This is a genomic window from Lysinibacillus sp. OL1, from assembly GCF_004332175.1.
Lineage (GTDB): Bacteria > Bacillota > Bacilli > Bacillales_A > Planococcaceae > Lysinibacillus > Lysinibacillus capsici.
This window is the reverse complement of the sequence record NZ_SJDS01000005.1, coordinates 1-57,671: the sequence shown is the minus strand read 5'-3', so window position 1 is coordinate 57,671 and position 57,671 is coordinate 1. Positions and strand designations below refer to the sequence as shown.

55 protein-coding genes, 8 tRNA genes and 1 rRNA gene (1 of these 64 running past the window's edge) are annotated in these 57,671 nt (G+C 36.7%); 52 read left to right on the top strand and 12 right to left on the bottom strand.

Features of this window, described 5'->3' with window-relative positions; all coding sequences use genetic code 11:
• A protein-coding gene (gene thrC, locus EW028_RS10900) for a threonine synthase (RefSeq protein WP_131520872.1) crosses the window boundary here: on the bottom strand, nucleotides 1-474 show its start. The gene continues 579 nt to the left of window position 1, outside the view; the window shows 474 of its 1,053 coding nt (coding positions 1-474); it begins with the start codon at nucleotides 472-474; its stop codon lies beyond the left edge, outside the window.
• A 204-nt stretch (nucleotides 475-678) separates the two neighbouring features.
• On the opposite strand from thrC, the gene EW028_RS10895 reads away from it, so the two are divergent.
• Complete coding sequence (locus EW028_RS10895) at nucleotides 679-1,908, top strand: MFS transporter (protein WP_131520871.1); 1,230 nt, start codon at nucleotides 679-681, stop codon at nucleotides 1,906-1,908.
• A 317-nt stretch (nucleotides 1,909-2,225) separates the two neighbouring features.
• Nucleotides 2,226-3,092 (top strand): MurR/RpiR family transcriptional regulator, encoded by an 867-nt coding sequence (locus EW028_RS10890; protein WP_131520870.1) that lies wholly within the window; start codon nucleotides 2,226-2,228, stop codon nucleotides 3,090-3,092.
• A gap of 109 nt (nucleotides 3,093-3,201) precedes the next feature.
• Here the strand turns inward: EW028_RS10890 and EW028_RS10885 are convergent, their stop codons facing one another.
• Nucleotides 3,202-4,032 carry a GNAT family N-acetyltransferase gene (locus tag EW028_RS10885; protein WP_227744931.1) on the bottom strand — a complete coding sequence of 277 codons (831 nt, stop codon included), beginning with the start codon at nucleotides 4,030-4,032 and terminating at the stop codon, nucleotides 3,202-3,204.
• 426 nt (nucleotides 4,033-4,458) lie between these two features.
• Between EW028_RS10885 and EW028_RS10880 the strand changes: the two genes are divergently transcribed.
• The gene (locus EW028_RS10880) at nucleotides 4,459-5,385 is read left to right on the top strand and encodes a manganese-dependent inorganic pyrophosphatase (protein ID WP_131520869.1); all 927 of its coding nucleotides are present in this window, start codon (nucleotides 4,459-4,461) and stop codon (nucleotides 5,383-5,385) included.
• Between the two features lie 39 nt (nucleotides 5,386-5,424).
• On the opposite strand, the gene EW028_RS10875 is transcribed toward EW028_RS10880, so the two are convergent.
• Nucleotides 5,425-6,804 (bottom strand): FAD-dependent oxidoreductase, encoded by a 1,380-nt coding sequence (locus tag EW028_RS10875; RefSeq protein WP_066038018.1) that lies wholly within the window; start codon nucleotides 6,802-6,804, stop codon nucleotides 5,425-5,427.
• A gap of 125 nt (nucleotides 6,805-6,929) precedes the next feature.
• Here EW028_RS10875 and EW028_RS10870 point away from each other — a divergent pair, with 125 nt between their 5' ends.
• The 3 genes from EW028_RS10870 (at nucleotide 6,930) to EW028_RS10860 (ending at nucleotide 11,106) form a co-directional block, all read left to right on the top strand.
• Nucleotides 6,930-7,637: a DsbA family oxidoreductase gene (locus EW028_RS10870; RefSeq protein WP_131520868.1), complete on the top strand. Its 708-nt coding sequence runs from the start codon at nucleotides 6,930-6,932 to the stop codon at nucleotides 7,635-7,637.
• A gap of 178 nt (nucleotides 7,638-7,815) precedes the next feature.
• On the top strand, nucleotides 7,816-8,442 hold the full coding sequence (locus EW028_RS10865) for an FMN-dependent NADH-azoreductase (protein ID WP_048394231.1): 627 nt from the start codon (nucleotides 7,816-7,818) through the stop codon (nucleotides 8,440-8,442).
• 303 nt (nucleotides 8,443-8,745) lie between these two features.
• On the top strand, nucleotides 8,746-11,106 hold the full coding sequence (locus EW028_RS10860; RefSeq protein WP_131520867.1) for a bifunctional 2',3'-cyclic-nucleotide 2'-phosphodiesterase/3'-nucleotidase: 2,361 nt from the start codon (nucleotides 8,746-8,748) through the stop codon (nucleotides 11,104-11,106).
• 30 nt (nucleotides 11,107-11,136) lie between these two features.
• Here the strand turns inward: EW028_RS10860 and EW028_RS10855 are convergent, their stop codons facing one another.
• On the bottom strand, nucleotides 11,137-11,502 hold the full coding sequence (locus EW028_RS10855; RefSeq protein WP_131520866.1) for a DUF2500 domain-containing protein: 366 nt from the start codon (nucleotides 11,500-11,502) through the stop codon (nucleotides 11,137-11,139).
• A gap of 34 nt (nucleotides 11,503-11,536) precedes the next feature.
• Nucleotides 11,537-12,064 carry a YceI family protein gene (locus tag EW028_RS10850; RefSeq protein WP_131520865.1) on the bottom strand — a complete coding sequence of 176 codons (528 nt, stop codon included), beginning with the start codon at nucleotides 12,062-12,064 and terminating at the stop codon, nucleotides 11,537-11,539.
• 359 nt (nucleotides 12,065-12,423) lie between these two features.
• Here EW028_RS10850 and EW028_RS10845 point away from each other — a divergent pair, with 359 nt between their 5' ends.
• The 12 genes from EW028_RS10845 (at nucleotide 12,424) to EW028_RS10790 (ending at nucleotide 24,434) form a co-directional block, all read left to right on the top strand.
• Nucleotides 12,424-12,729, top strand: a complete 306-nt coding sequence (locus tag EW028_RS10845) for a winged helix-turn-helix transcriptional regulator (RefSeq protein ID WP_004231981.1) — start codon at nucleotides 12,424-12,426, stop codon at nucleotides 12,727-12,729.
• A 219-nt stretch (nucleotides 12,730-12,948) separates the two neighbouring features.
• Nucleotides 12,949-13,863 carry a UDP-N-acetylmuramate dehydrogenase gene (gene murB, locus EW028_RS10840; RefSeq protein ID WP_131520864.1) on the top strand — a complete coding sequence of 305 codons (915 nt, stop codon included), beginning with the start codon at nucleotides 12,949-12,951 and terminating at the stop codon, nucleotides 13,861-13,863.
• 51 nt (nucleotides 13,864-13,914) lie between these two features.
• Nucleotides 13,915-14,670, top strand: coding sequence for an exodeoxyribonuclease III (locus tag EW028_RS10835; protein ID WP_131520863.1), 756 nt, complete (start codon nucleotides 13,915-13,917; stop codon nucleotides 14,668-14,670).
• Nucleotides 14,671-15,165: 495 nt separating this feature from the next.
• On the top strand, nucleotides 15,166-17,535 hold the full coding sequence (locus EW028_RS10830; protein ID WP_131520862.1) for a penicillin acylase family protein: 2,370 nt from the start codon (nucleotides 15,166-15,168) through the stop codon (nucleotides 17,533-17,535).
• A gap of 141 nt (nucleotides 17,536-17,676) precedes the next feature.
• Nucleotides 17,677-18,048 (top strand): ArsR/SmtB family transcription factor, encoded by a 372-nt coding sequence (locus EW028_RS10825; protein WP_131520861.1) that lies wholly within the window; start codon nucleotides 17,677-17,679, stop codon nucleotides 18,046-18,048.
• Nucleotides 18,029-20,152 (top strand): heavy metal translocating P-type ATPase, encoded by a 2,124-nt coding sequence (locus EW028_RS10820; protein WP_131520860.1) that lies wholly within the window; start codon nucleotides 18,029-18,031, stop codon nucleotides 20,150-20,152. The genes EW028_RS10825 and EW028_RS10820 overlap by 20 nt, the downstream gene beginning before the upstream one ends.
• A gap of 170 nt (nucleotides 20,153-20,322) precedes the next feature.
• Complete coding sequence (locus EW028_RS10815) at nucleotides 20,323-20,619, top strand: late competence development ComFB family protein (RefSeq protein ID WP_373565031.1); 297 nt, start codon at nucleotides 20,323-20,325, stop codon at nucleotides 20,617-20,619.
• Nucleotides 20,620-20,741: 122 nt separating this feature from the next.
• Nucleotides 20,742-21,161: a transcriptional regulator MntR gene (gene mntR / locus EW028_RS10810; protein ID WP_004231993.1), complete on the top strand. Its 420-nt coding sequence runs from the start codon at nucleotides 20,742-20,744 to the stop codon at nucleotides 21,159-21,161.
• 29 nt (nucleotides 21,162-21,190) lie between these two features.
• On the top strand, nucleotides 21,191-22,048 hold the full coding sequence (locus EW028_RS10805) for a CvfB family protein (RefSeq protein ID WP_131520858.1): 858 nt from the start codon (nucleotides 21,191-21,193) through the stop codon (nucleotides 22,046-22,048).
• A 159-nt stretch (nucleotides 22,049-22,207) separates the two neighbouring features.
• A complete protein-coding gene (locus tag EW028_RS10800; RefSeq protein WP_004231995.1) occupies nucleotides 22,208-23,122 on the top strand; it encodes a DUF1002 domain-containing protein in 915 nt (304 codons plus the stop codon).
• Nucleotides 23,123-23,345: 223 nt separating this feature from the next.
• Complete coding sequence (locus EW028_RS10795; RefSeq protein ID WP_131520857.1) at nucleotides 23,346-23,627, top strand: GNAT family N-acetyltransferase; 282 nt, start codon at nucleotides 23,346-23,348, stop codon at nucleotides 23,625-23,627.
• A 498-nt stretch (nucleotides 23,628-24,125) separates the two neighbouring features.
• The gene (locus tag EW028_RS10790; RefSeq protein ID WP_004232000.1) at nucleotides 24,126-24,434 is read left to right on the top strand and encodes a hypothetical protein; all 309 of its coding nucleotides are present in this window, start codon (nucleotides 24,126-24,128) and stop codon (nucleotides 24,432-24,434) included.
• Between the two features lie 17 nt (nucleotides 24,435-24,451).
• Here the strand turns inward: EW028_RS10790 and EW028_RS10785 are convergent, their stop codons facing one another.
• From EW028_RS10785 to EW028_RS10775, 3 genes are all read right to left on the bottom strand, one after another.
• Complete coding sequence (locus tag EW028_RS10785; RefSeq protein WP_237898789.1) at nucleotides 24,452-25,594, bottom strand: MFS transporter; 1,143 nt, start codon at nucleotides 25,592-25,594, stop codon at nucleotides 24,452-24,454.
• Between the two features lie 157 nt (nucleotides 25,595-25,751).
• The gene (gene scpC, locus EW028_RS10780; protein WP_131520856.1) at nucleotides 25,752-27,272 is read right to left on the bottom strand and encodes a succinyl-CoA:acetate CoA-transferase ScpC; all 1,521 of its coding nucleotides are present in this window, start codon (nucleotides 27,270-27,272) and stop codon (nucleotides 25,752-25,754) included.
• Nucleotides 27,273-27,621: 349 nt separating this feature from the next.
• Nucleotides 27,622-28,272: a LytTR family DNA-binding domain-containing protein gene (locus tag EW028_RS10775; protein ID WP_004232004.1), complete on the bottom strand. Its 651-nt coding sequence runs from the start codon at nucleotides 28,270-28,272 to the stop codon at nucleotides 27,622-27,624.
• A gap of 506 nt (nucleotides 28,273-28,778) precedes the next feature.
• Here EW028_RS10775 and EW028_RS10770 point away from each other — a divergent pair.
• The 4 genes from EW028_RS10770 (at nucleotide 28,779) to EW028_RS10755 (ending at nucleotide 31,745) form a co-directional block, all read left to right on the top strand.
• Complete coding sequence (locus tag EW028_RS10770; RefSeq protein ID WP_048394255.1) at nucleotides 28,779-29,573, top strand: helix-turn-helix transcriptional regulator; 795 nt, start codon at nucleotides 28,779-28,781, stop codon at nucleotides 29,571-29,573.
• A gap of 176 nt (nucleotides 29,574-29,749) precedes the next feature.
• The gene (gene yidC / locus EW028_RS10765) at nucleotides 29,750-30,511 is read left to right on the top strand and encodes a membrane protein insertase YidC (protein WP_004232011.1); all 762 of its coding nucleotides are present in this window, start codon (nucleotides 29,750-29,752) and stop codon (nucleotides 30,509-30,511) included.
• 55 nt (nucleotides 30,512-30,566) lie between these two features.
• Nucleotides 30,567-30,815, top strand: coding sequence for a hypothetical protein (locus EW028_RS10760; protein WP_054549596.1), 249 nt, complete (start codon nucleotides 30,567-30,569; stop codon nucleotides 30,813-30,815).
• Nucleotides 30,816-30,965: 150 nt separating this feature from the next.
• Nucleotides 30,966-31,745, top strand: coding sequence for a M15 family metallopeptidase (locus tag EW028_RS10755; protein WP_131520855.1), 780 nt, complete (start codon nucleotides 30,966-30,968; stop codon nucleotides 31,743-31,745).
• Between the two features lie 49 nt (nucleotides 31,746-31,794).
• Here EW028_RS10755 and cls read toward each other — a convergent pair whose 3' ends face one another.
• Nucleotides 31,795-33,252, bottom strand: a complete 1,458-nt coding sequence (cls, locus tag EW028_RS10750) for a cardiolipin synthase (protein WP_048394260.1) — start codon at nucleotides 33,250-33,252, stop codon at nucleotides 31,795-31,797.
• Between the two features lie 217 nt (nucleotides 33,253-33,469).
• The gene (locus EW028_RS10745) at nucleotides 33,470-34,630 is read right to left on the bottom strand and encodes an MFS transporter (protein ID WP_227744929.1); all 1,161 of its coding nucleotides are present in this window, start codon (nucleotides 34,628-34,630) and stop codon (nucleotides 33,470-33,472) included.
• A gap of 369 nt (nucleotides 34,631-34,999) precedes the next feature.
• Between EW028_RS10745 and EW028_RS25300 the strand changes: the two genes are divergently transcribed.
• Nucleotides 35,000-35,137 carry an Lmo0850 family protein gene (locus EW028_RS25300; protein ID WP_004232019.1) on the top strand — a complete coding sequence of 46 codons (138 nt, stop codon included), beginning with the start codon at nucleotides 35,000-35,002 and terminating at the stop codon, nucleotides 35,135-35,137.
• A 57-nt stretch (nucleotides 35,138-35,194) separates the two neighbouring features.
• On the opposite strand, the gene EW028_RS10740 is transcribed toward EW028_RS25300, so the two are convergent.
• Nucleotides 35,195-36,382 (bottom strand): FtsW/RodA/SpoVE family cell cycle protein, encoded by a 1,188-nt coding sequence (locus EW028_RS10740; protein WP_036079404.1) that lies wholly within the window; start codon nucleotides 36,380-36,382, stop codon nucleotides 35,195-35,197.
• Nucleotides 36,383-36,735: 353 nt separating this feature from the next.
• Here EW028_RS10740 and EW028_RS10735 point away from each other — a divergent pair, with 353 nt between their 5' ends.
• The 8 genes from EW028_RS10735 (at nucleotide 36,736) to EW028_RS10700 (ending at nucleotide 45,576) form a co-directional block, all read left to right on the top strand.
• Nucleotides 36,736-37,488 (top strand): hypothetical protein, encoded by a 753-nt coding sequence (locus EW028_RS10735; protein WP_048394266.1) that lies wholly within the window; start codon nucleotides 36,736-36,738, stop codon nucleotides 37,486-37,488.
• Nucleotides 37,489-37,711: 223 nt separating this feature from the next.
• Complete coding sequence (locus EW028_RS10730; protein WP_131520853.1) at nucleotides 37,712-38,791, top strand: D-alanine--D-alanine ligase; 1,080 nt, start codon at nucleotides 37,712-37,714, stop codon at nucleotides 38,789-38,791.
• Between the two features lie 11 nt (nucleotides 38,792-38,802).
• Complete coding sequence (locus EW028_RS10725) at nucleotides 38,803-40,170, top strand: UDP-N-acetylmuramoyl-tripeptide--D-alanyl-D-alanine ligase (protein WP_131520852.1); 1,368 nt, start codon at nucleotides 38,803-38,805, stop codon at nucleotides 40,168-40,170.
• Nucleotides 40,171-40,245: 75 nt separating this feature from the next.
• Nucleotides 40,246-40,938 (top strand): alpha/beta hydrolase, encoded by a 693-nt coding sequence (locus EW028_RS10720; RefSeq protein ID WP_131520851.1) that lies wholly within the window; start codon nucleotides 40,246-40,248, stop codon nucleotides 40,936-40,938.
• Nucleotides 40,939-41,290: 352 nt separating this feature from the next.
• The gene (gene cshA / locus EW028_RS10715; protein ID WP_054549592.1) at nucleotides 41,291-42,814 is read left to right on the top strand and encodes a degradosome RNA helicase CshA; all 1,524 of its coding nucleotides are present in this window, start codon (nucleotides 41,291-41,293) and stop codon (nucleotides 42,812-42,814) included.
• Between the two features lie 136 nt (nucleotides 42,815-42,950).
• On the top strand, nucleotides 42,951-43,430 hold the full coding sequence (locus EW028_RS10710; protein ID WP_131520850.1) for a PH domain-containing protein: 480 nt from the start codon (nucleotides 42,951-42,953) through the stop codon (nucleotides 43,428-43,430).
• The gene (locus EW028_RS10705) at nucleotides 43,423-44,889 is read left to right on the top strand and encodes a PH domain-containing protein (protein WP_131520849.1); all 1,467 of its coding nucleotides are present in this window, start codon (nucleotides 43,423-43,425) and stop codon (nucleotides 44,887-44,889) included. The genes EW028_RS10710 and EW028_RS10705 overlap by 8 nt, the downstream gene beginning before the upstream one ends.
• Before the next feature lie 111 nt (nucleotides 44,890-45,000).
• Nucleotides 45,001-45,576: a GNAT family N-acetyltransferase gene (locus EW028_RS10700; protein WP_131520848.1), complete on the top strand. Its 576-nt coding sequence runs from the start codon at nucleotides 45,001-45,003 to the stop codon at nucleotides 45,574-45,576.
• Nucleotides 45,577-45,636: 60 nt separating this feature from the next.
• Here the strand turns inward: EW028_RS10700 and EW028_RS10695 are convergent, their stop codons facing one another.
• Nucleotides 45,637-46,260 carry a rhomboid family intramembrane serine protease gene (locus tag EW028_RS10695; RefSeq protein ID WP_048394279.1) on the bottom strand — a complete coding sequence of 208 codons (624 nt, stop codon included), beginning with the start codon at nucleotides 46,258-46,260 and terminating at the stop codon, nucleotides 45,637-45,639.
• Nucleotides 46,261-46,325: 65 nt separating this feature from the next.
• Between EW028_RS10695 and acpS the strand changes: the two genes are divergently transcribed.
• The 21 genes from acpS to EW028_RS10590 form a co-directional block, all read left to right on the top strand.
• A complete protein-coding gene (acpS, locus tag EW028_RS10690) occupies nucleotides 46,326-46,679 on the top strand; it encodes a holo-ACP synthase (RefSeq protein ID WP_004232050.1) in 354 nt (117 codons plus the stop codon).
• A gap of 124 nt (nucleotides 46,680-46,803) precedes the next feature.
• Nucleotides 46,804-47,862, top strand: a complete 1,059-nt coding sequence (locus EW028_RS10685) for a LolA family protein (protein WP_048394283.1) — start codon at nucleotides 46,804-46,806, stop codon at nucleotides 47,860-47,862.
• A gap of 178 nt (nucleotides 47,863-48,040) precedes the next feature.
• Nucleotides 48,041-49,162: an alanine racemase gene (gene alr, locus EW028_RS10680; protein ID WP_131520847.1), complete on the top strand. Its 1,122-nt coding sequence runs from the start codon at nucleotides 48,041-48,043 to the stop codon at nucleotides 49,160-49,162.
• Between the two features lie 301 nt (nucleotides 49,163-49,463).
• Nucleotides 49,464-49,727, top strand: coding sequence for a hypothetical protein (locus EW028_RS10675; RefSeq protein ID WP_004232053.1), 264 nt, complete (start codon nucleotides 49,464-49,466; stop codon nucleotides 49,725-49,727).
• A gap of 4 nt (nucleotides 49,728-49,731) precedes the next feature.
• Entirely contained in the window at nucleotides 49,732-50,082 is a 351-nt protein-coding gene (locus EW028_RS10670) for a type II toxin-antitoxin system PemK/MazF family toxin (RefSeq protein WP_004232054.1), read from the top strand.
• A 361-nt stretch (nucleotides 50,083-50,443) separates the two neighbouring features.
• Complete coding sequence (locus EW028_RS10665; protein WP_048394287.1) at nucleotides 50,444-50,845, top strand: anti-sigma regulatory factor; 402 nt, start codon at nucleotides 50,444-50,446, stop codon at nucleotides 50,843-50,845.
• Between the two features lie 58 nt (nucleotides 50,846-50,903).
• Nucleotides 50,904-51,854, top strand: coding sequence for a PP2C family protein-serine/threonine phosphatase (locus EW028_RS10660; protein ID WP_048394289.1), 951 nt, complete (start codon nucleotides 50,904-50,906; stop codon nucleotides 51,852-51,854).
• Between the two features lie 63 nt (nucleotides 51,855-51,917).
• Nucleotides 51,918-52,250: an STAS domain-containing protein gene (locus tag EW028_RS10655; RefSeq protein ID WP_016993414.1), complete on the top strand. Its 333-nt coding sequence runs from the start codon at nucleotides 51,918-51,920 to the stop codon at nucleotides 52,248-52,250.
• Nucleotides 52,250-52,720 (top strand): anti-sigma B factor RsbW, encoded by a 471-nt coding sequence (gene rsbW, locus EW028_RS10650; RefSeq protein WP_016993413.1) that lies wholly within the window; start codon nucleotides 52,250-52,252, stop codon nucleotides 52,718-52,720. Before EW028_RS10655 ends, rsbW begins: the two co-directional genes overlap by 1 nt.
• A complete protein-coding gene (gene sigB, locus EW028_RS10645; RefSeq protein WP_066038032.1) occupies nucleotides 52,698-53,483 on the top strand; it encodes an RNA polymerase sigma factor SigB in 786 nt (261 codons plus the stop codon). The genes rsbW and sigB overlap by 23 nt, the downstream gene beginning before the upstream one ends.
• 135 nt (nucleotides 53,484-53,618) lie before the next feature.
• Nucleotides 53,619-55,790: a Tex family protein gene (locus EW028_RS10640; RefSeq protein ID WP_131520846.1), complete on the top strand. Its 2,172-nt coding sequence runs from the start codon at nucleotides 53,619-53,621 to the stop codon at nucleotides 55,788-55,790.
• A gap of 67 nt (nucleotides 55,791-55,857) precedes the next feature.
• Nucleotides 55,858-56,319 carry a SprT family protein gene (locus EW028_RS10635; protein ID WP_103118888.1) on the top strand — a complete coding sequence of 154 codons (462 nt, stop codon included), beginning with the start codon at nucleotides 55,858-55,860 and terminating at the stop codon, nucleotides 56,317-56,319.
• A gap of 91 nt (nucleotides 56,320-56,410) precedes the next feature.
• Nucleotides 56,411-56,487: transfer RNA gene (locus EW028_RS10630), tRNA-Asn, on the top strand.
• Nucleotide 56,488: 1 nt separating this feature from the next.
• Nucleotides 56,489-56,560, top strand: a tRNA-Glu gene (locus tag EW028_RS10625).
• Nucleotides 56,561-56,590: 30 nt separating this feature from the next.
• Nucleotides 56,591-56,666 (top strand) — tRNA-Asp (locus EW028_RS10620).
• 5 nt (nucleotides 56,667-56,671) lie between these two features.
• Nucleotides 56,672-56,746 (top strand) — tRNA-Gln (locus EW028_RS10615).
• 15 nt (nucleotides 56,747-56,761) lie between these two features.
• Nucleotides 56,762-56,834: transfer RNA gene (locus EW028_RS10610), tRNA-Lys, on the top strand.
• A gap of 66 nt (nucleotides 56,835-56,900) precedes the next feature.
• Nucleotides 56,901-56,986 (top strand) — tRNA-Leu (locus tag EW028_RS10605).
• A 22-nt stretch (nucleotides 56,987-57,008) separates the two neighbouring features.
• Nucleotides 57,009-57,085 (top strand) — tRNA-Arg (locus EW028_RS10600).
• Between the two features lie 18 nt (nucleotides 57,086-57,103).
• Nucleotides 57,104-57,177: transfer RNA gene (locus tag EW028_RS10595), tRNA-Gly, on the top strand.
• A gap of 196 nt (nucleotides 57,178-57,373) precedes the next feature.
• Nucleotides 57,374-57,671 (top strand): 16S ribosomal RNA (locus EW028_RS10590); the annotation flags it as partial.

The following is a 57,671-nucleotide window of genomic DNA, read 5'->3' as shown; positions in this document are numbered from 1 at the left end:
ACGGTATGGATTTACAGAGTTAACAAGTGCAACTGGTGTCGTTTCACTTACTTGGCGAACGATATTGAGTGCATCATCAAAGTTTCCGTCAATTTCGATAATCTTTGCCCCGTACATTGTTGCCTGTGCTAACTTTCCGAGAGCAACTTTACCTTTTGGAATAACAACGATTGATTGGATGCCTGCACGAGTTGCATAAGCAGCCGCAGCAGCGGAAGTGTTTCCTGTAGAAGCGCAAATAACGCATTGACTTCCATCCTCGATTGCTTTTGCAACAGCAAATACCATTCCTCGGTCTTTAAATGAGCCAGTTGGGTTTGCACCCTCAATTTTTCCGTAAAGCTCAATGCCTAGTTTCTTAGATAAATTCACTAAATGTATAAGAGGCGTATTGCCTTCATTTAAAGTTAAAGCAGGTGTATTTTCAGTTACGGGTAAAAATTGTTTATATTCTTCGATAAGGCCTTTCCACATAACGTAACGATCTCCTTTTGTTCTTATAGAAAGAACAGTTGTTTTTGTATAAAAGACATTTTAACGCAAATAGCACTATTATTTCAATACCATTTCATTAATTGTCGAAACAATTCGGTAATTTGAATAGTACTTGTCACTTTCTTGAAACAACTGTATAGTAATCTTGTAATGTAAAGTCAAGTGTAAAGACAGGTGGTTGGGATGACAATAAATACAGCAGTAACAAAGAAACCTCAGCAATCCATTTCCAGAAATAAATTATTGGGTGTAGCGGGGGTTGGGTGGCTCTTTGATGCGATGGACGTTGGTATATTATCCTTTGTCATTGCAGCATTGGCCGCTGAGTGGGGACTATCACCAAGTCAGTCTGGTTGGATTGGTAGTATAAATTCTATCGGCATGGCTGTAGGAGCACTCTTTTTTGGTGTGTTTGCTGATAAAGTAGGTCGCAAGCAAATATTTATGTGGACACTTGTCCTTTTTTCTATTGCAAGTGGATTATCCGCTTTTACAACAACATTAACTGCATTTTTAATTTTACGCTTTTTAGTAGGGATGGGGCTAGGAGGAGAATTGCCTGTAGCTTCAACACTTGTATCTGAAAGTGTGGCTGCCAAAGAAAGAGGGCGCGTGGTTGTATTACTTGAAAGCTTTTGGGCAGCAGGCTGGTTAATTGCAGCACTTATTTCGTATTTTGTTATTCCCACATGGGGATGGCGAGTAGCCCTTATACTAACAGCACTTCCAGCGTTTTATGCTATTTATCTTCGTTGGCATTTGCCAGATTCACCACAATTTACTGTGAAGGAAGAAGCAAAAAAACGGAGCATTGGCCAAAATATGAAAGAGGTTTGGTCAAAAAAGTATGCTCGTTCTACATTTATGCTGTGGCTATTATGGTTTACAGTTGTATTTTCGTATTATGGCATGTTTTTATGGCTGCCAAGTGTGATGGTAGGGAAAGGCTTTGACATGATCACAAGCTTTAAATATGTTTTGATCATGACTTTAGCTCAATTACCAGGTTACTTTACAGCCGCTTGGTTTATAGAAAAGTTTGGACGTAAGTTTGTCCTTGTTTCCTATCTAATTGGTACTGCAGCGAGTGCTTATATTTTTGGTAATGCAGATACTTTAGCCGTATTGTTAACTTCAGGGATGCTTTTATCTTTCTTTAACTTAGGAGCTTGGGGAGCATTATATGCTTATACACCCGAGCAATATCCATCAGTTATTCGTGGAACAGGTGCTGGTATGGCAGCAGCAGTTGGACGAATTGGTGGTATTTTTGGTCCGTTGCTCGTTGGCTTTTTATTAACGGCAGGCTATGATATAGGCTTTATCTTTGCCATTTTCTGTGGAGCGATTATTATCGGTGTTATAGGGGTCATCTTCCTTGGGAAGGAAACGAAGCAGCTTGAACTAGAATAATATGAAATAGAATGTCCTGGATCAAAGGAATTGGTCCAGGACATTTTTGTCTGATTTCGCTTAAATAATACATAAAAATAAGATTTTATTAATTTTTATTCGATTTGACTGATTTATTTGTTAAAATGACAAATCAATATAAAATGGTTAAAGCGTAAATCAAATTGTTTTATTAGCAGGTTAATGCGATGAAGATTTTTCAGAAAAGTCATTGTATTCAAATTGTAATCGTGATACTGTATTTTTAATCGAATTTTGAGTCAGTAGGAAACAATCTCCCGTTCGTGATAAGGTCATTGAAAGAAAGGTTGTTAGGAATGAGTATTCATGAAGATATAAAGAAAAGGTTTGTAAGGCTGTCAAAGGGCCAGCGTAAAGTAGCTCAATTTGTAATGGATAATCCCACAACAGTGATTGCTAATGGAGCAGCAGAGGTTGGCAGATTGGCTAATGTAAGTGAATCAACCGTGATTCGATTTTGTTATGCTATGGATTTGTCAGGGTATGTAGAACTGCAAGAGGAAGTTAGAGCCTATATTATGTCTCAAGATGTAGGTGCAAATCTACAGCCTACATATACTGCTAAGAAGCTGACTAATTCTAGCTTTGGTAAGGTGATGCAACGAGATAGCCAAAATATTCAAGAAATAATTCAATTGATTAACGATCAGCAGATCCAAAAATGCTCAAAATGGATGCATGAAGCAGACAATATCTATATTCTAGGTACTCGTCACAATGCATCTGTTGCAAATTGGCTATCTAATACATTGAAAACACTTCGTGCTAATATTAAGCAGCTTCGTTTAGACTCAGATGATTTAGTGAATCAAATAAACAGTATGGGCGAACATACGACTTTAATTGTACTATCTTTTGATAAACAGATTGAGGATATTAAAACGATTGTTGAAATTGCAAAGGTAAAGAAAGTGAAAATTATTGCCATTACAGGTTCTGCATTTTCGCCTATTCGAGAATATGCCAGTGCATTATTTACCCTCGGTACCAAGAATCATTCTTCTCTAGACATTGCCCCAGTCTTGATTTCATTTTTGCATGCGTTGATAGAGGAAATGATAAGCCAGGATAAAGACCACTATGATAAATATCAGCAATTGTATGAGCAAGTAGAAAGTAATGTATTATTCTTAGATGCTATTAGAGAAAAGCAGGTATTTTAATGTAAATACGCATAGATAGTTGTTGAAACACACTATCTATGCGTATTTTTTTGAAATTTTCTATATAAAAAGATGTCCAAATAGTATTTAGACATCTAGGGAAAGTGAATTATAGAATTTTACTCAAGCTATATTCATTAATATAAGTATCATTTAATTTAATGGCATTTTTTCGAATGCCCTCCTGATGAAATCCTAGCTTTGTAAAGAGACGTAAAGCTACATTGTTATGCTCCATAACAGATAACTCTAAACGGGAAATATCATGTTGTTTAGACCAACTTTCTACAGCTTTCATTAGTGCGGAGCCAATACCTTTTTGTTGATGCTCTTCTTTCACAGCTAAACGAATAGAGGCAACGTGTCTAGCTTTTGATTGTTTATATCCATGAATAACTGCATAACCTGCAAAGATTCCGTTTAGTACACAAAGTAGTATAGTACGGTTTTTTAGTTGCTTCCAATAGGTTAAATTTTTACGAAGTTGTTGGACAGTGAGATCTAGCTCATTTTGAACATTATACATAAAGTCAGTTTCTTGAAAAATCTCCTCTTGTAAATGAATGAATGATCTAGCATCAGATGCTTCAATTCCTCGTATTATGTATGCAGATGAATTCTCCTCACTATTAGAAGTGTTGTTTTCGGTAGACTTCATTTGCGTACGTGAGAAAGATACACTAGAACCTAGCTTAACATCAATGACATAATAGCCTGCATTTGTCCATGATAAATAATGTGAGAGAGGGGGCTTAGTTTTTTTCCACCAGCTTTTATTTAAGTAGGCAGCGTTCGGTAATGCTTGTCCCATAATGTTTTCTAATTCACTAAAGGATAAAGTAATTTCTTGTTGTAAAGCTACATCAAAATAGTTAGCTAAAGGAATGTACTTTTTTTCTATCTTCTTCGTCATCGTAATCCCCATTTCCTGAATATCCAAAAATATAGACTACCTGATGATAGCATAAAATTATGATGACTTAAATATGAAAACCCAACTAAATATCTATATAAACTAATTATTTTATAAAAAAGAGGCATTTTTACTATTGAATGTTAAAAATAGGTTGGTAAAAATAGAGAGTTTTATAGAAGTAATTAGACCTATTAAAAGTATACATAGCAACTTAAGCTAGTTATAATATAGATATCTTATTTGAAAAGTATGTATTTAGAGCACTGCCATTCTATTTGCATAATATAGTTTGGACACAATTAAGCACTGTATGTTATATCGAGAGTGAGGGTCAGTGGTATATACGCTGAGGCGAAATTGTTCCAAAGTTTCACTTTATCACTTGTCAGGCTATAAGGTATGATAAAATAAAATATAAATGTAAGTGCCATTTTAGGAGGAATTAATTCTATGAGTAAAGTATTAGTTTTTGGACATAAAAACCCAGATACAGACACAATCACGTCTGCTATTGTATATGCCTATTTAAAACAGCAAATTGGTGAAGAAGCTGAGGCAGTACGTCTTGGAGATGTTAATAATGAAACTCAATTTGCATTAGATAAATTCGGCTTTGAAGCGCCACGTTTAATCTCTTCTGTAGTTGGTGAAGCGGACAAAGTTATTCTAGTAGACCACAATGAATTCCAACAATCGGCTGACGGTATTGAGGAAGTGCAAATTGCAGAGGTAATTGATCACCACCGCATCGCCAACTTCCAAACAGCTGATCCACTATATTATCGTGCAGAACCAGTAGGCTGTACGGCTACTATTCTTAAGAAAATTTTTAACGAAAACGGTTTAGACATACCTGCGAACATTGCTGGTTTAATGTTATCTGCAATTGTTTCAGATACATTATTATTCAAATCACCGACTTGCACAGAGCAAGATGTAAAAGCTGGTGAAGAGCTAGCAAAAATTGCTGGTGTGGAGATTGCAGAGTATGGTTTAGCAATGCTAAAAGCAGGTGCTGATTTATCTGATAAATCATTAGAAGATTTATTATCATTAGATGCAAAGGAGTTCCAATTTGGTGAGTACAAATCTGTTGTAGCTCAAGTTAATGCAGTTGATGTTAATGATGTGCTTAATCGTCAAGAAGAGTTAGAAATCCTACTCAATAAAAATGTTGCAGAAAATGGCTTAGATCTATTCTTCTTCGTTGTGACTGACATTTTAAATAATGATTCAACAGCTGTTGCAATTGGGCAAGTAGCAGAAGCAGCAGCAAAAGGATTCGGTGCTGATCTTATCAATAACCGTGTTGTATTACCAGGTGTTGTTTCTCGTAAGAAACAAATTGTGCCAGTATTAACAGAAGCTCTAAAATAAAAAATAAAAAAGAGGCTGTCTATTAAGACAGCCTCTTTTTTAATCGAGTTTTAATGGCTGTACAGCAGGGCCTTCAAGCACCTCACCCTTAGCGTTAAAACGGGAACCATGGCAAGGACAATCCCATGTTTCATCAGCTTCATTCCACTTTGTTTTGCAGCCTAAATGAGTACAGGTTGGAGCAGTGGCATTCCTCATATACCCAGCTATATATTCCTTGGCAACAAATCCTCCTACTTTCAGCATTTGCATGAATTGGGCACCGAATTTAGTACGTGATGGTGAATAAAGAGCGATAGCACCTTCTTCAATCTTTGAGCCTGTTAAAAGAGACGATAAGATATCGCCTGCGACAAAGGAATTGGAGATTCCCCATTTTCGATAGCCAGTGGCAATTAATACGTTAGGTAAGGAGTTTGTAATTCTCCCAACATAAGGGACAATATCAGGTGTTTCTATATCCTGGGCTGACCATCGATAAAGTGGCTGTTGTTCAAAATGCTCCTTCATTTCATTGGAAATGGCCTCATAATATGGCTCGGTATGAACGGTCTCGCCAGCGATGTGATTCGCACCTCCTAAGACTAAATAATTTTCCTGATTAATCGTGGCAGTCCGTATCGAACGGGAAGGAAAATCAACTGATAAATATTGACCTTGCATAGTCTCAGAGGTTTTACTTGCAACCATATAGGAGCGACTATTGGATAATTTAAAAAGTTTAAGCCCTTTAAATGCTTCAATGGGATAATGTGAACATAAAATAAGTTTATTATATTGAACCGACATATTTTTTTCGGTATATAAGTTATTCTGTGGTATGTTTAATTGCTGAACACGGGTATTTGCATAAAGTTTTGCGCCCATCTTCTGCGCCTCTTTCGCAAGAAAATTACTTACTTCAACAGGATTTATTTGTGCTTGTTGTGTCATACATAAAGCTTTTGTAATAGGGAATGGGAGCTCTGTGTCAGAGGTAAGGTTAGACTTAATGTTTAAAACCTTATAGGCATTCCATTCTTTTAATAATTGTGCATAGCCTTCTTTTGTTTGACAGTATAACAGTGAATCCACCGAACGAACCCTGTCTGGTGGGAGTATCTGTCTAGCTTTATCAATGGCTTGTTGATTCAGTTGATAATAAAGCTGTGCCTCTTCTAAAGATAATTTTTCTAAAAGATTTGCATAGACAATGCTATGTTGGGCTGTTAATTTTCCTGTTGAATGCCCTGTCGTACCGTGACCAAAATGGGTATTTGCTTCGAGAAGAACTACATCCACACCTGCTTTTGCTAAAGTATAGGCAGTATATAAACCAGTTAAGCCACCACCGATTATACATACATCGCATGTTGTTGAGGAAGTAAGAGAAGATAAAGAGACAGACTCAGTTGTAGCAAGCCAAAGAGATTGTGTCATATAGAAACCTCACATTGTTTTTGTGTTCAGTATGTAGAAGAACTTGAAAATTTATGCAGTGAGGCATTAAAATTGCCTTGTGATTTCAACTATCGCTACAATGTAGCAAAAGGAGTGAGTATGAAATGAAAATTGAAATCTGGTCTGACTATGTATGCCCATTTTGTTATATTGGTAAAAAACAATTAGAGAAAGCGATTGAGGATACTGGCTATTCGGGGCAGGTGGAGCTTGTCTATAAAAGCTACCAACTAGATCCAACTACTCCAATAGATTCGCATAGTACTGTCTATGAATCATTGGCAAAGAAATATGGAATGTCCTTAGAGAAGGCAAAGGAAATGACAGTGGGTGTAACAGAGCGTGCGAAAGAAGTAGGGCTAAACTACGATTTTAGCAATTTGATGGAAGAGAATACGCTAAAAGCACATCGGCTTGTAAAATGGGCTGAACAACAGGGAGATGTTACAGCTCTAGTGGAGTTACTTTTACACAGTCATTTTATTGAAGGAAAGCGTATCGGTCAAGATGATGTTTTATTAGAGATAGCTGAGAAAGTAAGGCTAGAGCGTGAAGAAGTTGCAAAGGTTCTTGCCGATGATGTTTATAAAAATGAGGTAGAAGCGGATATTCAAGAAGGCCTCCAGCTTGGTGTACGAGGGGTACCGTTCTTTGTCTTAAACCGTAAATATGGTATTTCAGGTGCACAACCGCAGGAGGTATTTGAGAATACATTGCGTAAAGTTGCTGAAGAAGAGGGCTTACAACCATCGCTAAAGATGGCTGGCACAGGTGATGCGGGTATTTGTACAGACGATAATTGTAAATTTTAGCTTACTAGAGAGAGGAGGAAGGCTTTCAACTCCTCTTGTTAGAATGGAGAAAAGATAGAATATTTCAGTCAAAAGTCTGAGGCATGGAACATTGACATTTTAGATGAAATTTTTTAAGATAAACACATATCTTGAATTCGAGATATTAGATTCTGAAATTTAAGGGAGATTTTATATAATGAACGTTTTAGTAGTAAAAGCTAACAACCGTCCAGACGGTATTTCAACAAAAATGTATGATACTTTTATGGAAAATGTACAAGGTGCCAACGTAACAACTTTTGACGTATTTGCAGAAGATATGCCTTATTTTGGACAAGATCTTTTCAATGCTTTTGGTAAAGTCCAAAATGGTGGAGAGTTAACAGACATTGAATCACGTCTATTAGCTGCAAAACAAAAAGCAATGGATGCATTAACTGCAGCTGATTTAGTTGTATTTGCATTCCCACTATGGAACTTAACAATTCCAGCACCTTTACAAACATTTATTGACTATGTATATCAAGCAGGATTCACATTCAAATATGGTGAAAATGGTCAATTAATTAGCTTAATGACTGACAAAAAAGCGATTATTTTAAATGCTCGTGGTGGCTACTATTCATCACCAGAAGCTCAACCAATGGAAATGTCAGTAAACTACATTAAAAACGTAGTAGGTGGCGTATTCGGGATGGAAGTTATTGAAGAAGTGATTATTGAAGGTCACAATGCTTCACCAGATAAAGCGCAAGAAATTATTGCAAATGGCCTAGAAGAAGTGAAAAAGGTTGCTCAATCACTACAAACTGTGAATGCATAAAAATTATTTTTTATTAAAAGTCCTCTCAATTTTGGGAGGACTTTTTTTATTTTGTTAACAGATGTATGGTGTGGTATGGAGGTCGGACATATTGACAGTAACTAATTATTTTGAATTTACATTTACTAACATCCTATTTAATAGAAAAATAAAGGATGGTAGAAATCTATGATTTGGAGGGAAAGTAATTAACCATTCTTTTAAAAATACATATAATTAGGACTATATATTCAGTAAAAATTAGAATGGTTTTAATATAATAGAATTTGTAGGAAAATACTAGATTATTAAGGAGGTTGTTGTATGAATAAGAAATTAATAACTAATTTCTTGGCGACGTTACTAGTCCTTTTCGCGTTTATACCATTTGGAATTTCTGCTGATGCTGCTTCCAATGATGTAACACGCGCAGATTATGTAAAAGAATTAGTAGAAAATTTAGATGTAGAGATGGGTGACGGCTCTTCGCTTGCCTTTAACGATGTCTCTAAGGATTTAGCACCTTATGTAGAAAAAGCTGTTCAATTAAAACTTATTAAAGGGAAAACAGCAACGACATTTGGCCCAGATGACAAATTAACACGTCAGCAAGCATTTGTTATCTCTGCTCGTGGACTTGTTAGTGAAAACGCTTCCCTCAAAGTTTTAGAGCAATTTAAGGATGCAGATCAAATTGCAACGGCATATAAACAAGATTTAGCGAATGCTGTTGCAGCAAACATTTTACAAGCATTTGAGGATAATACTATTCGTCCTCGTGACTATGTGACAAAGGAACAGATGGAGAGTATTGTGGAGCGCTTTGTAGCAGAGTACAAAGCACCTTCAACTGGTGTATCAGTTGATCTTCAGATTTTAGGGACAACAGATATTCATACCAATTTAGCTAATTACAATTACTATTTAGATGCTCCATCATCAGAGCTTGGGTTAGCTAATACCGCAACACTTATTGAGCAAGTAAGAGCTAAAAATCCAAATACATTACTATTTGATAATGGTGATTTAATTCAAGGCACACCACTTGGCTCATATAAAGCATTAGAAAGTGTTTTAAAGCCAGGTGAAGTTCATCCAGCTATTGCTGCACTTAATGCATTAAAATACGATGGTGGAACTTTAGGAAATCATGAATTCAACTATGGTCTAGACTTTTTAGATGAAGTATTAAACGATGCAAAGTATCCAGTGGTAAATGCTAATACCTATGATGCAAAAACAAAAGAACGTATGTTTACACCTTATGTCATTCTTGATAAAGAAGTGGTAGACAGTTCAGGTAAAAAACATACACTTAAAGTTGGTGTTACAGGGATTGTTCCAACGAAAATTGTTGAATGGGATGCCATTCATTTAGCAGGTAAAGTTGAAATGCAAGAGCCAGTCGAAGCTGTGAAAGAGGTAGTACCAGAAATGCAAAAGGCTGGAGCTGACGTGATTGTCGTTCTGTCACATTCAGGTATTGGTGAAGATACTTATGTGAAGGGTGCTGAAAATGTTGGTTACCAATTAGCAGAAATTGATGGTATTGATGCTTTAATTACAGGACACTCTCATTTAACATTCCCTGGTGACTATAAGGATTTGAAAGATGTTGACCAAGAGAAGGGGACAATTCACGGTGTTCCTACTGTTATGGCAGGTAGCTATGGTAGTCATCTTGGTGTAATTGATTTAAAACTAGAACAACAAGGATCAGAATGGGTAGTGGTAGATGGTAAAGGTTCTTTACAATCGATCAAACAAGAAGGTTTACAACCATCCACAACGGTTTTAGAGGCTATTAAAGAGGCACATGAGGGCACATTAACGTATATCCGTCAGCCTGTTGGAGAAACAACAGCACCAATCCATAGTTATTTTTCAATGGTGCAAGATGATCCATCCATTCAAATCGTAACACAAGCTCAAAAATGGTTTATCGAACAAGAGCTAAAGGGTACGGCTGATGAAAAGACACCAATTCTTTCAGCTGGAGCACCTTTCAAAGCAGGATCACGTAATAATCCATTAGATTATACAAATATTCCTGTAGGACCGCTTGCTATTAAAAATATGGCCGACATTTATCATTATGACAATACTGTTGCTACGATTAAAGTGACAGGCGCACAAGCAATCGAGTGGTTAGAGATGGCTGCTGGTATTTTTGCAACAATTGATCCGACTAAAACAGAAGAGCAAAATATTATCGATGCAGAAGCACGTTCTTATAACTTTGATGTGTTAGATGGCTTAACATATCAAATTGATGTCACATCGCCAGCAAAATATGACCGCCGCGGTAATCTTACTGATGAAAAGGCAAATCGTATTAAGAATGTACAATACAATGGTAAACCAATCGATTTAAAACAAGAATTCATCATCATCACAAACAATTACCGTGTTGGTGGATCATATGGGGCGACATTTAAAAATACTGACGGCTCTAACATAACAAACTATGCTTATGAAAATCGACAAGCTGTTGTAGATTATATTATGGCCAATAAAACAATTAACCCAGCTGCGGATAATAACTGGTCATTTGTACCTTTCCCAGCCAATACAAAGGTTATCTACTTATCTGCAAAAGATGCACAAAAGTTTATTCCAGCAGGTAGTGGTATTGAATATTTAGAAGATACAGAAGCTGGATTTGCTAAATATTTAATTAAATAAGAGAATAAGAAAAGGAGAGTACGATAATCGCTACTCTCCTTTTTTATGTCTGTTGAATGAATGATACCGTGTACCTTGATAGGTTAAAATGCCAAGATCACCTTCTACAAGCTGACCATAATCGTAGCCATTCATCTTTAGTTCATGCCGTTCTCCGTTTTGCTCTTCAAACGTAACGTAATAGGATGTAGATGCCCCAGTATTGTTAGATCCCCCACGTACATTCGTACGCTTTGTCACAACCTTAGCGGGTACTGTTAAAATTGGTGAACGGTTGTTTTTAGACCAAGTGATAATCCCGTTTACAATCATAAAGGCTATGCTTCCAAAAACAATAAAGAAGATGATGGTAATAAAAGCGGAGCCAAATAAAAAATCATTATCAAACCAAAACATAAATTCCTCCCTTTCTTTAAGGTAGAAACAATACTTAAAGAGGATTTAATTCAAGATCTACTATCACGTCTATTTCATCGCTAATCAATACACCACCTGTTTCTAAAAAGGTATTGTAGACTAAATTAAAATCACGACGATCAATTTGGGCTTTAGCTTGGAAGCCAAATACTTCTTGTGCCCATGGATTCACACCTTTTCCTGTATATACTGTTGTAAATACGATAGGTCTTGTTATGTTTTTGATGGTTAAATCCCCATGAATAGCAAAATTTTTATCATCAAGTTTATCAATATATGTAGAGGTAAATACTATTTTTGGATAGACGTCTGCATCAAAAAAGTCAGGAGACACAAGGTGGACATCACGATCATGATTCTTGGTGGAGACACTAGCCACTGTAATCGTGATAGAAATGTTTGCATCCTGCATTTGTTCGATATTGGATGCAACTATTTCGCCGCTGTACGATTCAAACGTACCATGAATTCGAGAAATCATCATATGTCTTACAGAAAATCCGATCGTTGAATGACTGAAATCAATAGCATATTTTTTCATTTGAAAACCTCCTAAAACAGCATTCTACAACGAATGATAAAGTAAACAAATCGCATATTCAATGAGTTTTTTATAAATGTGGAAGTTTTTCCCTCTATAAAAGTGTAATCTGTGAACATGAAACAAAACATATTTAAAATGGAATAGGCATATTATTGGAAATATGTGCATTTTATTAGGATAGCGTTTAGTCTAAGACATTTTATGTTCCCTTGTTAGATATGTCCAACATTGAAATTATAAGTTACTATTTGTAATTAAATATATAAAAGTTAATAGATTATTTTACGTAAATAAGTTACTTCAAATTTACATTTAGTGCATTAATCGTTACAATAGTTACATAGAGGTGAAAAAATATGAATGAGACAACTTTGTGTCCTCGTTTAGCTAAAGCAATGGATTTAATCGGAAAACGATGGACAGGGTTAATATTATATCAATTACTAGATGGACCACAGCGCTTTAATGAAATCGAATCTGCACTACCTGTCAGTGGACGTTTATTATCAGAACGTTTAAAGGAGCTTGAAAAAGAGGGGCTTGTTGAACGTAAGGTATATTCAGAAGTACCGGTACGCGTTGAGTATTCATTAACAGATAAAGGTCAGGCACTTGAAGGTGCTATCCGCAATATCGAAACATGGGCAAGTAGTTGGCTCTAGGGTGAATGGATTATTTTATTAGATAATACAATAAAATAGTGTCCTAAAAACGACACTTGGAATGACTGTCAATTTTCTTTATAATATTCATCATCTCTGCACAGGTCTTACCTGTCTTTTAATATGAGATAAAAATACCCTTCATTTTACTTGTCAAATTGGGGTTGTAAATCCATACTGGTGTAGAGTAAGAAGGACGTTAGAAAGGAATTAGCTCTCATGACAAAAGAACAATGGGCGGTGGATTTAGCAAAAAGTATTAATCCTGCCAATATTAAGTTAAATGAATCATTACAGCAATACACAATGACAAAATTAGGTGGCAAAGCAGATGTTTTTGTTCTTCCTGAAACAGAAGAAGAGGCAGCATCCGTTATTCGCTATGCATATATAAATAATATTCCTTTATTAATGTTAGGTAACGGGTCTAATATGGTTGTTCGAGATGGCGGTCATAGGGGAATCGTTGTAACATTTTCACGCTTAGATGAGATTCGTATTTCTGGTGAGCATGTGTATGCACAAAGTGGTGCACTGATCAAAGATGTATCAAAGCTATCAGCGCAAGCATCCTTAACAGGTTTTGAATTTGCATGTGGTATTCCTGGATCGATTGGCGGAGCAATGGCTATGAACGCAGGTGCCTATGGCGGTGAGATTAAAGATATTATTGTTTCATCGAAGGTGTTAACAAAAGAAGGGGACATTTTAATATTAGGTAAAGAAGACCTTGAGCTAGGATACCGACAAAGCATTATTGCCAAAAAGGGTTATTATGTGCTGTCCTCTGAATTTCAATTAGCAGTAGGTGTACAGGAGGAAATTGATGCGAAGATTGCTGATTTAACCTTCCAACGTGAATCAAAACAGCCTTTAGAATATCCATCTGCTGGAAGTGTGTTTAAACGCCCACCTGGACATTTTGCTGGAAAACTTATTCAAGATAGTGGCCTACAAGGTAAAGGTGTTGGTGATGCTGAAGTCTCTACCAAGCATGCAGGATTTATTGTCAACAAAGGAAATGCTACTGCTTCAGACTATATTAAGACAATCCAAATGGTTCAACGTGTAGTGAAAGAAAAATTTGGCGTTGAATTAGAGACGGAAGTCAAAATTGTTGGTGACGATCTATAATAGGATGCCCTTCGCATAAGCCGAAGGGCGTTTTTTTAGGAGTGTGGATAAATGAAATTTATATCATGGAATGTTAATGGAATACGAGCATGTCTAGGTAAAGGCTTTTTAGAGTTTTTTCATCAAATAGATGCTGATTTCTTTTGTATCCAAGAAACAAAATGTCAGGCTGGACAAGTAGAGCTCACTATTGAAGGTTATGAGCAGTATTGGAATTACGCGCAGAAAAAAGGGTATTCTGGAACAGCAATTTTCACGAAGCACACGCCATTGTCTGTTAAGTATGGAGTGGGTGCCGAAGATTCTCAGGATGAAGGCAGAATTATAACATTAGAATATAAGAATTTCTATTTAGTAAATGTTTATACTCCAAATGCACAGCGTGATTTAGCGCGGTTACCATTACGTTTACAATGGGAGGATCGTTTAGCTAGCTATTTACAAGAACTAAATAGTCAGAAGCCAGTGGTTTATTGTGGTGATCTAAATGTTGCACACACGGAAATTGATTTAAAAAATGCAAAATCTAATATTGGAAATTCGGGCTTTACATATGAAGAGAGAGCAAAATTTTCAGCGTTATTGGAAAGCGGTTTTGTAGATTCTTTTAGATACAAGCATCCCGAGGAAACTGACCACTACACATGGTGGTCCTATATGAATAAAGTGCGTGAACGTAATATTGGTTGGCGTATCGATTATTTTGTTGTATCCAATCAATTGAAGGGACAAATTGAAAGCGCAACAATTCACCCACACATTATGGGCAGTGATCATTGTCCAATTGAATTGCAATTACAATGCTAGTACTTAAATCGTATTTTCTTAATGGAAATACGATTTTTTGTATTTTGTAACTGAATAAGATGACTTTTAAATGTGAGGTTTGGCAATGCTAGGGGGTTAGCTCTAAAGTGAGGAGTTATTCGCTCCAATCACATGGGAATCTGCTCTAAAGTGTGGAAGAGGCGCTCCGATCAAGTGAGTACCCGCTCTAAAGTAGTGAAGAACGCTCCAACCATACGGGAATCCGCTTCCATAACATGGACCGCTTCACGAGTGAAGATAAAAGAAAATATACTCTATAGAATTCTTATATCTCTATGAAAACGAATTTTTAACATTACTCAGTAGCCTTCATAATTCCTATTGTTTATACTATTCTAATAGCGAATAAATATAAAATTTTGTATTTAGAGACGATTTTATATACATAAAACAAGAAATTTCGCTAAAAATTTGGGTTTCAAAGCGGGTTTGGGAAGGTAGTACGGGAATATAGTGCAAAAAGGGGGTTATTCAGTGGGAAAGAGAAAGCTTAATTGGAAAAAGTGGCTCATTGTCATAGCTGGGATAATAGCTGCTTTGGCTCTCGTGGCTTTTATTGGATTTACATGGTTTATGAATAAATCTAAGCCGGTGATTGATGGTGAGTTAGCTGTTACTATTCTGGATCAGGATGTGACAGTCACGAGAGATGAAAAAGGGGTTCCGCATATTTTTGCCAAAACAGATGCTGATTTGTATCGTGCGCAAGGTTATGTCCAAGCACAGGATAGACTATTTCAAATGGACTTAGCACGAAGGCAGGCAAGTGGTCGATTATCTGAAATTATTGGAGAAGCAACGATTAATACCGACAAACATTTCCGTACATTTAGCTTGCGAAATGCTGCAGAGAAATCATTAGCTGCCTATGATGACGAAAGCAAACAAGTACTTGAATGGTATGCTGAAGGAGTAAATGCTTTTATTGCACAGGCAAAGGAAAGCAATACATTAAGCTATGAATTTGCTTTGTTAGACTATGAACCAGAGGAGTGGACAGTTGTTGATTCCTTAACAATTGGTAAATACATGGCCTATGATCTGGGTGGAAATTGGAATACATTAGCTTTTCGTCATTGGGCATTACAGAATTTTGATGAAGATAAGGCAAAAGAATTATTTATTAAATATCCAGAAAATGCTTCGGCGATAATCGAGGCCAATATCCAAAATCCTGTAGCAGTAGCTGGGCAATTCAGCGCGGAAATGCTACCAAACGAATTTAATGGAAGTAATAACTGGGTAGTTTCAGGTGATAAAACGAAATCAGGAACGCCTATTTTAGCAGATGACCCACATTTAGGGTTAAGCACCCCTTCTATTTGGTATCAAATGCATCTGCAATCACCACAACAAAATGTTAGTGGCGTCATCTTTGCAGGGATTCCAGGTATTATATTAGGCCATAATGATGAAATTGCTTGGGGGGTAACCAATGTAGGTCCAGATGTACAGGATTTATATATTGAGATACCAAATCCAGATAATCCAACACAATTCAGATACGATGGAAAATGGGAACAAGCAGAGGTACGCGACGAATCAATTAAGGTAAAAGATGGAGATACGGTAGATTTTGAAGTCGTTGTTACACGTCACGGTCCTATAATGACAGATTTAGCTTTTAAAGATACAGAACCAACAGCACAATTTTCGATGCAGTGGACAGCACTACAACCGACAGCTGAACTAAGAGCAGTGCTTGGTTTTAATAAGGCAAAAACTTGGGGTGATTTCGAAAAAGCTTTAGAAGACTTTAAAGCGCCAGCACAAAATTTTGTATTTGCATCAAAGGACGGTACGATTGCTTATAAAGCTAATGGTCAAATACCTATTCGTAAGCAAGGTGAAGGCCAATTACCAGTTCCAGGTGATTCGAGCGACTATGGCTGGGAGGGCTTTATCCCCTGGGATGAATTACCGACTCTAGTAAATCCAAAAGAAGGTTTTATTGCGACGGCAAATAACCAAGTAATAGGAGAGGACTACCCTTATCACATAACTGATTTCTGGGCGCAACCTTATCGTTTCGAAAGAATTAAAGAAGTGTTAGAGGAAAATGATGCTATTACAGTAGACGATATGATGGCTTTGCAAATGGATCAGCACAATCTCTATGCAAGAGAATTTCTGCCTGATTTATTAACATCGATAAAAGAAAAAGATCAGAATGGGAAGTATGCCGATATTATGGCCATGCTAGAGAAGTGGGATATGGTGGACGCAAAGGAATCAGGTGCACCACTTGTGTTCCATACATTAATGATTAAGCTACAGGAAGTTTTGTTTAAAGATCAAATGCCTGAAGATATGTATGGCATCATGTATGGGAAGTTTAATATTACAGACCAGCTCTTACGTACAGCTTATTCAGGAGAGAAAAGCATTTGGATTGAGGAGCAGGGTGGCATTGATGAAACCGTATACAAGGCATTTGAGCTAACAATAGCACAACTAGAAGATCAATTCGGAAAAAATTCCTCGAAATGGCAATGGGGTGATTACCATCAGCTTACTTTTGACCATACACTAGGAAGTGCATCGCCTATTCTTGCAGCCTATTTTAATGCTAAAAAGGTTCCTATTGGTGGATCAAAAGTTACCGTACAAGCAGCAGATAATGATTTAGCTGGTAATGTAGATCACGGTGCATCTTGGCGTTTTGTGGTGGATGTAGGTGATTTAAGCTCAGCCTATCATATTGTTGGTCCTGGTCAAAGTGGTCATGTAAAATCTGATTGGTATCAAGATCAGGTGCTGGATTGGGCAAATGGTGATTACCATCAAACATTTATTAAACAGGAAGAGATAAAAGGAAAAACATTACAATTAATAGCGAAATAATAAAAGGGTTAGCGTACAGAAAGTGCGCTAACTTTTTTATTTAAGGATATACATCCTAACATTCAAATATTCGTTTGAATAAGATGGAATAATATGTTACATTGAATACAATCAAACGAATATTTGAATGAGGTGAGAAAAATGCCGAAAGAAATATGTGAGGTGACGCATGTACATGAAGAAGCAGTCACAAAGGTGAAACAACAAATGCCTGATTTATCAGGTGTGGCCAAATTTTTAAAAGCGTTATCTGATGAAACTAGACTTAAAATTGCCTATGCTTTAACGGTGGAAGATGAACTATGTGTTTGTGATGTTGCAACTATTATTGGTTCTTCAGTTGCTACAGCATCCCATCATTTACGATATTTGAAAGATAATAATTTAGCGAGATCACACCGCAAAGGTAAGCAAATGTATTACTCTTTAGCGGATGAGCATGTATATCAAATTGTAACAATTGCCTACGAACATGCGAAAGAGGGGATTGCGAATGGCAGCCACGCCAATTAAACAAGAATACAGATTACAAAATTTATCCTGCGCTAGTTGTGCTGCAAAGTTTGAGAAAAATGTAAAGGCTATTCCAGAAGTACAGGATGCACAAGTAAATTTTGGTGCTTCTAAAATTACAGTAATCGGTGCTATTAGTGTAGACCAAATTGAAGAAGCAGGTGCCTTTGATGGTATTAAGGTTACACAATCGGCAGCAAAAGCACTTGAAAATACTACACCTTTTTATCGTAAAAAGGAAAATGTTTTAGCAGGAATTTCATTGCTTTTTGTCATTCTAGGTTATCTATTTGTAGGTATGAATGGGGAATCGAACCCTCTACCGATTGCCATGTTCATTATAGCCATCCTTGTGGGCGGAGTGGGTATTTTTAAAATAGGCTTCCGTAATTTAGTTCGCTTTGAATTTGATATGAAGACGCTTATGACAATCGCCATCATTGGAGCTGCTATTATCGGTGAATGGGAAGAAGCAGCAGTGGTCGTATTTTTATTTGCTGTGAGTGAGGCACTTGAAGCGTATTCAATGGATAAAGCACGTCAATCTATTCGTCAATTAATGGATATTGCTCCACCAACAGCGATTATCAAAAGAGCCCACGGTGAACACTACCATGAGGTTGAGTTACCTACTGAGGAAATAGAAATAGGAGATATTTTAATTGTAAAGCCTGGGCAAAAGATTGCGATGGATGGCATAGTCATTAGTGGGTTGTCTGCAGTCAATCAGGCAGCTATTACAGGTGAGTCGATTCCCGTAAATAAGACAGTAAATGATGAAGTATTTGCTGGGACTTTAAATGAAGAGGGTGCTCTTGAAGTACGTGTGACAAAGCGTGTAGAAGATACTACTATCGCTAAAATAATACATCTAGTGGAAGAAGCACAAGCAGAAAAGGCACCTTCTCAGCAATTTGTAGATCGCTTTGCAAAGTATTATACACCAGCGATTATGGTTATTGCTTTTTTAGTAGCTGTACTTCCACCTTTAATAGTAGGTGATTGGCAGCATTGGATTTACCAGGGGCTAGCTGTTTTAGTGGTAGGGTGTCCTTGTGCACTGGTCGTCTCTACGCCCGTCGCCATTGTTACAGCCATTGGTAATGCAGCAAGGCAAGGTGTACTGATCAAAGGTGGTGTTCATTTAGAGCAGCTAGGACATATTGAAGCAGTTGCCTTTGACAAAACAGGAACATTAACGAAAGGGCAGCCAGCAGTAACAGATATCGTAACGACTGAAAACTGGTCAGAGGACTATGTGTTACAACTAGTGGCAGCGGTAGAAAAACAGTCACAGCACCCTTTAGCTAAAGCAATTTTAAATAGATTACACGATAAAAAATTATTTGAGCTAATACCAACAAATTTCCAATCAGTAACTGGAAAAGGTGCCTATGCTACCGTGGATAATCAGATCATTTATGTAGGTAGCATGAAATGGGCTACTTCATTAACTTCTGTAGATCAAAATATAGAAAGTCAGGTTAAGAATCTGCAAGAACAGGGTAAAACAGTAGTAGCAGCTGTTTCGAATAATCAACTTATTGGACTGGTTGCAATTGCTGATCAATTACGTCATGAAAGCAAGGACGTATTGAACAAATTAAATGCCTTAAAAGTAAAGCATATGGTGATGTTAACAGGCGATGCAGAGCCTACTGCGAAAGCCATTGCTACGTCATTAAAGATGACAGATGTGCGCGCTGGTTTGTTACCAGAAGAAAAATTAAAGGCGATTAAGGATTTACGTAAACAATTTGGTGCTGTAGCAATGGTTGGAGATGGTGTAAACGATGCACCAGCATTGGCCACTGCAAACGTAGGAATTGCCATGGGTGGAGCAGGAACAGATGCAGCTCTTGAGACAGCAGATATTGCCTTAATGGGTGATGATTTAACAAAGCTTCCTTACACTATTGGCTTGAGCAGAAAAACATTACGTATCATTAAAGAGAATATTATATTTGCCCTAGTTTTAAAATTAATTGCATTGCTACTTGTCATACCAGGATGGTTAACATTATGGATAGCAATTTTTGCCGATATGGGTGCAACACTATTAGTTGTGTTTAATTCATTAAGACTAATTAGAGCAAAAAAGTAGTAAGTAAGGTGTAGAAATATATGAAAAAGTAGGAAATTAATCTTGCTTTGGCACGAGGGATTTTATGTGAATAGATGCTACTTGTGATTCTTGAAAAAGACTTTTTTTAAGGCTATTATAGTTTCAGGAGTAATGTAACAATTAAATATAAATGAGGCGAAAGTTTGAATATGTCAGATCCTATTTTAGTAAATGTTACAGAAGAAATTGTGCGTGGTTTAGTAAGCTTCTTACTACGAGGACCAGAATATCAAACATTTTGTAAATGCGAAATCTGTGAATTAGACACGGTGGCACTTACACTAAATGCATTGCCAAGTAAGTATGTTACATCTATGGAAGCTAGAGATGAGGCATTTAAAGAAATGAATACTCCTGGAAACATTGAGAGCATTAATAAAGAGATTATTCATTCGTTACATGTGGTAAATAAGTATCCTCGACACAAAGTAGAGCCTACTTCTTAATAGAAGAGGCTCTATTTAAGTTGTATAGGAAGTGTTTTTCTAGGCTATGTATTTTCAGTTAACTTTTAAGCCAAGCTTGTAGTAAACTAGAGAGTAAGAAAAGGAAAGAGAGGGAAAAGGATATGCCAACACCTAGTATGGAGGACCATATCGAACAAATATATTTATTAATTGCCAACAAGGGATATGCGCGAGTGTCTGACATTGCTGAAGCATTATCTGTTCTTCCTTCTTCTGTTACAAAAATGGTTCAAAAATTAGATAAAGATGGTTATTTAGTTTATGAAAAGTACCGTGGACTGACATTGACGCCTAAAGGGGATAAGCTCGGAAAGCGTCTTGTGCAGCGTCATGAATTGCTCGAGCAGTTTTTACGAATGATTGGTGTGGATGAAGAACGTATTTATGATGATGTGGAGGGAATTGAACATCATTTAAGTTGGAATTCAATCGATCGTATTGCAGATCTTGTGCAAGTAATGGAAGAAAATCCAGACATCGTGAAAAAATTAGAGGCATCTAAGACACAGCACAATCTTTAAAATGATGGTGTGAAGGAAAGGGAGACAATATGAACGCATTAAAATCAGGTGAAGTCGTTACATTAACGGTATTAGAGCAACAAGCATCGAAATGGATTTTAACAAATGGAGTTGAAGAACTACCTTTAAATGCTTCAGAGGTAACAGAGCCACTAACAGTAGGTGACCGCCTTGAAGTATTTTTATTTGCAGACCGTCGTGGAGATTTGGCTGCAACAACGGCTATTCCAGCTTTTATACAAGGTGAATACGGCTGGGCACGTGTCTTGAAAGTAGTGGAACGTGAAGGTGCTTTTGTGGATATTGGTACATCTCGTGAAGTATTAGTAAGAGCAGAGGATTTACCTGCATTAAAAGAGGTATGGCCAGAACCAGGCGATCATTTATTTATGACACTACGTACAGATCGTAACGGTGATTTATTTGGTCGTTTAGCCACAGAGGAAAAAATCTCGGAGCTATATGAAGGTGCATTTGAAGATATGCACAATAAGAATATCCAAGCACGCCCATACCGTTTGTTACCGATTGGGACATTTTTGCTAGGTGTAGAAGTTCCTTACCGTATTTTTGTGCATGAGTCTGAGCGAAATAATGAGCCTCGATTAGGACAAGATGTAGTTGTTCGTATTATCGATGTAAAAGACGATGGTTCCATGAATGGCTCTCTTTTACCAAGAAAACATGAGCGTCTTTCAAATGATGCGCAACAAATATTAAAGTATATACAGGATGTGGGCGGTAAAATGCCATTTGGTGATAAATCGTCTCCTGAAGAGATTCAAGAAATGTTTAATATGAGTAAAGGTGCATTTAAACGTGCCTTAGGAACATTAATGAAAGCTGGTAAAGTGAAACAACAGGACGGTTGGACTGAAGAAATTTAAAGGATGGTTAGTTTGACTAGCTAGCAAAACATTTTACAAAAGGAAAAGTGACGAGAGACATCCTTGAAACCTTCTCGTCTTTTTTTCGTACTAATTATTGTATAGTGGCATACATTATACTTGCTAATTATGAAGTTTTAGCGAAAGGGGTCACACGATTTGAAAAAAACATGGATTAAAATACTAACTGCTACAATGTTAGTATTTGGAGTGATGGCACCAGCAACAGGATTTGCATCTGACAATACGCCTCCAAAAGCAATTGATGAAAAACTAGGCGTACCGATTGTCGTGTATGGAGCAAATTTATCTGAGGCTGAAAAAGAGTCAGTTAAAAAATCATTAAAAGTAAGCGAAGAACCTGAAATTGAAGAAATTACTGTGTCTGGTGAGGATCTAGTAAAATACATTAAAGATAGTAATTCAAGCTCACGTATGTACTCTTCTGCAAAAATTACACGCAGAGATGCAGGCGAGGGTCTAGTAATACAAATTGTCACACCATCGAATATAACGCAGGTAACTTCAGAGATGTATGCAAATGCGATGTTAACAGCAGGAATTCAGGATGCATCCGTACAAGTAGCTGCGCCGAAAGCTGTTACAGGGCATTCAGCATTAGTAGGTATTTACAAGGCATATGAGGTCACTACAGGGGAAACACTGGATATTGATCGTACAGATGTAGCAAATGAAGAGTTATCAGTAGCAACATCCATTGCAGAATCTGCGGGGGTAGACGATGCAAAGGTTGCGGAATTACTGACAGAAATTAAAAAGCAAATTGCAGAGCTAAAGCCAGCAACACGTGAAGATGTGGAGAAAATTGTAGAAGAGCAATTAAGTAAGCTTGAAATTAATTTAAGTGAAAAGGACCGTCAACTGCTAGTGGATTTAATGGATAAAATAAGCAAGCTGGACATTGATTTTAGTAAATGGTCTGATCAATTAAATGATATCAGTAATACGATCCAAGAAAAATTTGGCTCACTTATGGAAGATAAAGGTTTCTGGGAAAGCGTAAAAAGCTTTTTTGCGAATTTAAAAGATACTATTTCTTCATGGTTTAACTAAATTTATAGTTGATAGAAAGGAATCTGTTATACCTTCTTTGCTAGAGAAGGTATACAGATTTTTTTTGATTCAACAAGTGACAGACTTTGAACTGTGATGTTTTCGACATAGGAAAGCTAACCGATTATTTGGACATACCTTCTCTGATGAGATAAAAGAAGCGTCGCAAATTTTGTGAAAATATAAAAAGCTATGGTACTATGAATAAAAGGAGTGGTGAGAAATGGAATTCCAATTACAACAATTAGCAGAAAATAAGTTTGCATTTTTGAATGAGCAAGCAGGAGAAAAACTAGCAGAAATTACTTGGCAGCAAAATGGCTCAGTAATGGTAATGGATCACACATATGTATCAGATAAGCTCCGTGGTCAAGGTGTGGCCAAACAATTACTCGATCAAGCAGCATCGTATGCACGCGAAAATGGTTATAAAATGAAGGCCGTTTGTTCCTATGTTGTGGCAGTATTTGAAAAATCAGATGCGTACAATGACGTGAAACAATAAAAAATAAGGCAATCTGCTTTTAATTAAGCGGATTGCCTTTTAATTGCTAGAGCAAATCATGTAAATAGCTCCTTATAATAGAATGACACTATAAATTAGTACTGTTAAGAAGCCAGCCCCGCCGATTAATGAAGCCATATCTATCCAATCATATGCTAAATCGAAATCTTTCATCCTAACCACTCTCCTATTTTATTATTAATTCATTAATTCCCTTTACTTACCCTTTATAATCATAAATAGTTACAAAATTTTGACGAATGCTAAAAATAAGGGTCCGATAACTGGACTTTAATAGGAGATCGAGTGAGATTGTCTGCATTAAAAACTAGACGAACTACAATGGATTGAGGAGTTATTACTAGATAAAAGGGCAAGTATTTATCCATACATTAATATATATGCTAGTGGGGATAAAAAAATAATGTTTATTCTTTTAAGAATAGGGAAAAACTATACTACAGAGCTAGTTTCTATATTTTTAGGAGGTTATAAACTATGGCAAAACGAAAAGGAACAGGTGTTGTCGTTGCAGGATTAGCAGGACTAGCAGCATCTTATTTCAGTAAAAAAGAGAATCGTGATAAAGCACTAACAATGTTTAATAGTATGAAAGCAAAATTAGAGTCGTATCTTACTACAGGTCCTGATATGCATGACAATATTGCAGAGCGTGTAGCAACAGAGGTAGCAACAGAGGCTGGTACGTCACCAACTAAAATTGCCTCGAATGAAATGGTAGCTGAAGGCGGAGGACATACTGGTGTCCATTTCTATAATGAAGAAATTCAAGAAAAGGAAAAGTAAACAAAAAACCTTCTCATCTAAGCATGAGAAGGTCTTTTGTGTGGGATAAGGATTGCGCCTGCAAAGAGCAATAATACGCAGCCAGTAAATGCAAAGCCACTGACAGTACCAAGTGATAGCCAACCTAATAAAGAAGAGCCTATAACTACACCTAGAGAGAAAAACGCGTAAAAATAGCCATATGCTTTTCCTCGTACATCAGCAGTTGTGGAGTCAATTAGCAGCGAATTTACTGAAGGGAATAGGAAACCGAATCCGATCCCATAGCAAGCCATTGCTATATAGAGTAAAGAACTAGAATTTGCTTGGCTAATTAATAGCTGGCTTATTCCCATTAAGCCTATACCAAAAGACAATGTTTTGAGTGGATTGACCTTATCAAAAATACGATTAGTAGGTAATAGGAAAACAAGAACTGCAATAATACCAAATGTACTCATTAAAGTGCCGCTTAAACGAGAGTCGAACCCTAATGAATGTACTTTAAGCGGGAGTAGATACGCAATAACCCCTTGAGAAAACATTAAGAAAAAGGCTCCTAAAAAGGCTTTTAATGTTCCTGTGTTATTAAAAAAGACACTGATCGGAATGTAATTACTTGGTTTAGTCTTCTCTTTTTTTACTTGATTTGCTTTCAATATAAAGCACGCAAGGATACCTAGCAGAAGCATAAAGCTTGCTGTGATATTGAAAACAAAGGGTACACTTGTCCGGCTAGCTAAAATGCCACTAAATGCAGGGCCTATAATGGCTGCAATACCAACAAAGGCGCCAGAAATAGCACTGCCCTTTCCTCTTTTTTCCTGCTCTGTAGCGTTCGCTAGAAATGTAAAGGCAGCAGGAACAATGAAGCCTGCAACAAGGCCATGGATAAAACGTACAATTAATAGAGCAATGGGCTCTTCTACTAAATTATAAAATGTTAATGATAGACCCGTTGTTAGAAGACCTATTATGAGTATAATGAAAGGTCCTTTGCGATCCGTTAAGAAGCCAGAAATGATATTACCGAATGTATTGGAAAGCGAATACATGCCCACTGCAAGACCAGTGAGAAATGCCGATGCACCTAAAGACTCAGCATAAGTACTCATAACAGGAAGCTGGGTAAAAAGGTCGAAAAACGAAAAGAAAATAATAGCATAGATAAATTTCTTCATGGTTCCTCCGATGAAATAGAACATTATAGTCAATAAGATTAGTATAGTCCTATTATAGCATTTTCCAATCGATAATACTTCTCACTTGTTTTTTGCTTTCACGTAAAAAAAAACGTCTAATAAGTTAATACTTATTAGACGTACGAGAATTTAATAATTAAGCTTTTGCAACTTCTTTTTTCATTGTTTTGTTTTTAGCAAGATTTACATGCCAAGAAAGTGCTTCCTCTAACAGATGAGGAGTTTGGTGGTTGCCAGTTGCCTCAACTGCACGGTTATAGTAATCCCATAATTGTTCTTTGTAATCTGGGTGTGCACAGTTTTCAATAATTAAAGGTACACGTTCTTTTGGTGCAAGACCACGTAAGTCAGCAATACCTTGTTCCGTAACGATAACATCAACGTCATGCTCTGTATGGTCAACGTGAGATACCATTGGCACGATAGAAGAAATTGCTCCACCTTTTGCGTATGATTTTGTAACAAAAATACCAAGGCGTGCGTTACGTGCGAAGTCACCTGAACCACCGATACCATTCATCATACGAGTACCAGACACATGCGTCGAATTAACGTTACCATAGATATCTAACTCAAGAGCTGTGTTGATTGAGATTAGACCCAAACGACGGATAAGCTCAGGGTGGTTAGAAATTTCTTGTGGACGTAAGCAAATTTTATCAGCATACTTTTCTAAATTACCATAAACTTTTTGCTGTAATTCTTCAGTAAGTGTGATTGAAGTAGCAGCGGCGAATTTAACTTTACCAGCATCGATTAAGTTAAATACAGCATCTTGAAGTACTTCAGATGCAACAATTAAATCTTCAAATTCTGAATCTGCAAAGCCATCAAGTACTGCGTTTGCTACAGAACCTACACCAGATTGCAATGGCATTAATTGTTTTGTTAAACGGCCCGCTTTAATTTCGTCACGGAAGAAGTCTAATAAAATGTTTGCCATCCTTTGTGTTTCTTCATCTGGAGGTACAATTAATGAAGGAGCATCTGGCTCTTCAGAAATAACAATTGCTTTAATTTTAGCTGGATCTACTTTGATACCAATATCACCAAGGCGTTGCATAGCATCTGTCATTGGAATAGCTTCACGTTTACCTTGTTCTCCAGGTACATAAATATCATGGATACCGATTAAAGCTTCTGGATGAGAAATATTTAACTCGATAATAATATTTTCTGCATATTCGGCAAAGATAGGTGAGTTACCTACAGAGTTTGTTGGAATGATTAATCCATCTTCAGTAATAGCAACCGCTTCAAGAATTAAATACTTGATTGGTCCGATAATTCCTTGGCGCACTAGCTCAGCATTATGAGAAAGATGAGCATCTACATATAAGATATCTCCAGAATTGATTAAATTACGGATACCCGCATCACCCTGGAATGGTCCACGTTTACGAATTGCACCAGCTTCTGCTAAGTACTTATCTACTTCTGGTCCTAATGATGCACCTGTATATACATCAATTTTGAATTCTTCATTTTTTGCGCGCTCAACTAATGCCATTGGAACAACTTTTGCATCCCCAGCACGAGTAAAACCACTCATCCCAACTACATCACCATTAGAAATCAGTGCTGCTGCTTCTTCAGCAGTTACAATTTTACTCTCAAGTTCTTTTAAACCTAGGCGTTTTTGAACATTTGCATCCATAAAAAAATCCTCCCCTAAATAATTTTGATGGAAACCGATTACAAAACTAGAAAAAACATTTAAGAATTTTCTGTTTATTCAGTTGTAGTATGACTCCAACCATTTGAATAATACTATCACCAAATTGTCACAAAAACTTTAGAATTAGCATTAAATTGAGTAAAAAAAGGAAAATCGAGCATTAAGATGATTTTTCGACAGAGAAAACGTTTTATTGTAGAGCTGTATAAATTTAGTTGTTTTCTACATTAAAAATAGTGCAAAAATAGTTAAATAGGGAGGTAAATGAGTCTGATTTGTGGCAAAAAAACAGCGAGCAATTTTTATAATTGCTCGCTGTTCATACAAATTAGAAACCTAAAGAACGACGGAAATAGCTTGCATAGCGTTGGCTAACAGGAATACGTGTCCCATCTTTCATAATTAATAAAAACGTTGAGTGTGAATCTGGTTGAATTTCATCGATGTAGTCAATGTTAACGATATAAGAGCGGTGACAACGAATAAATGAGTCAGGTGCTAAAAATAGCTCTAGATCACTTAAGTTTAAACGGTGATAACCTTCACGAGTCATTGTTTTAACAAATGTTTTACGGAGTTGTGTTTCTAAATAAATAACTTGATCATGTTTGATTGGGTACCAGCAATCATCAATTTTGATGGTAATGTAGTTTGTTAAGAATGCTGATGGTTTTTGCGGGAAGATAGCAGTAATAGCTCCTTTTGTTTCGCCTTCCTCCATTAAAGGAATACTCATGCCATAATAGGCGACACCGAAAACATCAGGTTCGATATAAGAGCTGATTTTTTGACCATAGCTTAATGCTTTGTGTGCGGCTGAACCTTCTTTGATAGGGTCACCAGGTTTAATTTTTAAATCAACTTTCTTGCTTGGTTGGTAATACAAATATTCATTTGTATCAGAGATAGCGATGGACGTATTTTCAGGGAAGAACTCCTTAATAATCTCCATGATCTCTTCTATTTGTTTTGGATCCACTTTAAACACCTCGTCTAAACTTTTAAAAATAGTATTATCATCTATTTTACTACATATTCATATAAATTATATAGAGAAGATTTAGGAATAAAATAGAAAAATGTCGAATGATTCATTAGAATGATGTAAGTTGTTTTGTATAATTTGTAAATAAATTTATAAAATGACTAATTTATTTTGATATGTATATGGTAAAATTTAATTGTTAGGAATAAGTTTACGAGGTTTCTACTATGCGTATGTGATAAATTAGAACTAGAGTAGCAATTAAAATGTGGTTGAAAGGAAATCGCAGAATATGGTAAAATTCACTGTATAGTCTATTTTTTTTATATCTGGTGTTTTAGTAGGGTTATTTTTGATTTATTTGTTAATAAAATTTGTGAAATAGGACTCAGTTCTTATATTGAATAAGTAAATACTATTTTCTTATTTTTTAATTCGTCGGGATTGGTGTCAAATATTGTCATGCAATTCGTGCACTCTGAGGAAAGATGGGGAAGATTATGCAACTACATCAACATTCTATGTCAGAAACGATATCCAAAAGATACTTCCAAGAAATCGATAATATTAATCAATATATCGGTGTCGAAGAATTTTTTAATATTGAGTCGAAATTAATTTTTGAAATTTACCATTTAGAATCTGCAAAAGCGAAAAAATCTTTGCATGAGTTAATTGATATTCTCTCAATTCGTTTTGGCAAACAGGTCATTAAAATCGTTCGAAGTTATTTTTCTGTTTTGTCATCAATTGTTGCTCGTAAATTGCTGGACAATCAAGTACCTTCGAAAAAAGCATTTGCTTTCAATATTGCGTGTAACGATATGATTGAAAATCAGATGAAAGACGCAGAGTTTTTACAATTTGCCGATGATTTAATTGATTTCTTTGTTTACTTTATTGCAGATCGCAAACAACCGACTTTCCGACATCAAACTGTTAACAAAGTGATAATGTATATAAATGACGAGCTTGAAAATGATTTAACTGTTGAAAGTATAGCGAATAACTTTCATATAAGTACTAGTCACTTATCACGTATTTTTAGAGAACATGTGGGCATTACATTGGTTGAGTATTTAAATGTAAGACGTGTAGAAGAATCACAATACTACTTACGACATACAAACAAAAGTATTACTTCTATCTCAGATCAATTCCATTTTTGTAATCAAAGTTATTTTACACGTATTTTCAAAAAATATACTGGAGTTACGCCAAAACATTTTAGAGACGAGCTTCATCATGAATTTTATCGTTTTGAAATGGCAGAAGCTGAATTACAAAATGTTTAGATTTTGTGCATAGAGAATGAGAAGATGCGAAGATATTAGCGTTGCTAAAGCTCGCATCTTTTTTGATGAATCATCTGAGGAAACAGCTTAAGGAATAAGTAGCACTTGCTATTTGATAAAGAGAGACCCTATAAGGTATACTTCACAGTAGTTGATAAATAATAGTAGGTGGAAAAATGAAAAATTTGAAGCTATTTTCAATGCTTGGTATTGCCGTTTTTGTTCTTAGTGGCTGTCAAGCTGTGCAAAACAAAGAAGGTTTTTTCTATAGTATCTTTGTAAAACCTATGGAATTTTTATTGGAGTTTTTTGGGAATGATATCTTTTCAGGGAGCTATGGTTTAGCAATCATTGCGATTACTGTTCTAATTCGTTTAGTCTTAATGCCGATTATGTTAAAAAACTATCGTCAACAACAATTAATGAAAACGAAGATGGATGCTTTTAAACCTGAAATGGAAGCCGTTCAGAAAAAAATGAAGGAAGCTAAGACAAAAGAAGAGCAAACGCAATATCAACAAGAAATGATGGCTCTATATCAAAAGCATGGCATTAATCCACTTAATATGGGTTGTTTACCGATGTTAATTCAAATGCCAATTATTATGGGGCTGTATTTCTCGATCTTGTATTCTGCCGATGTTAAATCCCATGAGTTTTTATGGTTTAGCTTAGGTTCACCTGATATCGTGATGACTATTGTTGCAGGGATTGTTTACCTGATCCAGGCTCGTGTATCTTTATGGACGGTACCTGAACAACAAAAAGCGCAGATGAAAATGTTTATTTATATTTCACCAATTATGATTGTCTTTATCTCTATGTCTTCTATGGCAGCACTGCCTTTGTATTGGTCTGTCAGTGGTGCATTGTTGATTATTCAAACATATATTGGGCGTAAATATTATTCGGAACATCCTGAGAAAGCAAAAAAATAAATTGATTGATGTCGAGGCGCCTTTGTTGCCTCGATTTTTTTAGGAGGACAGCAAGATGAACAAAAAATGGCTATCATCTATTCTTGTTGCAATTTTTAGTATTGCAGCACTAGTATTTATTATTATGGGGAAATTTAATTTTGCCGTACTTGCAATGACGATCATGTTTGCCTTATCAAATGGGTTTAGAGCAAAAAGCTTTAAAGAGCAAGGTTATGTAAAAGAAGCAAAATGGATGCAGTATATGGCAATTTTTTTCGCAATTGCATCTATAGTAGTATTTGTCATCGTTCTAACAGATTAATTGAATATTTACGTAGGAAATTTACACCTGAAAATGTGAACAGTGCTAAAATAAGATTATAACTAGTAATACAATAAAATAGGTATTTTCAAGGTGAAATGCTTTAAAACATCCTTTTAGATACCTGATATTTTAAAAGGGGTATAAAGAGTGAAAAACAATCGTCTTCCGCTTATCGTTGGTGCTTTCATATCTATTGCGTTAATCGTAGCAATTTTTGTAGTCTATAACTATAAAAATAATCAAGTAAATAGTGCATCTGATGAGCAGCCAAAAACAACAGAAACAAACAAACCAGCTGAACAAGATTCTACTGCAACAGAGAAACCAGACAATACTGAAACTCCTGCAAAGCCAGAGCAACAACCTGACGAAAATGGGTATCTTCCAAATCAAACATTACCTACGGAACCGACTTATATTAATGGTATTCTGTTAGCTAATAAAATTTATCCGCTTCCATCTACCTTTGCACCTGAAGAAAATCCAGAAGCACGAGAAGCGTTAAATCAAATGCTAGCCGCTGCCAAGCAGCAAGGATTTGATTTAGTTGCATTTAGTGGCTACCGATCTTTTGAATATCAAACAACACTTTATAATAACTATGTTAAACGTGATGGACAGGCAGCAGCAGATCGATATAGTGCTCGACCTGGCTACTCAGAACATCAAACAGGCTTAGCATTTGATATAGGAGAGCGTGGAAAAGAAGATGTGTGGCTGACAGAAGAATTTGGGGAAACTCCAGCAGGGCAATGGCTATTTGCACACGCACAGGAGTATGGCTTTATTTTGCGTTTCCCTCAAAACAAAGAAGAGATAACAGGTTATATGTATGAGTCATGGCACTATCGTTATGTGGGCAAAGAGATTGCAAAAGAGATAACAAAGAAAAACATTACATTGGAAGAATATTTAGGTGTTAAATAATAAAAGGAAGAGAAGCCATGCGGTGAATAGGCTCTCTTCCTTTTTATTTTTATAAAATGGGTGTTAATAGACGGGAAATAGATTCTTTAAATTTAATCAGTGTTGAACGGTTTTTATACATTTCCCATGTTAATTCTGTACAATCAAAAATATCCTTCTCAAACAGTTCTGCCAATTGGTGCGATATATTTGCATCATATATGAAGGCATTGACTTCAAAATTCAGACTAAAACTTCGTACATCAATATTCGCTGTTCCGACAGAGGAAGCCTCGTCATCAATAATAATAGCTTTAGCATGGATAAAGCCCTTTTCATAGATGTAGACTTTGGCTCCAGCACGTAATAATTGACCAACATAAGAATAAGTAGCCCAATATACAAACATGTGATCAGGCTTATTAGGAATCATTATGCGTACATCAATGCCTGACAAGGTGGCAATTTTAATGGCGTCTAAAAAACTAACATCTGGGATGAAATATGGTGTTTGAATATAAATATATTTTTGAGCCATATTAATAAGCTTTAAGTAACCGATCTTTATTTGCTCCCAGTCCGAGTCTGGTCCACTTGAAACAATCTGTAAACCCACATCACCTTTTTTCGGGATGGCAGGGAAGTAACGATCAGAGTACCCCATTTTTTGTTGAGCACTAGCTTGGTTCCAGTCAAGTAAAAAGCGGGTTTGCAAAGGATGTACGGCACTACCCTCAATACGTAAGTGTGTATCACGCCAATAACCAAACTTTTTTTGTAAACCTAAATACTCGTCACCGACGTTAAAACCACCAATATAGCCAATTCGACCATCAATGACAACGATTTTTCGGTGATTTCTAAAATTTAAACGAGGGTTAAGAAGTGGCAAAATGGATGGGAAGAAAACTTCTACTTCACCACCAGCATGCAGCAACTCTTTAAAATGACGTCTTTTTACATTACGTGATCCCATTTCATCGTAGAGAAGCCTTACCTTAACACCTTGCTTTGCTTTTTTTATCAATGCATTGACGATGCGTGTACCTAAGTCATCAAGTCTGAAAATATAATACTGGATGTGGATGTGATCTTTAGCTGCTTCAATGTCTTTAAGGAGCTGCTCAAATTTATCGGCACCATCATCAAAAATATCCAGATGGTTGTCCTGTGTTAATACCGCATTGTTTGTTCTGAGGTGCATATAAATCATCTCTTGATAATTTTCTGCATTAGCAATACGAAACTCAAACGTTTCATCACGAATCGCTTCCATCTGGTAGGTAATTAGATTATCAATCCCGATATCCTTGCGTCCTTCCCAACGGAATAGATGCTTTCTTCGTAATTGTCTTCCAAGTAATAAGTACAAAATAAATCCAGCTAATGGCAGGAAAAATAACACGAGAATCCATGCCCATGTAGAGGTAGCATCTTTACGTTCTAAGAAAATGATGGTCATGGCTAATAAAATATTAAAAAACAAAGTTAAAGGAACTAAATATTCTATATCTGTAAAAATGCTCATTCCTACACCTGCCTTTGTATTGTTAATAACATACTTAGTATAGCCTACTTCAAATGCGGAAAGAAGATATGAAATGGCTAGTTAGCATGGAAAAGGATTATCCCTTTGATATATAGGGATAATCCGCATGATTTAATTAGTAATTCTCTAATAGATAGGATGTTTCTATGATTACTGACTCAACGATTGGTATCCATAAATTGCAACCTACTATATTTTATGGATGACGCAATGATTTACGGGATGCCTTATATATATAAATTAGGCTTATAGAGAGAATGGCTATTGCAGCCGAAATATAATAACCAAGACTTGCTTGGACAGTAAATAACCATGTGAAAAATAGTGGACCAAGAATACGTCCTAAGTTATCCATCGAATAGGACAGACCAGCGGCAGTTCCATATTGTCCTCCAGATTCTTTAGAGGAGAGTGATACAACACATGTTCTTGCAAGTGCATTACCTGCTGTAAAAACACAAAGGGCAAGCCCAGCGATAAAAAGATTAGCTGTTAATGTAAATAAAAGCATGCCAACAGCAGTTACAATTTGTGCGCCGATTAACCATGTCGTTTCACTGCCATTTTTTATGCGTCGAACGACCCCTCCTTGAATAGCTGCATCGACAAAGCCACTAAACATGAACAAGTAACCAATTTGTAATGGTGTAATATGAATTTTTTCAATTTGAAATAGCTGAAATGTAGCCTCCACGCCCGCTAGCATAAAAGTTACTAAAAAAGAAAACATAAATAAATAGCGCACACGAAATTGTAGCATTGTTGCAGCACCTTTTGGCACTATAGCACGTTTATTTGAATCTTTTCGTTTTTTAGGTTCTTTTAGGACGAAACTTGCATAAATAAATAATAGTGCAATTAATAATGCTGATGCAGTAAACGGTAACTGCAAGCTATAATGGCCTAGCATTCCTCCGATTGCTGGACCAAAAATAAACCCAAGACCGATGGACATGCCCATAAAGCCCATATACTTATTGCGATCCTCTTCACTAGACATATCGGCGATAAATCCTGTTACTGCTGTATATAATGCACCAGAAAATAAACCACCAATAATACGTGAAACATACAATATAGCTAGGTTATCAATAAATAGTGAAAAAATAACAAAACTAAGGCTAAAGCCAATTAGACCAGTAAGGATTAGTTGTTTTCGCCCTACCTTATCTGATAGCATCCCCCAAAACGGTGCTGTGAAAAAACTTGCAAGTGAATAGACGGTCAATAAACCACCTACGTGGAGATCATGCCAATTTTGCTGCACAATTACCTCTGGTAAGACGGGAATAATAATGCCGAACCCTAGATAAACGAGGAATTGAACAGACATCAATAATAAAATAGCCTTTTTCATACAGTTCCCTGCTTTCATACGATATTTCAATATGTATATTCTACCCCTCTTGTTCTTGCGATTACAACAATAGGGGAGGGGAAGCTTGAATAAAGTGGAACAATTTAGTAAAGAAAGAAATGAAGCAATTTAAAATTTTTTAAATCTATGTTCTGATTTTTGAATAAAATGTAGCCATTTTGGGTAATTTAAAGATGTTTGATGGAAAAGTTTGATGATGTGAAAAATTTACAATGTAACAAAATTGAAAAATTTTAAAGGTAAGTTAAATGGTATGATAAATTTGTCAGACATCATACTCGTAGAAAAATGAAACTTTTTCGTAAATAAAACGTTATATAAAATCGAGGAAAGATTGAGGTGGAATGTATGACAAAAGAAGTAGATTTGAAAAAGATTGTTTCGAATTTATCTAAGTTGGGTGTAACAGCCACAGTAACAAAGTCTCGACTAGAACTTTTAAAAGTGCTAACACCACCAACGCAAACTCCGCAAGTTCAAGCTTAACTCGTTTCCAATAGAAAAAGGGAGGTCTCAATACGCGAGACTTCCCTTTTTCTATAGTTATTCATCTTCATCATGTGTGGTAAACATGTAAGTTCGATAATGGAATCGCATACTAAAGACTAGCCCAATTGCTAAAGCATTCCCCATAAGTGAACTTCCTCCGTAGCTAATGAACGGAAGTGGAATACCTGTGATAGGTAATAATTGAATAGTCATACCAATATTTTCGAAAACGTGGAAGGTAATCATTGCAATAATCCCAGCACATACATAGGTCGAGAAGGGGTCTTTCAATAAAAGGGTTGTCTTTGTTAAATGATAAATTAATAAGAAGAAAATACAAATAACAATACTAGCGCCAATAAAGCCCCATTCCTCACCGATAACTGTAAAAATGAAATCGGTATGGTTTTCAGCTACATATACTTCACGATTTCTAAATCCCTTACCAAAAATTTCACCTGATCCAATGGCGTTTAAAGAGGTAATTAAATGATAGCCATCACTGGATGAATAGGAATAGGGGTCTAGCCAAGAATAAATACGAGCAAATTGATAAGCCTTAAAACCAAATGTTTTTTCTAGAAAGTCCTGCATATAAAGTGCCATCCACAGTAGTGTACCGCCTGCTACCATGCCACCTAAAAAAGTTGGTAGAATGATTTTCCAAGAAATACCCGCTACAATGATAAGGGCTGCAGTAATGGCAAAGAATACGAGTGCTGAGCCTAGGTCAGGCTGCTTTAAAATAATAGCTAATGGTACGATTAAGGTGATTGCAATTTTACCGAGTAGCAAAAAGTCTGTTTTAATTGATCGTAATGAATAAATTTCATGGTGCTTACTAATTAATCGAGCTAGTGCTAAAATGTAAAAAGTTTTCATAAACTCAGAAGGCTGTATATTTCCAATCGGCGTATGATACCAGCTTTTAGCACCATTAACGGGTGCACCGATTTGACCTTCTCCTTCTGGCATAAAAATAAGCAGTACCAGTAAGGCAATCCCTGCTCCATACATATACCATGACATTTTTTTATATTGATCTGGCTCAAAAAACATGACTATACCAATAATAACTGCACCAATCACATACCATTGCATTTGTTTTGGTACGTAGTTAATACCATATTGTCCTGAAGTTTGGGCAGATGCAATAGCTAACAAACTAATGACTAGAAAAGTGAAGAGTATAAATGCAAGTGTCCAGTCAAAACGATTTGCGAAATTTCGTTTATTTTCCATAAAAGCCACCTAAAATTAAAATAGTATCTCAATATGAGTAAATGTGATGCGATTCTCCCTATTTCGTTTATAATTGGTCAAAGAAGAAAGCAAATTAATAACCAGTAGTGGTGTAAGAATAGCTCATATCTATTGATAAGCTTGCAATTTGCTTTGAATATTGTCAATGGAATTTTAAGCAAATACTTGAACTCATTGAGTAATCTAAACTTTATATGCAAATGCATGTTTAACATTCCTAATTATAACGCAAAAATTACTTTTATGCCTGCGTATATAGTAGTAACGACAATTAACATAAAATGTTTCAAAAAAATCATGTTTAGTCTTATAATGTAGTGAAGAATGGGGTGATGGTTGTGGCTAAAAAATTAAAGTCAGCTGATGATTTTATGTATCATATTTATGTTCATATGAATGATGTCGATAAATTTGTTATATTTAGCGGGTTAAAATTCTCGCAATTTGTGGCTGCACTTGAACCACTACATCACTTACTGTTATTAAAACATTCCTATGAAGACGGTTCTTTTAATATGCATACACAATTTGAATATGTATTAGAAGAAGATGTTCCTCGTTTTGTGAAAAAATCTGCTGAATCTAAAGAATTATGCTGGGTAGATTTTATGGACGAGAAGAGGCTAGATCATTTAACACCGATGGAACAAGGAGAATTGCTTTACATAAGTCACAAGAAAGAACCGATTACGTCAGCATTTTTTAATAAATTACAAAATAGATTTGTCTATTATTCTTCAGACTTAGAGAAAATGACAAAAATTTATTTTCGTCATTTAAGTGATTCGGATTTATTGGTTGCCAATGTTTTTAATAGTTTAATTCGTGAAAAGGAACGCAGCACTGGATTTTGGCGTCGAAAAGTAAAAGCGAGTATTCCCGCTATATCACCAGATTTTTTACGTTCTTACCGATCCTTTGCGAAAGATGGAGCATTACTATCGCTGTATCGGATTGAGAAACCAAAAGTAGCGTATGGAATAGAAGTTCGCAATCTGTCTGAATATTCTTTTCCTGACGAAGTTTGGGATGACTTAAATACGATTTTAAAAACAGAGCACGATGAATTAATCTATATTATTTAAACTTCATGGTGACGCAATCAAAGAACTAAGATGTTGGTAGACAATATTTATGTTGCATTATTCCTGTACAATTCAATAGCAGGAAGTAATGATGCTAGGGCATAATTGATGAAATATACACGCAAAATCTCACCGTTAAAAATACGGTGAGATTTTTATGTCATTTGTCAAGACGTTTCATGATAAACTAATAGTACTCAAGAAGTATGTGGAGGGCACAAAAATGAAAAAAAGAATCGGTTTATTATACGGCGGAAAGTCAGCGGAGCACGAAGTGTCGTTATCGACAGCACGTGCAGTCACTGGAGCTTTGAATTTCGAGGAGTATGAAGTATATCCGATTTTCATTACATCTGACGGGGAATGGCGTCGTGGAGATCGTTTAGAAAAACCCGTAAGTGCAATAGAAGAACTACAATTTGGTGATAATACAACAATTTTGGAAAATAATATCACTGATTTTTTGATTGATAAAAATGGCAATGAGGTAAAGTTTGATGTCATTTTCCCATTGTTACATGGTACGAATGGTGAGGATGGAACAGTGCAAGGTTTACTTGAGGTTCTAAATTTACCGTATGTAGGAAATGGTGTATTAGCATCCTCTGCTGGAATGGATAAAGTGGTAATGAAGCAATTATTTGAAATTGCTGGATTACCTCAAGTGCCCTATACGTATTTTATTCGTAGTGAGTGGAAGAGTGAGCAACAGGCAATCATTGAACACTGTGAAAATACCTTGAATTGGCCAATGTTTGTGAAGCCCGCAAACTTAGGATCAAGTGTTGGGATTAGCAAGGCAGCAAATCGCGAGCAATTGGTGAAAGCAATTGAGGTTGCTTTGCAATATGATCGTAAAATCGTTGTTGAACAGGGAATTGTCGCTCGTGAAGTTGAACTGGCAGTGTTAGGAAATGACGATCCTGAAGTATCAGTGCCAGGAGAAATTAAACCTGTTACTGATTTTTATGATTATGATTCTAAATATAAGGACGGTTCTACAGCACTTATTATTCCAGCTGAGCTTCCAGTAGAAACTGTGGCAAGCTTAAAAGAACTGGCAAAGCGTGCATTTAAGGCTATAGATGGTAGCGGCTTAGTTCGTGCAGACTTTTTTGTAACAGCTGAAAATAACGTTTACATTAATGAAGTAAACACAATGCCAGGTTTCACGCCTGTAAGTATGTATCCATTATTATGGCAGCATACAGATGTGAGTTATCCGGAGCTGATCGACCGTTTAATTACCCTAGCAATTGAACGCTATGAAGAAAAACAACAGCTTCACTATAAAAAAGACTGAGTGGGATTATCGTGAAAAAAACTTTAAAACAATTAGCTGCATGGTTAAATGAGGAAATGGGTTCTTTTGGTGACACTATTGTGTCAGGAATTTCTATTGATACAAGAACAATTCAACAAGGAGACCTATTTGTTCCATTTCGTGGTGAGCATACAAATGGGCACAAGTTTGTAATGCAGGCATTTGAGAAAGGTGCTGGAGCTTCTCTTTGGCAAAAGGATGAACCGAATCCACCAGAAGATTACCCCTTGCTGTTTGTGGATGATCCAGAATTAGCCTTGCAAGAAATGGCTAGAGCATATCGTAATGAACATAAAGCAAAATTTATAGGCATTACAGGTTCAAATGGTAAGACATCAACAAAGGATATTTTAGCCGGAACACTAGGTCCATTCTTTAAAGTACAAAAAACGATTGGGAACTTTAATAATCAATTGGGCTTGCCTATTACTATCTTACAGCTTGATGAAGATACAGATGTGGCTGTCCTTGAGATGGGTATGAGTGGATTTGGTGAAATTGAGTTTTTAACGAAGCTTGCTCGTCCACATATGACGGTTATTACCAACATTGGTGAGGCCCATATGCAGGATTTGGGGTCACGTGCAGGTATTGCAAAAGCAAAGTTTGAAATAATTCAAGGAATGCAAGAAGATGGTCTATTATTCTATGATGGTGATGAACCTTTGCTCCAGGAATTAGTGGCAAAGGAACAACACTTACAATCAGTACCGTTCGGGTTAGAATCCAATAATCTTTTATACGCTGACAATATTCATGCTAACGCTGATGGCAGCCACTTCACTACACACGGTATGATCGAGGGTGATTTCTTTATTTCAGTGCTTGGCAAGCATCAAGTAAAAAATACACTTGTGGCCATGTTAATTTCTCATAAGCTAGGTTTAAGCAATGAACAAATACGTACATCCTTAGAGCATGTCGTATTAACTGATATGAGGATGCAACAGGTACTAGGAACGAATGGCGCTCTATTTATCAATGACGCCTATAATGCAGCTCCAACCTCTGTAAAAGCTGCCATTCAATTTATGGCTACATCAACTATTCGACCTGAAAAATGGCTTGTGTTAGGAGATATGCTAGAGCTTGGACCAAATGAGCAACGTTTCCATGAGGGTCTGGCTGAGCATATTAATGAGGATGAAATTGATAATGTCTGTTTGTTTGGCCCTCGTATGCTATATCTTTACAAAATATTAAAAGAGCGCTTTGAGGCTGAACGTTTATTGTATACAGAAGATGATTATACGGCTATTATCGAAAAGCTAAAACAAGCGAATGAATCATCTATTGTTTTACTTAAAGGTTCACGTGGTATGAAATTAGAGACAATCTTAAAGGCATTTACATCATAGTAGCAATGAATCGGTGAGATAAACGCTCACCGATTTATTTGTGTAAGTGATTAATTGTTAAATGAGGTGAGAACGTTGTCAGTAGGTGTACTATGTATTCATGGATTTTCAGGTGGACCATATGAGGTGAAGCCATTCACAAGTTATTTACGTTCACATACAGATTGGATAATTGAAGAGCCAACATTGTCTGGGCATGGTGAAGAATTACATATGAGTGGTTTTAAGGCGAAACACTGGTTGATGGATGCAGAATTAGCTTTCCGATCGTTGGCAAAAAAAGTAGACGAGGTAATCGTTGTGGGCTTTTCAATGGGAGGAATTATAGCGCTATATTTAGCTAAACGCTATAAAGTGAAAAAGCTTGTATTACTAAGTGCTGCTGCAAAGTATGTGAGCCCTAAGCAGCTAGTCAAAGATTTTAAAATGTTAGCTACTGAAGCCTATCACCATAATTTGACTAATAACGAACTCTATCTACGATACCATCAGAAGTTTAGCAATGTGCCACTTGCCTCAACAGTAGAATTTATGAAGTTGGTAAGAATGGTGGAACCGTATTATCAGCATATACAAATTCCGGTATACATTGTGCAGGGAAAGTTGGATGGGATAGTGCCTTATCATACGGCTCAATTTCTTTTTGATGAATTAGCCTCTGTAGACAAGGTTTTGTATTTTTCTGATAATGGCAAGCACCATATATGTTTTGAGGAAGATTGCTCTGAATGGTTTCCACAGGTTTTAATGTTTTTGAAAGACAAATAAAGTAGTCAGATTATTACGACTCATGCGTTATCGTTGCATAGGAATTAAAGCCATGTTAGACTAGTGTAAGCAATGGATACATTTTGTGCGAAGACTCTTCATATTTGGTTGAAGAGTACTTTTTTTTGAACACAACGGTTTTATTCTAAAGTGAAAAATTACGACAGAATTGAACCGCTCGGTAAAGACCGGGCTTTCCTTTTCATATAAGAGAGCTCTATATGGACTATCATGTAGAGAAAATTTTTAAGTAACGGAAACGTTCCACTACACAGGCTCGAATTTGCCGACAACTTCATCTGAAAATGTAACCATTTGTCAACTTAAAAGGAAAAAAAGGAGATTGAGAAGTTTGACAAATTTTTCAGAATTAAATATTAGCGAATCTACATTACGCTCAGTAAAGCGTATGGGATTTGAAGAAGCAACACCAATCCAAGAAGGTACTATTCGTTTTGCGATTGAAGGCCGTGATGTATTAGGTCAAGCACAAACAGGTACTGGTAAAACTGCCGCTTTCGGGATTCCACTAATTGAAAAAATCGATCCAAAAAACCCTAATATTCAAGCATTAGTCATTGCTCCAACTCGTGAGTTAGCGATTCAAGTTTCAGAAGAGCTTTATAAAATTGGCTATGACAAACGCGTAAAATTATTATCAGTATACGGTGGTCAAGAAATAGGCCGTCAAATTCGTGCACTGAAAAATAGACCTCAAATCATTGTTGGTACGCCAGGCCGTATTATTGATCATATTAATCGTCGTACGTTAAAATTAGAAGATGTTCAAACATTAGTATTGGATGAAGCAGATGAAATGTTAAACATGGGCTTTATCGATGATATTAATTCAATCTTAGAAAACGTACCTTCTGAGCGCCAAACATTACTGTTCTCAGCAACAATGCCACCAGCAATCCGTAAAATTGCAGAAACATTTATGCGTGATCCAGAGATTGTAAAAATTAAAGCTAAAGAACTAACTGTTGATAACATTGATCAATATTTTGTTAAGTCTGCTGAACGTGAAAAATTCGATATTTTATCTCGTTTATTAAATGTACACCAACCAGAGCTTGCCATTATTTTTGGTCGTACAAAACGTCGTGTAGATGAGCTTGCACAGGCACTATCTATACGTGGTTATTTAGCTGAAGGTATTCATGGTGATTTAAGCCAAGCGAAGCGTATCTCCGTATTACGTCAGTTTAAAGAAAATAAAATCGATATCCTTGTTGCGACTGATGTAGCCGCTCGTGGACTTGATATTTCTGGTGTAACACATGTTTATAACTTTGATATTCCTCAAGATCCTGAATCATATGTTCACCGTATTGGACGTACAGGTCGTGCAGGTAAATCAGGTCTTGCCGTAACATTTGTAACACCTCGTGAAATGGGTTACTTACGTATTGTAGAAGAAACTACGAAAAAACGTATGACACCTCTTCGCCCACCAACAACAGATGAAGCATTAGAAGGACAACAACGCTTAGCTGTTGAAACACTGGAAGGTCTTATTGCTAATAACAATTTAGGTGATTACCGTACACTTGCAGCAGAATTATTAGACAATCATGATGCTGTTGATGTTGTTGCAGCTGCTCTACGTTCATTAACAAGAGAGCCAGACGATACACCAGTAACAATTACAGAAGAACGTCCATTACCAATGCGTCGTGAACGTTCTAGCAATAATCGTGGTGGCGGTGATCGTGGCCGCGGAAACCGTAGCTTTGGCGGAGGACGTCGTGACAATGCTCGCAGTGGAGAACGTCGCAGTAGCAGTAGCCGTCGAGAGGGTGGACGCCGTGAAGGCGGACGTCGTGAAGGTGGACAAGGTCGTTCTCGTTCTCCAAGACGTCACGAAGGATAATTTTAGACGAAATACACTTAACTTTTATAGTAAACCTTACAGTCATGATGGCTGTAAGGTTTTTTTTTCGGCTATAGTTGAAACAAAAAGGTGATTAAATTCGTATACACCTAATGAAGAAAGAGGGGGAACGACAATGAGAGCACAACCAATTCATCAAATTTCTCGTAAAGGGCTAACCGTGTGGCGTTTGTATGGAGTCATACAAACATTGGTACTGTTAGTCGTAGCAGGACTTGTAAGCTATGGTACTTATTATTTTGAATGGCCTTCATTTATTTACTTCATAGCGTGTGCAATTGTATTACTAAGTACGATATTATCTATTTTTATTTTCCCGAAAATAAGATGGGAGAGATGGCGCTATGAAGTTCGAGAGCATGAAATCGAAGTACAACATGGTTTATTTGTTGTGAAACGCACATTAATTCCAATGGTACGTGTGCAACATGTTGATACAACACAAGGGCCAATATTAAAAAAATACGACTTAGGTAATATCTCTATTTCTACAGCTGCAACTGTACATACGATTCCTGCACTTGTTATGGATGAAGCAGACGTACTGCGTGCGCGTATTTCTGATTTAGCAAGGGTGGCTGAAGATGATGTCTAAGGAAATTAATCGTTTACACCCAGTGTCTGCAATTATAACAAGTGTAAAAGCATTGAAAAGTATGATATTACCAATTGCAATTATTATCATAAGTAACGGCTTTAATTTTTCTTTGAATTTTCGTAGTGATCATTTTTTTGAAACCATTTTACTTTTCGGTGTATGGGGAGTTGCAGCACTTCTTGCGCTCGTGGGAGGAATTATAAAATGGCGGACATTTGTTTACTGGTTTGAAGATGGGGAGTTACGTGTGACATATGGATTATTTGTTAAAAAGAAACGTTATATCCCTTTTGAACGTATACAAAGTTTAAATTACAATGAAGGCGTTTTTCATCGCATTTTTGGTTTAGTGAAAGTTCAGGTGGAGACTGCTGGTAGTAAAGGAGGAAAACCTGAGGTTGAGCTGACAGCCATTCGCAAAGCGGCAGCAGATGTTATTGAATTAGAAATGCGTCATGCTAAAAACGAAGCGGTTCAACAACAGGATCAAGTGCAGGTAGTAGAGGAAGCGACACCAACTCCGATGATTTACCATATGTCCATGCGAGATTTACTGGTATTAGCAACAACATCTGGTGGAATTGGTGTTGTATTATCAGGTCTTGCAGCCGTTGCTTCACAATTTTCCGATATTATTCCTTATGAAACTGTATTTCATGAGTTAGCTGATTTTGTGAAAATTGGCGCATTTTTAGTGGCTTTGACGGTGATGGTTGTTTTAATTGTCGCTTGGATTGTATCGGTGGTCATCACACTGATAAATTATTATGATTATACGGTCCGCATTGAGGAAGAAAAGTTGATTATTACAAAAGGACTGTTAGAAAAAAAGCGTATTACTTTGCCGTTGAATCGAATTCAGGCAATTCGTATTGTGGAAAATCCATTACGTCAGTTAACAGGCTTTGCTACAGTGGTTGTTGAAAGTGCTGGTGGTAATGGTGAAAATGGAAATGATAAAAAAATTACACTATTTCCACTTATTAAGAAGCTGGATTGTATGCAAACATTAGAACAGCTTTTCCCAGATATGAATTGGCAGCCTACATTTACTCGCTCACCGAAAAGGGCAAGACCATTTTTTTATCGCATTGATTTTTTCTGGTTAGTTCCGATTATCGGTGCATCTATCTATTTCTTTTATCCATACGGGTTATTGTCATTGCTGTTAATTCCATTAACAATTTTACTTGGTATTTGGCAGCATAAAACAGCAGGCTATCAAATAGATGGCAAGCAACTGGCTATGCAGTATCGGGTGTTTAGTCGAATTACGTTAATCATGGAGAAGAAGCGAATTCAATCTATTGAAAGTACACAATCATACTTTCAAAAAAGAAAGAATGTTATGTCTGTAAAAGCAACCGTCATGTCAGGAGCAACTGGTACAACGGGGAGTGTTTCCAGCTTAGAGCAACAAGATGCCGAGACGATCTTAACATGGTATGAACATTAATGAACAAAAAAGCTAATCCTTTCAATTTTATGGAAGTATTAGCTTTTTTAACTATAAATAACATGAGATGCTGTTTATAATAAAATAAATAGAACAAAAGGGGTGGAGACATTGTTTAAATATGACATTCATGAAAGCGCTTATTTAAAGCTTTTGGATTTAAGTGATGTAGAAGAGTTATTCGCTTTAACTGACCGTTCAAGGGATACATTACGTGAATGGTTGCCCTTTGTAGATGATGTCAAAACAGTAAAGGATACTGAGCAATTCGTAAAAAATGCTATGCAACAATATGCTGATCACAATGGCATACAAGTAGGGATTTACTATGATGGAAAGCTTGCGGGTGTTATTGGTTATCACCAAATCAACTGGCAACATAAATGGACAAGTATTGGCTACTGGCTAGGGAATGAATTTGTAGGAAAGGGGCTCGTTACGAATTCCATGAAAGCATTGATTGATTTTGCCTTTCATTATTTAAAGTTAAATCGTATAGAAGTGCGTGTTGCAGTTGGAAATATTCGTAGTCGTACAATCCCAAAGGTATTGGGCTTTCATGAAGAAGGGCGTTTAAGGGATGCTGAGTGGCTATATGATCACTACGTAGATCAGGTTGTTTATGGTTTAACAGCAACTGAATGGAAAAAAATAAAGATGTCAAATGAAGCTACAGTGGTTTTATAATGGAGGTCCTTGTAAGGAAAGAGGAGCTGCTCTATAGGTGAGCAGCTCCTCTTTTTAATGTTATGGTCTACCAGCCATCTTTTGTTTGCGCCAACTTAAAATTCTTTTTGGATGTAAATAGACAAGTCCAAGGATAAATCCGGTTACTAAACCGCCTAAATGAGCAAAGACATTCACATTTGGTTGGAGAAAGGTCATAATGACACTGATGACGATGATTGGTAAAATGAGCTTACGAAGCATGGGCATTGTACGTCGCGTATAGTAAACTAATGCCCCAAATGCACCAAAAATTCCAAAAATAGCCCCACTTGCACCAAGGCTCGCATAACTACTATCATAGAATATATAGGTTGCCATGTTGCCTACAATACCTGATACTAAATAAATTGTAATGAAACGTGCTTTCCCTGCGATTTTTTCTAGCTCTGGTCCAAAGAGATATAAGGAAAACATATTAAAAAACACATGCATAAAACCTGCATGTAAAAACATGGCAGAGAAAACACGCCACCATTCACCACTTTGAATCAGGAAATTTGCTTGGATTCCGTAATTCCACAAGAGTGTTCCTATGCTGGGTATGAGAGACAATACATAAAGAGTAAGATTTATTGCTATTAAAGTTGAAACAACAGGGTAATACTTTGTATATTGCTTAAAATTTTCCGTTCTACTAAACATGGCTCCACCTCAATTTACAATTATTATACATGCCCTGTTGGAAATAGGTAAAGGAGAAGGTTCACATGATTAAGGGAATTGGCCTCGATATTGTAGAGATTGATCGTATTGCAAAGGCTATGAAACGAACAGATAAATTTAAAGACCGCATTTTAACGATAAATGAAAAAAAAATATTTGATGGTTATTCGGAAACTCGCAAAATAGAATTTTTAGCTGGGCGATTTGCTGCAAAAGAAGCATTTTCGAAGGCTCTGGGAACAGGGCTTGGGGAACAATGTAAGCTTCATGATATGGAAGTGTTAAAAGGAGCAGCGGGCAATCCTGTTTTATATTTTAAGGATGAACTTGTCAACGGATTTGTTAGTATTACGCATTCTAAGCAATACGCAGCTGCTCAAGTAATCTTATTAGAATAGTACTTAACTTGTCTAAAAGGATTGCATGTAAATTTAAATATATTGCCCTTTCTTCAAATGACATAACTGACAAATACGGTTCATATATTGTCGTAGTGGATTTGAAAGAAGAAAGGGTGAAAGCGTGGGCAACCGTATAGTTAAATGGCTCGTCTTACTTTGTACGATATTACTTCTGTCGGCATGTGGTGCAGCCTCACAGGAAAAAGTGTTGAAGAAAGTGAATGGTAAATGGGCAGAGACGAATGGTTATGAATTAAATGCATCGATGGAAATTAAATCGGGTGGGGAACCTAGAAATTATGATGTAACAGTATGGCACACAAAACCTGATTTCTATCGAGTAGAAGTAGTTGAAAGTGGGAAAGATGTTTCTCAAATGATTGTACGTAATGCTGATGGTGTTTTTGTCGTAACACCAACATTAAACAAAATGTATAAATTCCAAAGTGATTGGCCAAAGAAAAATAGTCAGGCATACCTAATTGGAGCGCTAGCAGAAGATTTAGCAGAAGATAAAAATCTTGTCATGAAAGAAGAAGAAAAAGCATATATATTTGAAGCGGCTACTAGAAATAGCTATAAGAACAGTATGCCACATCAGGTTATAACAGTAGATAAGAAAACTTTATTGCCAACCTCAGTAGTGATTATGAATGATGTGAAAGAAGAGCAAATCAAAATCACATTTAAGAAAATTAAGCTAGGTGTACAACATGCTGCAAAAGAGTATGCAGTTGAACAATTCACTGATAAAGATAACACGAAAGGTGAACAAGCTACACCTGCCGAAAAAGAAGGGCAAGAAGATAATGAGGATAAGGAAGCTGTTGGAGCAGAAGTTGAATATCAAGAATTCCAAACACATTATCCTGTTGTAAATTGGGCACAATTAGCGAATGAAAAAGTTGTGCAGGAAAGTGGAATGGAACGAGTAATCTTAACATACGATGGTGAGAAGGCATTTACTGTTATGCAGCAACCAGTAATGAAGGAAAATTCAATGTTACCTGTATCGTCACCTGGTGATCCAGTTGATTTAGGCTATACAATTGGTGCTATTACAGATACATCAATTAGTTGGGAAAAAGATGGCGTTGAATTCTTTGTAGCATCAAGTAAATTAACGCGAGAAGAAATGATTGAAGTTGCTACATCTATGACGATAAGTAGTATGAAGTAACTTTTCTGGCTACAGCCTTCTGGAATACGGAGGCTGTAGCTTATTGATAATTAAAATGAACCTATAAAGTATAGGCTCATCCGAAAACTAAAACTTTGTGTGTACAAGCTAAATCGACATACTTTGCAATATGTATGTCCTACATAATGTTTTAATTAAAAATAAAGAGGGTATTCTTATGAAGACACAGCAGTTTTTTCGTCCAACAAAAGCAATAATAGACTTACAAGCAATTCAACAAAATGTAAAAAACTTAAAAGAATTTTTACGACCTAATGTTCAAATTATCGCTGTAGTAAAAGCAAATGCGTATGGTCATGGAGATGTAGCCGTTGCACGGGCAGCTCTTGAAGCTGGTGCCACAGTACTTGCAGTGGCAACGCCCGATGAGGCATTACATATTCGAGCACATTTTGAAGAACCAGACATATTAATATTAGGTGCATCTCCAGTTTCGTTTGCTCCTTATGCAGCGCAGCAACGTATTATACTTACGGCATTTGCCGATGATTGGATTCAGCAAGCTGCTTCTCTTTTAGTGGATGAAGCGCTTCCTTTACGACTTCATATAAAAATAGATAGCGGAATGGGTAGAATAGGTATTCGCTCAGAGCAGGAATTATTAGAGCTCTATCAAACAATACAGTCTGCAGATAACATGGAGCTGGATGGAATATTTACACACTTTGCGACAGCTGATGAAGAGGATACGCTACATTTTGATCAACAGGTACAATTTTTTGAGAAATGTTTAGCTGTAATACCTAATAAGCCGCGACTTGTTCATGCATCTAATACAGCCGCCTCATTAGTAAAAGATCCGCATTTACAATATGATGCTGTTAGATTTGGTATTTCGATGTATGGATTATCACCTTCTTCCTATGTGAAAAGTATATTACCTTTTCCCTTGTTACCAGCGTTCTCGCTTGAAAGTGAACTTGTTCATGTAAAGCAAATAAAATCAGGTGATCCAGTTGGCTATGGAGCTACATATGTTGCTCCGACAGATATGTGGATAGGAACCATTCCAATTGGCTATGCAGATGGCGTGATTCGCAAGTTAGGTGGACAAGAGGTTTTAATTGATGGACAAAGAATGCCGATTGTTGGACGAATTTGTATGGACCAATGTATGGTTGCCCTACCAAAAGCATATGATATAGGTGAGAAGGTAACACTCATTGGTCGACAAGGAAATACTGGAGTATCGATCGATGAATGGGCAACAAAGCTCGAAACAATTAATTATGAAATACCATGCATTATAACAACAAGAGTTCCTAGAATATATCTTTAGTTGTCTTTCATTAGAATAAGTCAAATCTCAATGTAATGTCATGAGCAATGTTCCAAGTTGAATTTGGTAAATAAATTAGCACTGGAGAACTTATTTCTTTTCCAAAACATAGTAATGACTCATATTTGAAAACACATTGCAATAATAATTATTCAGCATATACCTTCGACAACCAACATATTTTTACAATTTGTACTTCAAATTGTCAGATATTTTGTCATTTCATGTCTTTTCAACAATATCTTTCAATGATAGAATGGGAAGTAATGAAAAGTGTATGGTTCCGTTGGAGGTGCTTGCTGTGTACGAGAAAAAGTTAAGAGAAGCTACAATTGCTGTTCAAGACAGACTATTTCTACAAACAAAGGAAGTAATTGAAGGTGAATCTTTTGTGCGTATTTTGGCGCGCAAAAATTTAATGCAGGAGCAACCAAATCAAATACGGGAAGCTATGATTAAAGGATATGTTGAAATGTCTCATATTAATTTAATGATTGCGAGCGAATGCTTGCATGCAGAGTATGAAGCACAACATATGGTGGAGCGTCTCGTTAGCGGGGGATGACACTTTGAATGTAAAACGTGGTGACGTTTTTTTTGCAGACTTATCACCGGTAATAGGTTCTGAACAAGGAGGCACTAGGCCGGTGCTGATTATTCAAAATGATATTGGCAATCGATTTAGTCCGACTGTCATCATCGCAGCTATCACTGCACAGATTCAAAAGGCAAAGTTACCGACACACGTTGAAATCAATGCTGAAAAGTATGGTTTTGAACGTGATTCGGTTATTTTGCTAGAACAAGTGCGGACAATTGATAAGTCAAGATTGACGGATCGTATTACGCAACTGGATCATGCTGTGATGGAAAAAGTTGATGGTGCGTTGATGATTAGTTTAGGTCTAGTTAAATTTTGATATACATATGTGTATAGAAGCATCGAGATTATGATATCTCGATGCTTTTTTGTCTTATATCCTTGAAATGTCTTTACCATAATTTGAATTACGATAGATCTTGCTCAGCAAGCGATTTTGCTACGAAAGATGAAGTACCTGAAATAATTAAGCCAAGGTGTAATTGATAAATGTTACAAAAAGCTTTAAGATATACACAAGATTTTTAATAAAAATAGATTTTTGAAAAAATTCTTAAAAGGTATATGAAAATTTACATAGAATATTCCATTTATAGAGGCAATTCATTCATTTTAAATGATGGCAAGCAGTTTGAATAAAAGTGTAAGAGTATAACTCCAAAGGAAATGGAGGGACAGCAGTGACATATAGGTCTTCGGTTGAAATTATTACAGAGTGGGATATTGTTGCAGCTAGACAACTGGGGCGCAATGAAGCGAAAGCACTTGGATTTGGCACTGTTGATCAAGCCCGCATCACCACGGCAATTAGTGAATTAGCACGAAATATTTATTTATATGCAAGTATAGGTATCATAGCAATTGAAAGGGTTGAAGCAGATACTGAAAAGAAAATAGTTGTTGTTGCAACAGATCAAGGGCCTGGTATTAAAGATGTTCGTAAAGTAATGGAGGATGGTTATTCCACCTCGGGGGGGCTAGGTGCTGGTTTGCCAGGTGTTAAACGATTGATGGATAGTTTAGATATTCAATCTGTCGTTGGAGAGGGAACAACGATAAGAGCGGAAAAATGGTTGCGTTAGGACGTGAAGAAAACTGAAACAATTAGAAGCTCAGTATAAAAAAATATTAGCAGATTATATGGTCAACCAAACAGAAAGAAATTTATATATCGCTCAGAACTTCACACGTCAGTTAATTCAAAAAAATATTTCTCCCGAGGATGTTATTAGCATTCATAAAAATGCTGTAGAACAAATATTTCCGAATCAAATGAACGAATCACAGCCTGCTTATGATTTTTTGATTGAAGTAATGGTGCATTATGGAATGGCACATAGAGAGCATCAAAGTTTACTTCAAAAGCAAGCTGAATATGAAATGGAAATGAAAATAGCGACAAACATCCAAAAAACATTGTTGAAAACTTATGTGCCGAATATGCAAAATATTGATATAGGTATGATTTCAGTACCTATTCGAAAAATGAACGGCGATTATGTACATTTTTTTCATGATGGAGAAGAATATTTGAGTGTGGCTGTGACAGATGTTGTCGGTAAAGGAGTTCCTGCTGCTTTATGTATGTCGATGGTGAAATATGGACTTGAAACATTAGTATATGCATATAAAGATCCCTCATATGTTTTAGAAGTTATTAATAGGGTAATAGAAAAAGGTGTGGATGACAGTATGTTTGTTTCGATGTTTTATGGCTGCTTAGATGTAGAGCAAAACATTTTTTCTTATGCTTCGGCAGGCCATGAACCAGCTTTACATTATAGTGCAAAGAACGATCAGTTCTTTACCTTAGAGGCTAAAGGTTTACTATTGGGTGTATTGTCTGAAACAAACTATACGTTTCATGAAATTGTGTTAGAAGAGAATGATTTGATTATTATGATGACCGACGGTGTGACAGAATTTAGAGTGAAAGAAGAATTAAATTCGCGAGAGGTAATCACAACTTTAATAAAAGAAAATAGACATTTATCTGCCCAGCAATTGTGTCAGCTCCTTTATAAGGAAATAGAGAGAGTGCAAAATTTTAAACTATTTGATGATTTTACTGTAGTTATTTTAAAAAAATAGGTTTAAGTTTAAATTGAACAGGGTAGAGAAAATAGTCTAACAAATATGGTGGAGGTGTGCTATATGGACGTAACGATACATTTTAAAGAAATTGATCATAAATTATTTGGCTTTGTTGAGGGTGAGATTGATACGTTTACTGCTTCAGGATTACGAGACGAATTAGAAGCTGTGAAGATTACAGAGGGTTTAGAAATTGAGCTTGATCTATCAAAGGTAAATTACATGGATAGTACAGGACTTGGGATTTTTGTTGCCTTTTATAAAAGAGCATTACGTGAAAATGGTAAAGTAAAGCTCGTTGGTTTATCGAATAGGTTACAAAGATTATTTGAAATTACTGGTCTTAGTGATTTGATGGATATCGAAACTGATAAAAAGGTGGAATTAAGATAATGAAGGAATTTGACTATATTGAAATTAGAGTTCCTGCTAAACCGCAATTTGTCAGTGTCATTCGATTAACTGTCTCGGGCTTAGCGAGTAGGATTGGCTTTAATTATGATGATATTGAAGATTTAAAAATTGCAGCAAGTGAGGCTGTGACAAATGTTGTTCACCATGCTTATAAAGACGAAGAAGAGGGTGAAATTGTCATCGGGTGTGCGCTGTATGACAATAAAATGGAAATGATGATTGCGGATTACGGCAATAGTTTTAATTTTGAAGAGATTAAGTCTAAGATTGGGCCGTATCATCCTGAAGAAAGTATTGCAGGGCTAAGAGAAGGTGGTTTGGGACTTTATTTAATGGAAACTTTGATGGATGAGGTGATGATCAATAACGATGGTGGCGTAACTGTCTTCATGACAAAGTATGTCACTAGGGAGCAGGTGGAGAAAAATGTCGAAAGAATCACTACATAAATCTTCATCTAAAGAAGATGTACTTAAGTGGATTGAATTGTACCAGTCAACGGAGGATGATGAAGCACAAACCAATTTAGTGATTCATTATCGATATCTAGTTGAATCTATAGCTCGTAAATATTCGAATGGTAAATCATATTATGATGATATTGTTCAAGTAGGGATGCTGGGATTGTTAGGTGCAATAAGACGTTTTGATCCGAATGTTGGTCGTAGTTTTGAAGCTTTTGCCGTGCCAACAATTGTTGGGGAAATCAAACGTTTTTTACGTGATAAAACATGGGATGTGCATGTGCCTAGACGTATAAAGGAACTTGGGCCGAGGATTAAATCAACGGTGGAGGCGCTGACAATTGAATTACAGCGTTCTCCATCCATTAAAGATATTGCTGAACGATTAGAAGTAGCAGAGGAAGAGGTACTAGAAGCTATGGAAATGAGCCGTAGTTATCAAGCTCTTTCTATGGACCATTCGATAGAGTCAGACTCAGACGGTAGTACAGTCACGTTATTCGATATTTTGGGCAGGGAAGACGATGGCTATGAAATGACCAATAAACGAATGATTGTTTCCGAGGCACTGGTTGTGTTGAATGAGAGAGAAAAACAAATTATTCAGCTTACATATCTAGAGCAACTTAGTCAAAAAGAAGCTGGAGAACGATTAGGGATTTCTCAAATGCATGTATCGAGGATACAAAGGAAAGCAATAAAGAAATTACAAGAGGCTATTCTAGCAAGTGGCGGTGTTTCGCTCTAATCTTTCGTGGGTGTTTAATGAAAAATACCTTTAAAATGAATGGAAATAGTCTACTCATATTCGTCTGAGTAGACTATTTTTTTGCATTTTTAGTAAAGTGTAATGGTAAAATGAAAAGAAAAAGGTAGTGATGATGTGGAGCAAAAGCAAATGTTACAGCTCATTGCAAAGGATGTAGCAGTCAAACCAGGGCAAGTAGAAGCTGTTATTAACTTATTAGAAGAGGGAAATACGGTACCATTTATTGCGCGCTATCGAAAAGAGGTTACAGGATCACTCGATGAGGTGCAAATTAAAGCTGTAGAAGATCGTTATCACTACATACAGCAACTTGAACAACGAAAAGAAGAAGTTATACGATTAATCCAAGAGCAAGAAAAGCTTACACCAGAATTAGAGCAGGCTATTCTTTCGGCAACAATCTTACAACGTGTTGAGGATTTATATAGACCATATAAGCAAAAACGACGTACAAAGGCGACGATTGCAAAAGAGAAAGGTTTAGAGCCTCTTGCAGATCTCCTGTTAGCATTTAGTGATGATGCATTAGAGCAATTAGCAACTGACTTTGTGGACAACGAACAAGTTGCTAATACGGAAGAAGCCCTGATAGGAGCTCGAGATATATTAGCAGAACGTTTTGCGGACGATGCCTCTATTCGTGAAAAAATCCGAGCTTATTCATGGAAAGATGGAATTCTTGTGACGTCTGTGAAAAATACAGAAATCGACGAGAAAAATGTGTTTGAAATGTATTACGAATATGAAGAGCCTGTTAGTCGCATTGTACCACACCGTATTTTAGCGATAAACCGAGGAGAGAAAGAAGAAATCTTAAAGGTTTCTATTCATGTGCCGGTGGACCGAGTATTAATGATTATGTGGAAAGAATGGATACCTGCAACTGGTTCATCTCCTGCTATTGCAGAAGTTAAACTAGCAATTGAGGATTCGTACAAGCGTTTAATTCAGCCTTCAATTGAAAGGGAATTACGAAACGAGCTTACAGAAAAAGCGGAGGCACAGGCTATTCATATTTTTTCCGAAAATTTACGTAACCTATTGCTACAACCACCTATGAAAGGTAAATATGTTTTAGGGGTTGATCCAGCTTACCGTACAGGTTGCAAGCTAGCCGTTGTAGATGAAACTGGGAAAATGCTTGAGGTTACAGCTATTTACCCACATCCACCGAAACCAGATGTGGCAAAATCCAAAGCTATTGTAAAAGGAATTTTGGCAAAGTATCCAATAAGTATAATTGCCATTGGTAATGGTACAGCATCTCGGGAGACAGAACAATTTATCGCGGATGTATTAAACGAGCTTACTACTGACATAGCCTATGTGATTGTCAATGAAGCGGGGGCATCTGTTTATTCAGCATCTGAAATTGCACGTACAGAATTTCCTGATTTACAGGTTGAACAACGTAGTGCTGTCTCCATTGCACGTCGCTTACAGGATCCTTTATCGGAGTTAGTGAAAATTGAACCAAAAGCTGTGGGTGTAGGTCAATATCAGCATGATGTTTCTCAAAAAAAATTAAATGAATCGCTTTCTTTTATAGTAGAAACAGCTGTTAACCAAGTTGGTGTTGATGTAAATACAGCTTCATCATCACTTTTACAATACGTTTCTGGTCTATCAAAAACTGTTGCAGAGAATATCGTAAAGACGCGAGAGGAAAATGGTCAATTTACTACACGTGCGCAATTAAAGAAGATTCCAAGGTTAGGCGCCAAAACGTATGAACAAGCTATTGGTTTCCTACGTGTCCCAGAAGCAAAAAATCCGTTTGATGCTACAGGTATTCATCCTGAGAGCTATGCCCTTGCTGAGCAAATATTAGCAGAGGCTCAAATAGATAAAAAAGAGTTAGGGACACAGAAGGCAGAGGAGGCTATTGCAGCACTAAATATCCAAAAGTTAAGTGATGTGCTTGGAGTAGGAGTTGTGACAATTCAAGATATCGTGGATACTTTAATGAAACCTAGTCGTGACCCGCGTGATGCATTCCCGCAACCATTGCTTAAGACTGATGTATTAAAAATGGAAGATTTAAAAGTAGGTATGGAATTGCAGGGGACGGTAAGAAATGTAGTAGATTTCGGCGCATTTGTTGACATTGGCGTGAAGCAAGATGGACTTGTGCATATTTCTAAACTCCAAAATAAACGTATTAAGCATCCATTAGAAGTTGTGGCACTTGGGGATATTGTAACTGTCTGGGTTGAACAAATAGATGTAACGAAAGGGCGTATCTCTTTAACGATGCTTCCTCCTAAAAATCAAGCATTAGTTTGAGTACTAAATTTTTGCCACACTGTCTATACTACGCAGTGTGGTATTCTTGTTGTTAGAGGTGATTACTATGGACAATCAAGAATTACAAGAGCTTGTTCGTCGCTTATCTTTAGAAAACTTTCAGAGGCCTTTTCTGCATCAAGCCTACTTTAATCCGAGATTACGGTCAACGGGAGGACGATATCTTTTACAATCCCATAATATTGAGATTAATCCTAAAGCCTATGAGTTATACGGTTTGAAAGAGATTCAAGGTATTGTTTTACACGAATTATGCCATTATCACCTACATATTGAAGGTAAAGGGTATCAGCATCGAGATAAAGATTTTAGAGAATTATTAAGGAAAGTAGATGCCCCTCGATTTTGCGCAGTTTTACATGTCCCGAAAGCTACAGTTAAAAAACAACGACGACGCTATACATATACTTGTGTCAATTGCCACCAATTATATATACGGAAAATAAAAATGAATGTTGAAAAGTATTGTTGCAGTAAGTGTTTGGGGAAATTAAAATTAGTAGAGTAAAAAAAGTTTAAAAAATAGTTGACGTTTTGTTGAGTTGTCCCTATAATAGTAAAAGTCGACAAGATAACGACGACAACATAACATGAATTATTCCGAAGTAGCTCAGTTGGTAGTAGCACCTGACTGTTAATCAGGTTGTCGCAGGTTCGAGTCCTGCCTTCGGAGCCATGGCCCCTTGGTCAAGTGGTTAAGACACCGCCCTTTCACGGCGGTAACACGGGTTCGAATCCCGTAGGGGTCATTTTTCATAATTTAATGTAAATAATATTTTGGTCCCGTGGTGTAGCGGTTAACATGCCTGCCTGTCACGCAGGAGATCGCCGGTTCGATCCCGGTCGGGACCGCCACTTATTGGGGTATAGCCAAGCGGTAAGGCAACGGATTTTGATTCCGTCATGCCTAGGTTCGAATCCTAGTACCCCAGCCATTCATTTCTTAATTCGAGCCATTAGCTCAGTTGGTAGAGCATCTGACTTTTAATCAGAGGGTCGAAGGTTCGAGTCCTTCATGGCTCATCTCTTTAAGAAAAAGAGTTGACTTTTTGAATTATCATAGTATAATAAAAAAGTTACTAATTGAATGCGGTCGTGGCGGAACGGCAGACGCGCTAGGTTGAGGGCCTAGTGGGGGCAACCCCGTGGAGGTTCAAGTCCTCTCGGCCGCACCAAGTCAATTAATTAATTTCATATGCGCCCGTAGCTCAATTGGATAGAGCGTCTGACTACGGATCAGAAGGTTGTGGGTTCGACTCCTGCCGGGCGCGCCATTTTTTCAAAAAATATATGCGGGTGTAGTTTAATGGTAAAACCTCAGCCTTCCAAGCTGATGTCGTGAGTTCGATTCTCATCACCCGCTCCAAAAAAGTGTTGACAACCTCTTGGTTGTATGGTAAATTTAAATAGTTGTCCAAAAGGGCGATGACATGAACCTTGAAAACTGAACAAGCAAAACGTAATCAATAAAGTTTTAAGTAGCTAGTTTTGCTAGTGAACGAAACACAATTTTGGACATCAAACATGATGCCAGCAAAACAATTTGAGCTAATCAAATTTCTTTTATGGAGAGTTTGATCCTGGCTCAGGACGAACGCTGGCGGCGTGCCTAATACATGCAAGTCGAGCGAACAGAAAAGGAGCTTGCTCCTTTGACGTTAGCGGCGGACGGGTGAGTAACACGTGGGCAACCTACCCTATAGTTTGGGATAACTCCGGGAAACCGGGGCTAATACCGAATAATCTCTTTTGCTTCATGGCAAGAGACTGAAAGACGGTTTCGGCTGTCGCTATAGGATGGGCCCGCGGCGCATTAGCTAGTTGGTGAGGTAACGGCTCACCAAGGCGACGATGCGTAGC

Coding starts and splice junctions, on each gene's coding strand:
- EW028_RS10895 (WP_131520871.1), top strand. CDS start 679: ATGACAATAAATACAGCAGTAACAAAGAAACCTCAGCAATCCATTTCC.
- EW028_RS10890 (WP_131520870.1), top strand. CDS start 2,226: ATGAGTATTCATGAAGATATAAAGAAAAGGTTTGTAAGGCTGTCAAAG.
- EW028_RS10880 (WP_131520869.1), top strand. CDS start 4,459: ATGAGTAAAGTATTAGTTTTTGGACATAAAAACCCAGATACAGACACA.
- EW028_RS10875 (WP_066038018.1), bottom strand. CDS start 6,804: ATGACACAATCTCTTTGGCTTGCTACAACTGAGTCTGTCTCTTTATCT.
- EW028_RS10870 (WP_131520868.1), top strand. CDS start 6,930: ATGAAAATTGAAATCTGGTCTGACTATGTATGCCCATTTTGTTATATT.
- EW028_RS10865 (WP_048394231.1), top strand. CDS start 7,816: ATGAACGTTTTAGTAGTAAAAGCTAACAACCGTCCAGACGGTATTTCA.
- EW028_RS10860 (WP_131520867.1), top strand. CDS start 8,746: ATGAATAAGAAATTAATAACTAATTTCTTGGCGACGTTACTAGTCCTT.
- EW028_RS10855 (WP_131520866.1), bottom strand. CDS start 11,502: ATGTTTTGGTTTGATAATGATTTTTTATTTGGCTCCGCTTTTATTACC.
- EW028_RS10850 (WP_131520865.1), bottom strand. CDS start 12,064: ATGAAAAAATATGCTATTGATTTCAGTCATTCAACGATCGGATTTTCT.
- EW028_RS10845 (WP_004231981.1), top strand. CDS start 12,424: ATGAATGAGACAACTTTGTGTCCTCGTTTAGCTAAAGCAATGGATTTA.
- murB (WP_131520864.1), top strand. CDS start 12,949: ATGACAAAAGAACAATGGGCGGTGGATTTAGCAAAAAGTATTAATCCT.
- EW028_RS10835 (WP_131520863.1), top strand. CDS start 13,915: ATGAAATTTATATCATGGAATGTTAATGGAATACGAGCATGTCTAGGT.
- EW028_RS10825 (WP_131520861.1), top strand. CDS start 17,677: ATGCCGAAAGAAATATGTGAGGTGACGCATGTACATGAAGAAGCAGTC.
- EW028_RS10820 (WP_131520860.1), top strand. CDS start 18,029: ATGGCAGCCACGCCAATTAAACAAGAATACAGATTACAAAATTTATCC.
- EW028_RS10815 (WP_373565031.1), top strand. CDS start 20,323: ATGTCAGATCCTATTTTAGTAAATGTTACAGAAGAAATTGTGCGTGGT.
- mntR (WP_004231993.1), top strand. CDS start 20,742: ATGCCAACACCTAGTATGGAGGACCATATCGAACAAATATATTTATTA.
- EW028_RS10805 (WP_131520858.1), top strand. CDS start 21,191: ATGAACGCATTAAAATCAGGTGAAGTCGTTACATTAACGGTATTAGAG.
- EW028_RS10795 (WP_131520857.1), top strand. CDS start 23,346: ATGGAATTCCAATTACAACAATTAGCAGAAAATAAGTTTGCATTTTTG.
- EW028_RS10790 (WP_004232000.1), top strand. CDS start 24,126: ATGGCAAAACGAAAAGGAACAGGTGTTGTCGTTGCAGGATTAGCAGGA.
- EW028_RS10785 (WP_237898789.1), bottom strand. CDS start 25,594: ATGAAGAAATTTATCTATGCTATTATTTTCTTTTCGTTTTTCGACCTT.
- scpC (WP_131520856.1), bottom strand. CDS start 27,272: ATGGATGCAAATGTTCAAAAACGCCTAGGTTTAAAAGAACTTGAGAGT.
- EW028_RS10770 (WP_048394255.1), top strand. CDS start 28,779: ATGCAACTACATCAACATTCTATGTCAGAAACGATATCCAAAAGATAC.
- yidC (WP_004232011.1), top strand. CDS start 29,750: ATGAAAAATTTGAAGCTATTTTCAATGCTTGGTATTGCCGTTTTTGTT.
- EW028_RS10760 (WP_054549596.1), top strand. CDS start 30,567: ATGAACAAAAAATGGCTATCATCTATTCTTGTTGCAATTTTTAGTATT.
- cls (WP_048394260.1), bottom strand. CDS start 33,252: ATGAGCATTTTTACAGATATAGAATATTTAGTTCCTTTAACTTTGTTT.
- EW028_RS10745 (WP_227744929.1), bottom strand. CDS start 34,630: ATGAAAAAGGCTATTTTATTATTGATGTCTGTTCAATTCCTCGTTTAT.
- EW028_RS25300 (WP_004232019.1), top strand. CDS start 35,000: ATGACAAAAGAAGTAGATTTGAAAAAGATTGTTTCGAATTTATCTAAG.
- EW028_RS10740 (WP_036079404.1), bottom strand. CDS start 36,382: ATGGAAAATAAACGAAATTTCGCAAATCGTTTTGACTGGACACTTGCA.
- EW028_RS10735 (WP_048394266.1), top strand. CDS start 36,736: ATGGTTGTGGCTAAAAAATTAAAGTCAGCTGATGATTTTATGTATCAT.
- EW028_RS10730 (WP_131520853.1), top strand. CDS start 37,712: ATGAAAAAAAGAATCGGTTTATTATACGGCGGAAAGTCAGCGGAGCAC.
- EW028_RS10710 (WP_131520850.1), top strand. CDS start 42,951: ATGAGAGCACAACCAATTCATCAAATTTCTCGTAAAGGGCTAACCGTG.
- EW028_RS10705 (WP_131520849.1), top strand. CDS start 43,423: ATGTCTAAGGAAATTAATCGTTTACACCCAGTGTCTGCAATTATAACA.
- EW028_RS10695 (WP_048394279.1), bottom strand. CDS start 46,260: ATGTTTAGTAGAACGGAAAATTTTAAGCAATATACAAAGTATTACCCT.
- acpS (WP_004232050.1), top strand. CDS start 46,326: ATGATTAAGGGAATTGGCCTCGATATTGTAGAGATTGATCGTATTGCA.
- alr (WP_131520847.1), top strand. CDS start 48,041: ATGAAGACACAGCAGTTTTTTCGTCCAACAAAAGCAATAATAGACTTA.
- EW028_RS10660 (WP_048394289.1), top strand. CDS start 50,904: ATGGTCAACCAAACAGAAAGAAATTTATATATCGCTCAGAACTTCACA.
- EW028_RS10655 (WP_016993414.1), top strand. CDS start 51,918: ATGGACGTAACGATACATTTTAAAGAAATTGATCATAAATTATTTGGC.
- rsbW (WP_016993413.1), top strand. CDS start 52,250: ATGAAGGAATTTGACTATATTGAAATTAGAGTTCCTGCTAAACCGCAA.
- sigB (WP_066038032.1), top strand. CDS start 52,698: ATGTCGAAAGAATCACTACATAAATCTTCATCTAAAGAAGATGTACTT.
- EW028_RS10635 (WP_103118888.1), top strand. CDS start 55,858: ATGGACAATCAAGAATTACAAGAGCTTGTTCGTCGCTTATCTTTAGAA.